The 56,120-nt window shown below is 69.4% G+C and carries 51 protein-coding genes and 5 pseudogenes; 32 read left to right on the plus strand and 24 right to left on the minus strand.

Annotation, left to right across the window (positions count from 1 at the left end; all coding sequences use genetic code 11):
* Positions 1–155 precede the first annotated feature (155 nt).
* Positions 156–368, minus strand: coding sequence for a hypothetical protein (locus AB0I18_RS27325; protein ID WP_363108228.1), 213 nt, complete (start codon positions 366–368; stop codon positions 156–158).
* A 65-nt stretch (positions 369–433) separates the two neighbouring features.
* Here AB0I18_RS27325 and AB0I18_RS27330 point away from each other — a divergent pair, with 65 nt between their 5' ends.
* The 4 genes from AB0I18_RS27330 (at position 434) to AB0I18_RS27345 (ending at position 4,788) form a co-directional block, all read left to right on the plus strand.
* On the plus strand, positions 434–961 hold the full coding sequence (locus tag AB0I18_RS27330; protein ID WP_363108229.1) for a MarR family transcriptional regulator: 528 nt from the start codon (positions 434–436) through the stop codon (positions 959–961).
* Positions 962–1,264: 303 nt separating this feature from the next.
* A complete protein-coding gene (locus tag AB0I18_RS27335) occupies positions 1,265–2,470 on the plus strand; it encodes an NAD(P)/FAD-dependent oxidoreductase (RefSeq protein WP_363108230.1) in 1,206 nt (401 codons plus the stop codon).
* A 35-nt stretch (positions 2,471–2,505) separates the two neighbouring features.
* Complete coding sequence (locus tag AB0I18_RS27340) at positions 2,506–3,420, plus strand: LysR family transcriptional regulator (protein ID WP_363108231.1); 915 nt, start codon at positions 2,506–2,508, stop codon at positions 3,418–3,420.
* Positions 3,421–3,660: 240 nt separating this feature from the next.
* Positions 3,661–4,788 (plus strand): amidohydrolase family protein, encoded by a 1,128-nt coding sequence (locus AB0I18_RS27345; RefSeq protein WP_363108232.1) that lies wholly within the window; start codon positions 3,661–3,663, stop codon positions 4,786–4,788.
* 357 nt (positions 4,789–5,145) lie between these two features.
* Here the strand turns inward: AB0I18_RS27345 and AB0I18_RS27350 are convergent, their stop codons facing one another.
* The 5 genes and pseudogenes from AB0I18_RS27350 to AB0I18_RS27370 all read right to left on the minus strand — a co-directional run.
* The gene (locus tag AB0I18_RS27350) at positions 5,146–6,015 is read right to left on the minus strand and encodes a sugar phosphate isomerase/epimerase (RefSeq protein ID WP_363108233.1); all 870 of its coding nucleotides are present in this window, start codon (positions 6,013–6,015) and stop codon (positions 5,146–5,148) included.
* Positions 6,012–7,049, minus strand: a complete 1,038-nt coding sequence (locus AB0I18_RS27355; protein WP_363108234.1) for a Gfo/Idh/MocA family oxidoreductase — start codon at positions 7,047–7,049, stop codon at positions 6,012–6,014. The genes AB0I18_RS27350 and AB0I18_RS27355 overlap by 4 nt, the downstream gene beginning before the upstream one ends.
* 76 nt (positions 7,050–7,125) lie before the next feature.
* Positions 7,126–8,559: a sugar porter family MFS transporter gene (locus AB0I18_RS27360; protein ID WP_363108235.1), complete on the minus strand. Its 1,434-nt coding sequence runs from the start codon at positions 8,557–8,559 to the stop codon at positions 7,126–7,128.
* Positions 8,560–8,568: 9 nt separating this feature from the next.
* The gene (locus tag AB0I18_RS27365) at positions 8,569–9,519 is read right to left on the minus strand and encodes a TIM barrel protein (RefSeq protein ID WP_363108236.1); all 951 of its coding nucleotides are present in this window, start codon (positions 9,517–9,519) and stop codon (positions 8,569–8,571) included.
* Between the two features lie 93 nt (positions 9,520–9,612).
* Positions 9,613–9,795 (minus strand): annotated as a pseudogene (locus tag AB0I18_RS27370) (methylmalonate-semialdehyde dehydrogenase (CoA acylating)); the annotation flags it as partial.
* 479 nt (positions 9,796–10,274) lie between these two features.
* Between AB0I18_RS27370 and AB0I18_RS27375 the strand changes: the two are divergent.
* The 3 genes from AB0I18_RS27375 to AB0I18_RS27385 all read left to right on the plus strand — a co-directional run bounded on the left by AB0I18_RS27375 (position 10,275) and on the right by AB0I18_RS27385 (position 12,860).
* Complete coding sequence (locus AB0I18_RS27375) at positions 10,275–11,270, plus strand: LacI family DNA-binding transcriptional regulator (protein ID WP_363108293.1); 996 nt, start codon at positions 10,275–10,277, stop codon at positions 11,268–11,270.
* A 160-nt stretch (positions 11,271–11,430) separates the two neighbouring features.
* Entirely contained in the window at positions 11,431–11,796 is a 366-nt protein-coding gene (locus AB0I18_RS27380) for a MerR family transcriptional regulator (protein WP_363108237.1), read from the plus strand.
* Positions 11,797–11,843: 47 nt separating this feature from the next.
* Positions 11,844–12,860, plus strand: coding sequence for a zinc-binding dehydrogenase (locus tag AB0I18_RS27385; protein ID WP_363108238.1), 1,017 nt, complete (start codon positions 11,844–11,846; stop codon positions 12,858–12,860).
* Between the two features lie 174 nt (positions 12,861–13,034).
* On the opposite strand, the gene AB0I18_RS27390 is transcribed toward AB0I18_RS27385, so the two are convergent.
* From AB0I18_RS27390 to AB0I18_RS27400, 3 genes are all read right to left on the minus strand, one after another.
* A complete protein-coding gene (locus AB0I18_RS27390) occupies positions 13,035–13,928 on the minus strand; it encodes a TIGR03564 family F420-dependent LLM class oxidoreductase (RefSeq protein ID WP_363108239.1) in 894 nt (297 codons plus the stop codon).
* 190 nt (positions 13,929–14,118) lie between these two features.
* On the minus strand, positions 14,119–14,790 hold the full coding sequence (locus tag AB0I18_RS27395; RefSeq protein ID WP_363108240.1) for a PIG-L family deacetylase: 672 nt from the start codon (positions 14,788–14,790) through the stop codon (positions 14,119–14,121).
* A gap of 201 nt (positions 14,791–14,991) precedes the next feature.
* A complete protein-coding gene (locus AB0I18_RS27400) occupies positions 14,992–15,282 on the minus strand; it encodes a hypothetical protein (protein WP_363108241.1) in 291 nt (96 codons plus the stop codon).
* A gap of 1,168 nt (positions 15,283–16,450) precedes the next feature.
* Here AB0I18_RS27400 and AB0I18_RS27405 point away from each other — a divergent pair.
* On the plus strand, positions 16,451–16,921 hold the full coding sequence (locus AB0I18_RS27405; RefSeq protein WP_363108242.1) for a hypothetical protein: 471 nt from the start codon (positions 16,451–16,453) through the stop codon (positions 16,919–16,921).
* A gap of 599 nt (positions 16,922–17,520) precedes the next feature.
* Here AB0I18_RS27405 and AB0I18_RS27410 read toward each other — a convergent pair.
* On the minus strand, positions 17,521–18,261 hold the full coding sequence (locus AB0I18_RS27410; RefSeq protein ID WP_363108243.1) for a DUF4142 domain-containing protein: 741 nt from the start codon (positions 18,259–18,261) through the stop codon (positions 17,521–17,523).
* 366 nt (positions 18,262–18,627) lie between these two features.
* On the opposite strand from AB0I18_RS27410, the pseudogene AB0I18_RS27415 reads away from it, so the two are divergent.
* From AB0I18_RS27415 to AB0I18_RS27425, 3 pseudogenes are all read left to right on the plus strand, one after another.
* Positions 18,628–18,852 (plus strand): annotated as a pseudogene (locus AB0I18_RS27415) (hypothetical protein); the annotation flags it as partial.
* Between the two features lie 117 nt (positions 18,853–18,969).
* Positions 18,970–20,182, plus strand: a pseudogene (locus AB0I18_RS27420) (transposase).
* Between the two features lie 33 nt (positions 20,183–20,215).
* Positions 20,216–20,477, plus strand: a pseudogene (locus tag AB0I18_RS27425) (DinB family protein); the annotation flags it as partial.
* A gap of 178 nt (positions 20,478–20,655) precedes the next feature.
* Here AB0I18_RS27425 and AB0I18_RS27430 read toward each other — a convergent pair.
* The gene (locus tag AB0I18_RS27430; RefSeq protein WP_363108244.1) at positions 20,656–21,351 is read right to left on the minus strand and encodes a class I SAM-dependent methyltransferase; all 696 of its coding nucleotides are present in this window, start codon (positions 21,349–21,351) and stop codon (positions 20,656–20,658) included.
* A 199-nt stretch (positions 21,352–21,550) separates the two neighbouring features.
* A complete protein-coding gene (locus AB0I18_RS27435; protein ID WP_363108245.1) occupies positions 21,551–22,510 on the minus strand; it encodes a helix-turn-helix domain-containing protein in 960 nt (319 codons plus the stop codon).
* A gap of 70 nt (positions 22,511–22,580) precedes the next feature.
* Between AB0I18_RS27435 and AB0I18_RS27440 the strand changes: the two genes are divergently transcribed.
* The 5 genes from AB0I18_RS27440 to AB0I18_RS27460 all read left to right on the plus strand — a co-directional run bounded on the left by AB0I18_RS27440 (position 22,581) and on the right by AB0I18_RS27460 (position 27,339).
* Positions 22,581–23,849, plus strand: a complete 1,269-nt coding sequence (locus tag AB0I18_RS27440; RefSeq protein ID WP_363108246.1) for an MFS transporter — start codon at positions 22,581–22,583, stop codon at positions 23,847–23,849.
* A gap of 216 nt (positions 23,850–24,065) precedes the next feature.
* Positions 24,066–24,341, plus strand: a complete 276-nt coding sequence (locus AB0I18_RS27445) for a hypothetical protein (RefSeq protein ID WP_363108247.1) — start codon at positions 24,066–24,068, stop codon at positions 24,339–24,341.
* 310 nt (positions 24,342–24,651) lie between these two features.
* Entirely contained in the window at positions 24,652–24,855 is a 204-nt protein-coding gene (locus AB0I18_RS27450) for a cold-shock protein (protein ID WP_363108248.1), read from the plus strand.
* A 476-nt stretch (positions 24,856–25,331) separates the two neighbouring features.
* Positions 25,332–26,270: a TauD/TfdA family dioxygenase gene (locus tag AB0I18_RS27455; protein WP_363108249.1), complete on the plus strand. Its 939-nt coding sequence runs from the start codon at positions 25,332–25,334 to the stop codon at positions 26,268–26,270.
* A 109-nt stretch (positions 26,271–26,379) separates the two neighbouring features.
* Positions 26,380–27,339 (plus strand): ABC transporter substrate-binding protein, encoded by a 960-nt coding sequence (locus tag AB0I18_RS27460; RefSeq protein WP_363108250.1) that lies wholly within the window; start codon positions 26,380–26,382, stop codon positions 27,337–27,339.
* Positions 27,340–27,425: 86 nt separating this feature from the next.
* Here AB0I18_RS27460 and AB0I18_RS27465 read toward each other — a convergent pair whose 3' ends face one another.
* A complete protein-coding gene (locus tag AB0I18_RS27465; RefSeq protein WP_363108251.1) occupies positions 27,426–27,866 on the minus strand; it encodes a hypothetical protein in 441 nt (146 codons plus the stop codon).
* A gap of 235 nt (positions 27,867–28,101) precedes the next feature.
* Here AB0I18_RS27465 and AB0I18_RS27470 point away from each other — a divergent pair, with 235 nt between their 5' ends.
* Together AB0I18_RS27470 and AB0I18_RS27475 are read left to right on the plus strand one after the other, a co-directional pair.
* The gene (locus AB0I18_RS27470) at positions 28,102–28,509 is read left to right on the plus strand and encodes a RidA family protein (RefSeq protein WP_363108252.1); all 408 of its coding nucleotides are present in this window, start codon (positions 28,102–28,104) and stop codon (positions 28,507–28,509) included.
* Positions 28,510–28,693: 184 nt separating this feature from the next.
* Entirely contained in the window at positions 28,694–29,464 is a 771-nt protein-coding gene (locus AB0I18_RS27475; RefSeq protein WP_363108253.1) for a methyltransferase domain-containing protein, read from the plus strand.
* 100 nt (positions 29,465–29,564) lie between these two features.
* Here AB0I18_RS27475 and AB0I18_RS27480 read toward each other — a convergent pair whose 3' ends face one another.
* On the minus strand, positions 29,565–30,161 hold the full coding sequence (locus AB0I18_RS27480; RefSeq protein ID WP_363108254.1) for a TetR/AcrR family transcriptional regulator: 597 nt from the start codon (positions 30,159–30,161) through the stop codon (positions 29,565–29,567).
* A 165-nt stretch (positions 30,162–30,326) separates the two neighbouring features.
* Between AB0I18_RS27480 and AB0I18_RS27485 the strand changes: the two genes are divergently transcribed.
* The 3 genes from AB0I18_RS27485 (at position 30,327) to AB0I18_RS27495 (ending at position 33,072) form a co-directional block, all read left to right on the plus strand.
* Positions 30,327–31,286, plus strand: a complete 960-nt coding sequence (locus tag AB0I18_RS27485) for a chlorophyllase (RefSeq protein ID WP_363108255.1) — start codon at positions 30,327–30,329, stop codon at positions 31,284–31,286.
* Between the two features lie 349 nt (positions 31,287–31,635).
* Entirely contained in the window at positions 31,636–32,151 is a 516-nt protein-coding gene (locus AB0I18_RS27490) for a GNAT family N-acetyltransferase (RefSeq protein ID WP_363108256.1), read from the plus strand.
* A 162-nt stretch (positions 32,152–32,313) separates the two neighbouring features.
* Entirely contained in the window at positions 32,314–33,072 is a 759-nt protein-coding gene (locus AB0I18_RS27495; RefSeq protein ID WP_363108257.1) for a PIG-L family deacetylase, read from the plus strand.
* A gap of 159 nt (positions 33,073–33,231) precedes the next feature.
* Here the strand turns inward: AB0I18_RS27495 and AB0I18_RS27500 are convergent, their stop codons facing one another.
* Complete coding sequence (locus tag AB0I18_RS27500; RefSeq protein WP_363108258.1) at positions 33,232–33,639, minus strand: MerR family transcriptional regulator; 408 nt, start codon at positions 33,637–33,639, stop codon at positions 33,232–33,234.
* 49 nt (positions 33,640–33,688) lie between these two features.
* Between AB0I18_RS27500 and AB0I18_RS27505 the strand changes: the two genes are divergently transcribed.
* Complete coding sequence (locus AB0I18_RS27505; protein WP_363108259.1) at positions 33,689–34,573, plus strand: NAD(P)-binding domain-containing protein; 885 nt, start codon at positions 33,689–33,691, stop codon at positions 34,571–34,573.
* Between the two features lie 169 nt (positions 34,574–34,742).
* Here the strand turns inward: AB0I18_RS27505 and AB0I18_RS27510 are convergent.
* Positions 34,743–34,937, minus strand: a pseudogene (locus AB0I18_RS27510) (cupin domain-containing protein); the annotation flags it as partial.
* 5 nt (positions 34,938–34,942) lie between these two features.
* Here AB0I18_RS27510 and AB0I18_RS27515 point away from each other — a divergent pair.
* Positions 34,943–35,260 (plus strand): hypothetical protein, encoded by a 318-nt coding sequence (locus tag AB0I18_RS27515; protein WP_363108260.1) that lies wholly within the window; start codon positions 34,943–34,945, stop codon positions 35,258–35,260.
* Here the strand turns inward: AB0I18_RS27515 and ligA are convergent.
* On the minus strand, positions 35,238–37,343 hold the full coding sequence (gene ligA, locus AB0I18_RS27520) for an NAD-dependent DNA ligase LigA (RefSeq protein WP_363108261.1): 2,106 nt from the start codon (positions 37,341–37,343) through the stop codon (positions 35,238–35,240). The genes AB0I18_RS27515 and ligA overlap by 23 nt on opposite strands.
* 119 nt (positions 37,344–37,462) lie before the next feature.
* On the opposite strand from ligA, the gene argG reads away from it, so the two are divergent.
* The 3 genes from argG to AB0I18_RS27535 all read left to right on the plus strand — a co-directional run bounded on the left by argG (position 37,463) and on the right by AB0I18_RS27535 (position 40,919).
* Positions 37,463–38,905 carry an argininosuccinate synthase gene (argG, locus tag AB0I18_RS27525; protein WP_363108262.1) on the plus strand — a complete coding sequence of 481 codons (1,443 nt, stop codon included), beginning with the start codon at positions 37,463–37,465 and terminating at the stop codon, positions 38,903–38,905.
* Positions 38,906–39,008: 103 nt separating this feature from the next.
* Positions 39,009–39,944: a glycoside hydrolase family 5 protein gene (locus AB0I18_RS27530; RefSeq protein WP_363108263.1), complete on the plus strand. Its 936-nt coding sequence runs from the start codon at positions 39,009–39,011 to the stop codon at positions 39,942–39,944.
* A gap of 348 nt (positions 39,945–40,292) precedes the next feature.
* Positions 40,293–40,919, plus strand: a complete 627-nt coding sequence (locus AB0I18_RS27535) for a hypothetical protein (protein ID WP_363108264.1) — start codon at positions 40,293–40,295, stop codon at positions 40,917–40,919.
* A gap of 93 nt (positions 40,920–41,012) precedes the next feature.
* On the opposite strand, the gene AB0I18_RS27540 is transcribed toward AB0I18_RS27535, so the two are convergent.
* Positions 41,013–41,666, minus strand: coding sequence for a maleylpyruvate isomerase N-terminal domain-containing protein (locus AB0I18_RS27540; RefSeq protein WP_363108265.1), 654 nt, complete (start codon positions 41,664–41,666; stop codon positions 41,013–41,015).
* A gap of 220 nt (positions 41,667–41,886) precedes the next feature.
* A complete protein-coding gene (locus tag AB0I18_RS27545) occupies positions 41,887–42,672 on the minus strand; it encodes an SDR family oxidoreductase (protein WP_363108266.1) in 786 nt (261 codons plus the stop codon).
* 717 nt (positions 42,673–43,389) lie between these two features.
* On the opposite strand from AB0I18_RS27545, the gene AB0I18_RS27550 reads away from it, so the two are divergent.
* Entirely contained in the window at positions 43,390–43,956 is a 567-nt protein-coding gene (locus AB0I18_RS27550; RefSeq protein ID WP_363108267.1) for a GNAT family protein, read from the plus strand.
* Positions 43,957–44,100: 144 nt separating this feature from the next.
* Here AB0I18_RS27550 and AB0I18_RS27555 read toward each other — a convergent pair whose 3' ends face one another.
* Both AB0I18_RS27555 and AB0I18_RS27560 read right to left on the minus strand, forming a co-directional pair.
* Positions 44,101–44,562 carry a VOC family protein gene (locus tag AB0I18_RS27555; RefSeq protein WP_363108268.1) on the minus strand — a complete coding sequence of 154 codons (462 nt, stop codon included), beginning with the start codon at positions 44,560–44,562 and terminating at the stop codon, positions 44,101–44,103.
* Between the two features lie 172 nt (positions 44,563–44,734).
* Positions 44,735–44,902: a hypothetical protein gene (locus AB0I18_RS27560; protein ID WP_363108269.1), complete on the minus strand. Its 168-nt coding sequence runs from the start codon at positions 44,900–44,902 to the stop codon at positions 44,735–44,737.
* A gap of 188 nt (positions 44,903–45,090) precedes the next feature.
* On the opposite strand from AB0I18_RS27560, the gene AB0I18_RS27565 reads away from it, so the two are divergent.
* Positions 45,091–46,128 carry a YafY family protein gene (locus tag AB0I18_RS27565; protein WP_363108270.1) on the plus strand — a complete coding sequence of 346 codons (1,038 nt, stop codon included), beginning with the start codon at positions 45,091–45,093 and terminating at the stop codon, positions 46,126–46,128.
* A 102-nt stretch (positions 46,129–46,230) separates the two neighbouring features.
* Here AB0I18_RS27565 and AB0I18_RS27570 read toward each other — a convergent pair whose 3' ends face one another.
* Both AB0I18_RS27570 and AB0I18_RS27575 read right to left on the minus strand, forming a co-directional pair.
* The gene (locus AB0I18_RS27570; RefSeq protein ID WP_363108271.1) at positions 46,231–47,799 is read right to left on the minus strand and encodes a serine/threonine-protein kinase; all 1,569 of its coding nucleotides are present in this window, start codon (positions 47,797–47,799) and stop codon (positions 46,231–46,233) included.
* A 242-nt stretch (positions 47,800–48,041) separates the two neighbouring features.
* Positions 48,042–48,677, minus strand: coding sequence for a helix-turn-helix domain-containing protein (locus AB0I18_RS27575; protein WP_363108272.1), 636 nt, complete (start codon positions 48,675–48,677; stop codon positions 48,042–48,044).
* A gap of 68 nt (positions 48,678–48,745) precedes the next feature.
* Between AB0I18_RS27575 and AB0I18_RS27580 the strand changes: the two genes are divergently transcribed.
* The 3 genes from AB0I18_RS27580 to AB0I18_RS27590 all read left to right on the plus strand — a co-directional run bounded on the left by AB0I18_RS27580 (position 48,746) and on the right by AB0I18_RS27590 (position 50,788).
* Positions 48,746–49,510 carry an SDR family oxidoreductase gene (locus AB0I18_RS27580; protein WP_363108273.1) on the plus strand — a complete coding sequence of 255 codons (765 nt, stop codon included), beginning with the start codon at positions 48,746–48,748 and terminating at the stop codon, positions 49,508–49,510.
* Positions 49,511–49,675: 165 nt separating this feature from the next.
* A complete protein-coding gene (locus tag AB0I18_RS27585; protein WP_363108274.1) occupies positions 49,676–50,110 on the plus strand; it encodes a VOC family protein in 435 nt (144 codons plus the stop codon).
* A 108-nt stretch (positions 50,111–50,218) separates the two neighbouring features.
* Complete coding sequence (locus tag AB0I18_RS27590) at positions 50,219–50,788, plus strand: YrhB domain-containing protein (RefSeq protein WP_363108275.1); 570 nt, start codon at positions 50,219–50,221, stop codon at positions 50,786–50,788.
* Positions 50,789–51,027: 239 nt separating this feature from the next.
* Here AB0I18_RS27590 and AB0I18_RS27595 read toward each other — a convergent pair whose 3' ends face one another.
* On the minus strand, positions 51,028–52,338 hold the full coding sequence (locus AB0I18_RS27595) for a vanadium-dependent haloperoxidase (RefSeq protein WP_363108276.1): 1,311 nt from the start codon (positions 52,336–52,338) through the stop codon (positions 51,028–51,030).
* 334 nt (positions 52,339–52,672) lie between these two features.
* Between AB0I18_RS27595 and AB0I18_RS27600 the strand changes: the two genes are divergently transcribed.
* Positions 52,673–56,047, plus strand: coding sequence for a pyruvate carboxylase (locus tag AB0I18_RS27600; RefSeq protein ID WP_363108277.1), 3,375 nt, complete (start codon positions 52,673–52,675; stop codon positions 56,045–56,047).
* Positions 56,048–56,120 lie beyond the last annotated feature (73 nt).

Genomic DNA, 56,120 nt, shown 5'->3' on the forward strand with positions numbered 1-56,120 from the left:
CGGACGATCGTCCCCATGGGCTATAGGTGAGGCCCGGGGACACTGTCCCCTCCGCAGCCACATACAGATGAACGGTCAACTGTCCCTTCTTGTTCCCGCAGTTGGGGACGCGGTTCCTGTGAACTGGGGCACGTCCGCGATCGTCAGGTTCCGGCTCACGGGGCCGGGTGGCGTCGGCCGTCCACCTCCGGACCGTCCGCGGACACGGGAGGGCCGCGTCCGACGGGAGCCGTGGGCGGTGGTGAGCGGTTGATGAAGGACCCGGCGTTCACGGCACTCCGGCCGGGCACGCTGAGTGAGGAGCCGGTGCGGTACGCCGCCTGGCGGCCCACGACGCCGCGATGCTCCCGCGGCTCCACCATGGTCATCGGGAAAGGAAAATTTGTTCCCATCAGGTTCGTGGGCAGCGACTTCGGCACGGTAGAAAGGACCCATGCCGGAGCACGAGACCCCCGCCGGGTCCATGGACGATGTCGATGCGGTCACCCAGGCGGTCCTGACCGCGTCCCGGCTGCTGGTGGCGGTCTCCGCCCGGTCCCTCGCCGAGGTCGAAGAGCGTGTGACGCTCCCGCAGGTCCGGATGCTGGTGGTCCTGTCCACTCGCGGCGCGACCAAGTTGGTCACGCTCGCCGACCTGCTCCAGGTCGCTCCCTCGACCGCCATGCGCATGGTCGACCGGCTCATCGCCGCCGGCCTCGCCGACCGCCAGACCAACCCCGACAACCGCCGCGAGACGCTGCTCCGGCTTACGGACGAAGGACGGCTCACCGTCGCGGACGTCACCGCCCGGCGCCGGGCCGAGATCGCCACGATCGTCGAACGGCTCGCCCCGAAGCAGCGTGCGGCACTCATCGAGGCACTCACGGCCTTCAACGAGGCGGGCGGGGAACCCCTTGCTCCGGCGACGGACGACCCGGAGCCGCATCCGTTCGGCTGGGTGGACGCCGTGGTGGGGGGGTGACAACTGAAAAGGGGGCGTAGGGCAGAGCTGGACAGGACTGACAGCCCGGACCAGCTCTCCCCATAGGTCAACCCAGTGGCGCAACGATCTTGGCATGTGATCGTATGCTGAGGCGCGTATCTTCTTCTTCGGACAAGTCCCGATGCGACGCTCGTAGCGAAGGCCCCGCTGTAAGGCCGCAGTTGGGCAGCATGTCCCGGGCCGGGCGCACCACACGCACGGGAACCCCACCGGCTCGTCGGCACATTCCCCGGAACACCTGCGCAACTCACCCAAGCCGTCCACGGAGGAGCCGGATTCATCGTGACCCGAGTACTTGTCATCGGCGGCGGGGTCGCTGGTACGACGACGGCCCTCGCCCTGCACAAGGCGGGCTTCGACGTCTGCGTGTACGAGGCGCACCCCGACTCGGCCGAGGACATCGGCGCCTTCCTCACGCTGGCGAGCAACGGTATGCGAGCCCTCGCCCAGATCGACGCCTCCGCCGCGGTCACCGCGGCCGGTTTCCCGCTGACCTCGATACGCGTCCTCGACGGCACGGGCACCGAGGTCGCGCAGCGGCCGCTCGGCGAGGCCGACAGCCCCGTCCTGCGGTACCGGTGCCTGCGTCGGGGCGAACTCAACGCCGCCCTGCAGACCGAGGCCGCCCACCGAGGGATCGACATCCGGCACGGTGCCTCGCTGGCGTCCGTCCAGGACGGCCCCGACCGCGTCACCGCACACTTCACCGACGGCAGCACCGCAACCGGCGACCTGCTCATCGGCGCCGACGGCCTGAACTCCACCGTCCGCCGGACGATCAGCCCGGCCACCCAACCGTGCTATGCGGGCGAGTACGTGTTCTACGGCTACACCACCGACATGTCCCTGGTCGAGGAGGCTGACGACGAGCGCCTCACCATGGTGCGCGGCAGCGCTGCCGCCTTCGGCTACGCGGTGTCGTCCGGCGGGCAGACGTACTGGTTCGCGCGGGTGGCCGGAGAACGCCTGGCCGCCGACGCGATCACGCGCGGCACACCTGGCCGATGGCGCGATCTGCTGCTGCCGTTGCTGCGCGACGATGCCACCGCGGCCGCCGGCATCGTCGCGGCCACCACCGACGACATCCTGGTCACCAACGCCACCGAGATAGCGACCGGGGCACCCTGGCGCTCGGGACGGATGCTGCTCGTCGGCGACGCCGCCCACGCGGCGTCTCCGGCGACCGGGCAGGGCGCCTCGATGGCGATGGAGGACGCCGTCATCCTCGCCAAGGCACTGCGCGACATGCCCGGCACCGATGCCGCGCTGTCCGTCTACGAGACGCTGCGCCGCCCGCGCGTGGGACACAACACCACCGTGAGCGGAAACATCTCCCGCGGCGCCCACACGCCGTCCCGCACCGGTCAAGCGCCGGCGGCGCGGCCCGGTGACGAGGAGCTGGCCCGGCTGTTGGAGTGGAATTCCCCCATCGGAACGTCCCACGGAACGTCCCAGCCGGGTGCGGCTGTTCTCGGGGGAGGTTCCTGATCGGACGGTCAGTCGGCCTGGATCTGAACCTGCTGGTGCCGTTGGACGCGCTGTTGCAGGAGCGCAGTGTGACGCGGGCGGCCCAGCGGCTGGGGCTGAGCCAGCCCACGGTGAGTGCCGCGCTGGCCCGGCTGCGTCGCCACTTCGGCGACGAACTGCTGACCCGCGTGGGGAACACCTACGAGCTCACCCCGCTGGCCGAGCGCCTGGCCGGGCACACGGCGCAGGCGCTCGGCTCGGCGGACCGGGTTCTCCAGACCCGCCCCGCCTTCGACCCCGCCCACGCGCAACGCGAGTTCACCCTGGTGGTGACCGACATGCATCTGGCGACCTTCGGCCGGACGCTGGCCGCCCTCGTGCGCGACGCGGCGCCGGAGGTACGGCTGCGGTTCCAGCACAACACCCCGCACATCGTCCACCGTGCTCCCGAGCATCTGCGCACCGTCGACGGCATGCTGCTGGCGCAGGGCCTGTTGGCGAACGTCCCGGCCATCGACCTGTACGAGGACCGCTGGGTGTGCGTGGTCTCCTCCGACACCGTCACGTCGACACCACAGACCCCACAAGAGCTCGTCGCACGCCCCTGGGTGCTGCCCTATCACTTCCCGGCCATGGGCTTCTCGCCCCTGCACGGACTGCACACCCAGGGCCTGGAACCGCGGGTCGAGATCGCCATCGAGAACTTCCTCACCATGCCGTACCTGATCGCCGGCACCAACCGGGTGGGCGTGGTACCCGAACGCGCCGCCCGCCTGTTTTCCGCCGACAGCGGCACGGCCGTCGTCGAGCTGCCGTTCGGTGGGGGACGGCTGGTGGAATCCCTGTGGTGGCACCCCCTGCACGAACGGGACCCCGCACACATCTGGCTGAGAAAGACCGCGGCCGAGGCCGGCCGGCTGATCGCCGCCGGTACGGCTGAGGCCGCACTCCACGACACGCCGCACAGCTGACCGGCCCGGCCCAGGCCAGATCCTCGAGGTTGGGCTCGTACAGCGGTATTGATTTCGTCTATGCCCGCCATCGATGATCTCTCCTTCCCCAAACGCCTGGTCAGCGGCGAGAGTTGGACTTGCGAGCACGTCGTCGGCGTACGACGACGGGGCTTGTTTCCCCCACTTTGCGGTTTCTTGGAGTTGACTGTTATGCGCGGCGAGCTGCTGGCGCTTCGGGCAGGGCACGTTTTCGACGGTGTGAACGCCAGACGTTCGGGCATGGTGCTGGTCGAGGACGGAGTGATCCGCGACGTGGACTTCACGGGAGCGGCACCGCCGGAGCACGCGGCGGTGACGGACTTCGGACCGGACGGATGGCTGCTTCCCGGGCTGATCGACGCGCACGTGCACCTGTGCTGGGACGGCACCAAGGACGCCGTGGAACACGTGGCGTCCGACGACCACGAAGCCGTACTGGAGACCGCACGTGCCTCCGCGGCGACCACGCTGGCGACCGGTGTCACGACCGTCCGGGACCTCGGAGACCGCGACTACCTCACCCTCGCGCTGCGAGAACAGGTGCCGCCCACGGAACGCCCTGACATCGTCGCCGCGGGCCCGCCGGTCACCACCCACGGCGGCCACTGCCACTTCCTCGGCGGCGAGGCCGAGGGCGCCGAGGAACTGTGGGCCGCGGTACGCGAACGTGCCGAGCGCGGCTGTGACGTGGTGAAGGTGATGGTCAGCGGCGGCATGATGACGCCCGGCTCCAACTCCCTGCACCAGCAGTACGACCGGTCCGACCTGTGGCTGATCGCCGACGAGGCGCACCGGCTCGGGCTCACCGTGGCCGCTCACGCCCACGCCGTCCCGGCTATCGCGGACGTGGTCGACGCCGACTTCGACACCATCGAGCACTTCTCCTTCCTCACCGCCGAGGGCGTCGGCCTGCGCCAGGATGTGGTGGACGAGGTCGTACGGCGAGGAACGTTCATCAGCCTCACGGTGGGCATCATGCCCGGCAAGACGCCGTCGGCCCCGGCCGTGGTCGCTCGCTTCGCCGCCCTGGAGGACGTCGTGGCCAAGGTCATCGCCTCGGGCGCCCGGGTCGTTCCCGGTACCGACGCAGGCATCTCTCCCGGTAAACCACACGGCGTCTACCCCCACGCGTTGACCCAGCTCGCCGAGCTGGGCATGGCGAACCGTGACGTACTGCGCTGCGCGACCACCGAGGCCGCCGAAGCGGTGGGCCGGGCCGGACGCAAGGGCGTACTGCGCCCCGGAGCGGACGCCGACCTCCTCGCACTCGGCAGCTCTCCGATCGACGACATCTCGGCGGTCACCGACATCCGCGCGGTGTACCGGGCGGGCCACCGGGTGCGTTGAGTCCCGGATCGCCACTCGTGCCTGGCGGAACCCCGAGGCCGGTCAGGCCTACCCCGGCCCGGTCGCGTACGGCGACGGCACCAGGTTCGTGGCCGCCACGCCACCGGCGGTCACTCGGTGGGCCTTGCGGACACCGCCCTGACCCCGGAGACGCGTGGCGTGGCGTGCGTCCCCGGTCCCGCGCCGCCCGTGGGGACGGACCGGTGCGGTGAACGACCCGGCCGCGGTCTCCCGATCCCCCCTCGGAAGACCGCGGCCGGGTCTCGCCGATCCTGCCTCGGCAACCTGACCCGCGAGGCGCGGGCGGAAGCCCCGCTGGTGCCGTCGCCTCAGTGGCAGCAGAGCTGCTTCATCGCCTCACGCGGCAAGTCCCTTGCGGATGCGGTCGAGCATGAACGCCGAGGATTCCCGGGCGCGTTCCTCCCAGGCGAAGACGCAGGCGGTGGCGACCCCGTCGAAGTTCAGCTCGCGCAGGGTGCCGAAGAAGGCGTCCCAGTCGACCTCGCCCTGGCCGATGTCCAGGTGCTGGTGGATACGGGCGGCCGTGCCCGGCGGATTGAGGATGTAACGCAGGCCGCTGGAGCCCTTGTGGTTGAAGGAGTCCGCGATGTGCACGTGCTGGAGCTTGTCGCCCGCGTGGCGCATCATCGCCGCGATGTCCGCGCCGACGTCCGAGGCACCGGAGAGGTGAAAGGAGTGCGGGGCGCAGTAAAGGTAGTTCACCCAGGGCTTGTTGATGGCGCGGACCAGGTCCACGGCCGGGGCGTTCTCCTCGCAGAAGTCGTCCGGATGCGCCTCCAGGTTCAGCGCGATGCCCTCCCGTTCGAAGAGCGGCAGCAACTCGTCCAGGGAGCGCCAGAAGGCGGCCTCACTCTCGGCGGCTTGCTCGGGACGGCCGTTGAACTCCGAGTTCATCAACCGGCATTCGAGGTCCGCGGTGATCTCGATCATCCGCTTCCAGTAGCGGACGGCGGCCTGCCGCTCGGTCTCGTCGGGCGAGGACCACTTGTACAGCGGCAGCACGGACGACAGCCGCACGCCGTGCGTACGCAGGGAGTTCTTGAGCTCCGCCACCCGCTCGTCGTCCGCCCTGGGATGCAGGAAGAACGGCATGAAGTCCTCGCGGGGCGACAACTCGATGTATTCGTAGCCGAGTTCGGCGACCGTGCGCACCATCTCGTCGATGGGCAGGGCGCGGAACATGTACGGGTCGAGGGCGATCTTCACGCGACACCTCCGGCGGTGGCCGTGGCCGCGTAGAACGCGGGTCGGGGCTTCATGTCGACGGTCACGACCTGGCTGGCCGACTCCAGGGACCGGACGGCCGCGTCGGTGATGACGGTGGCCGCGTAGCCGTCCCAGGCGGACGGTCCGGTCGGCTCCTCGCCGGCCGCGATGCCCGCGATCCACTCGCGGAACTCGGTGTCGAAGGCGTCCGCGAACCGGTCCTTCCAGTCCCGCAGCACCGCCGAGCCGCTCACCCCCTCGGTGCGCACGGCGACCGCGGCCGGGTCGGGCAGCCGGACCAGGCCCGTCTCGCCGACGGTCTCGCACTGGATGTCGTATCCGTACTGGCAGTTGACGAAGACCTCAAGGTCGACGCGGACCCCGTTCGCGGTCTCGAAGAGCATGATCTGCGGGTCCGTCAGATGCGGGAAGCGGTTGGTCGTGGCACGCGGCTTCAGCACCTGGGCGGAGACGATTTCGTCGTCGAGGAGCCAGCGCAGCACGTCGATCTCGTGGACCGCCGTGTCCTGTGCGGCCATCCGGGAGGTGTATGACTCCGGGACGCTCGGGTTGCGGTGCGCGCAGTGCACGATCAGCGGGGTGCCGATACTGCCGGAGGCCAGCACCTCCTTCATCTGGCGGTAGCCCGCGTCATAGCGGCGCATGAAGCCGACCTGGACCAGGCGGCGGCCGTGCGCGCGCTCGGCCTCCACGATGCGGAGACAGTCCTCGGCCGTCGTCGCCAGGGGCTTCTCGCAGAACACCGGCTTTCCGGCGGCGATCGCGTTGAGTACGTGTTCGGCATGGCTGGGGCCCCAGGACGTGACGAGCACCGCGTCGACGTCGCCCGCCGCGATCAGTTCGGCGCCGTCCGCGAGTACCCGGGCGCTGACGTGGGCTGCCGCCTCCTCGGCGCGCGCGGCGTCGATGTCGGTGACGGCGGTGACCTTGGCTCCGGTGACGGTGTCGGTGAGCCGGCGGATGTGTTCCTGGCCGATCCAGCCGGCGCCGATGACGCCTACGCGCACAGTCATTGGGTTTGGTTTCCTTTCTACAGCTCCCGGTTTCCGTGCCATCGCCGGGGCCCGGGAGCGTGGGACATGGGGGTGTTCAGGAGTAGCGGGCCCGGAGTTCCGTCTCGAGGTTCTCCAGCGTGCGGCCGCGCGTTTCGGGGACGTACAGCTTCACGAAGGTGATGGAGAGGACACCCGCCACCACGAAGAGGAAGAACGTGGCGGAGATACCGATCCCGTCGACCAGCGAGGGGAAGACCAGCCCGATCGCGAAGTTCGTCAGCCACAGCACCACCGCCGCGACTCCCATCCCGAAGGCACGCATCCGCATCGGGAAGATCTCCGACAGCATGAGCCAGGTGACCGGCGAGATCGCGCCCTGCTGGAAGGCGAGGAAGGTGACGGTCATGGCGAGTACGGCGTAGGCGCGGCCGTCGCCCGAAGGCAGCGCCAGCGAGAAGATGCCGATCATCAACAGGGCGCTGGTGGTACCGATCTGACCGGTCATCAGCATCGGTCGGCGGTTGACCCGGCCGAGCAGCCAGATGCCGACGAAGGTGGCGAGGACCGAGATCACGCCGTTCGCGATGTTCGCCGTCAGCGCGCTGTCCGCGGCGAATCCGGCGTCGGTGAGGATCTGCGTGCCGTAGTACATGATCGTGTTGACGCCGGTGATCTGCTGGACGATCGCGATGCCGAAGCCGATGAACATCAGCCTGCGCACCCATGGCGTGGACCTCATGTCGTGCCAGCCGCCGAGCTTCGCCTGATCGTCCTTGACGGCGAGCGCGGTGACCTCGCTCAGCTCGGCCTCGGCCCGCTGCTGGGACCTGACCTGCTTCAGCACCTCGAAGGCCTCGTTGAACCGGCCCTTGGAGGCGAGCCAGCGGGGGCTTTCCGGCATCACCAGCATGCCGAACCACAGGACGACGGCCGGGATGGTCGCGATCACCAGCATGTAGCGCCAGACGCCGCCGGACTCGCCACCCACGTCGGCGATGATCGCGTTGGAGGTGAAGGCCAGCAACTGCCCGCTGACGATCATGAGTTCGTTGCGGGTGACCAGCGCGCCGCGCCGTTCGGCGGGCGAGATCTCCGCGAGGTAGACGGGTACGGTCACCGACGCTCCGCCGACCGCGAGGCCGAGCACGAACCGGGCCACCACCATCACCACGGTGGTCGGGGCGAGCGTGCAACCGAGCGCGCCGACGAAGAACAGCACCGCCAGCAGCAGGATGTTGCGCCGCCTGCCGCGCGCGTCCGAGAGACGGCCGCCGACGACCGCGCCGAGCGCGGCACCGAGCAGCAGGGAGCTGGTGACCATGCCCTCCGTGAAGGGGGTCAGGCCCAGGTCGTCGGTCATGTACGGCAGCGCGCCGTTGATGACCCCGGTGTCGTAGCCGAAGAGCAGCCCGCCGAAGGTGGCGATGATCGTGATGAGCCGCAGCCGCCGCGAGACCGCCACAGGCGTGTCGTCGATCGGCGTGGACACAGCGGTGCGTGGCTGCGCTGCGTCGTCCCTGACATCCATGGCCGCCTCCTACCGGTGGTTGTGGGGGCGTCGGGTCCCGGAGAGGCCGCAGCCGGCCAGGTGCTCCCGCGTGCGTACGGCGATGGGAAGCGGCACGTCGGGAGCGCACGGGTACAGGTCCTGCTCGACGATCACGAACAACTCGGCGTCGAGCCGGGCGAGTTCGGCCACAACGGAGGCGGGGTCGGGCACACCGGCCGGAGGTGACACGCACACCCCGCGCTTGACGGCCTCGCCGAACGACAGGTCCTCGGCGGTGACCTGGGCCAGCACCGTCGGGTCCATCTGCTTGATGTGGACGTACCCGACGCGCTCGCCGAACCGGCGGATCAGGTCGAGGTTGTCACCGCCGCCGTACGCGACATGACCGGTGTCCAGGCACAGGTTCGTGTAGCGGCCGTCCGACTCGTTCAGCAGCCGCTCGATCTCGGCTTGCGTCTGGATGTGGCTGTCGGCGTGGGGGTGGAGGACGAGCCGTACGTCGTACTCGTCGAGCAGCAGTTTCCCGAGCCGGTCCGCGCTCTTGCCGAAGCCCGCCCACTGCCCGGCGGTGAGCTCGGGGGACTCGGTGAAGCCGCCGGTCTTCTCGTCCCGGTACATGGGCGGGATGAGAACGAGGTGGTGGGCGCCCGCGGCGGCGGTCAGCTCGGCGACCTGCCGGACATGCGCGAGCATCTCCTCCCAGGCCTCAGGGCGGTGCAGCGCGCCGAAGGCGGTGCCGCCGGAGACCTTCAGGCCGCGTACGGCCAACTCCTCGGCCAGTACGGACGGTTCGGTGGGGAGATAGCCGTACGGTCCGAGTTCCAGCCACTCGTAGCCGGCCTGTGCCAGTTCGTCGAGGAAGCGGGTGTACGGGACCTGGTGCTCGTCCTCGGGGAACCAGATGCCCCAGGAATCCGGTGCCGAGCCCAGACACAGGTTGCCGGCGACGGTACGCAGTGGGGATGGCGCCATTGCCATGGTCGAAATCCTTCGAATACGGGGACGGAGACGCCCTTTGTGGGCGGAGTTCTTCTGTGTGGTGTTGAGGGCTGTTGCTGCCGTTGCGGGGATTCAGCCGGAGGTCGGGAAGGTAAAGCCCGCCGCGAGCTGCTGCTTCGGCCGAGGCCGGTGCGTCGTCACGACCTTCGGGTGGGTGCGGAAGCGGATGCCCTCGGGGCCGTGGATCGGGGAGTGGCCGATGGGCGAGTCCTTCCAGCCGCCGAAGGAGTAGCACGACATCGGCACGGACACCGGCCCGGTGCCATTGCCGCCCACACCAGGCTCGCCATGAGTTGACGGTCATTCGGCTCAGTGACGGCAAGGGCGGTGTTCTCCGGCGCGGTCGGGGTCGCCGGGGCGTCGAGCGCGATCCGGGTCAGCATCTTGCCGCCGTTGAAGCGCGTCGGCAGCGCCCTGGCGGCGGTCCAGGGCTCACGTTCGCCTGTCGCCACCTGGCAGCCGTCACGGCTCGGCTTGTGCGGGTACGCGGGTTCGAACGGCATCACGCTTGTTGTCCCTTCACCCCTGAGATCCTGGGAAACGACAGATGAACTGTGACGAACCGAAGATCGCTGTTGCGCTCTACTAGCGCGCTCTAGTGCGAGTACGATGACCCCTGTCCAAATGTCATGTCAATAGGTTGTCGCCGAAAGACTTCCTGGCCGTCCGTTGGGCGGGGCAGTCGCGGGAGAATGGGTTCACAGGTGGATGTGTCGGGCAAGCAGCGGCCCACCATGGCGGACGTGGCCGCCCGGGCGGGGGTGTCCCGGGCCCTGGTGTCGATCGTGTTCCGCAACCAGCCGGGCGCGAGTCAGGACACCCGGGACCGGGTGCTGCGCGTCGCCGCCGAGATCGGCTACAGCCCCGACAGTGCGGCCCGGCTCCTCGCCCGTGGTCGCAGCCGCACGCTCGGTGTGCTGCTCACCGTCCACCAGACCTTCCAGGCGGACCTCGTCGAGGGCATCTACCCGGAGGCCGAGCGCCTCGGCTACGAGGTCCTGCTCTCCGCCAACGTCCCCGGCCGCGACGAGGCCAAGTCGATCGAGGCGCTGCTCAGCCACCGCTGCGGGGCGCTGATCCTGCTCGGCCCGGGATCCGACGCCGCCGAGCTGGACGTCCTCGGGCACCGCACGGTCGCCGTCTCGGTCGGCCGCCGGGTGACCGGCGCCTACGTCGACAACGTCCACTCGGCCGAGAACAAGGGCGTACGACAGGCCATGGACCACCTCGTCGAACTGGGCCACCGACGCATCGTGCACATCGACGGCGGTCGGCAGCCCGGCTCGGTGGAGCGCCGCCGCGCCTACCGTGATTCGATGCGCCGGCACGGCCTCGCCGGCGAGATCCGGGTGATCCCGGGTGCCCACGACGAGGACGCGGGCATCGCGGCGGGCCGCCTGCTGCTCGCCGAGCGCGACCGGGGGCTGCCCCTGCCCACGGCGATCCTCGCGGGCAACGACCGTTGCGCGATGGGCCTGTTGATGACCTTCACCCACGCGCACGTCGACGTCCCCGGCGAGGTGTCGGTCGTCGGCTACGACGACAGCCATCTCTCGCATGTGATGCCGATCGGTCTGACGACGGTCCGTCAGGACGCGCTGCTCATCGCCGAGTACGCGGTGCGGTTCGCCGTGGAGCGCCTGGAGAACACGGAGTTGGAGCCGCGGGAGGCGGTACTGGATCCGAAACTGGTCGTAAGAGAGACGAGCGGACCACCGCGGCCGCGGTGAGCTCCTCGACGCTGGTCACGGCTGGTCGGCGATGGAGACGGAGACAGCGACCGGTGTCACGGCCGTCGCCGGAGACCTCCGCCTGCTCCGCCGCCGCGGTCAGGCCTGCCGCGATGCGGGGACTGGAAGATGTCGGAGCGTGCGGGCGTTGCTCTGAGATATGCAGATCAGCGAAGCTTCCCGGGTCAGCGGGGTGAGTGCGAGGGCATTGCGGTACTACGAGGACGAGGGTTTGATCGTCCCTGGTCGATGCGGCAATGGGTACCGTGACTACTGCCGGTCCACCATCGATCGAGTCCGCGTCGTCCGCTCACTCCTGGAGTCCGGGCTTCCCGTGCGGTTGATCAGGGAAGTCCTGCCTCACCTCACTGCCGAAGGCGACGCCGGCACGGATGAGGTGTGCGCGGAGTTCCTGCACGAGGTGCAGAGGTATCGCGACCGGCTCGCTGCCCGCATCGCCGGCCTCCGCGATCAGCAGTCGGCTCTCGACGCCTACCTGCGCGAGACCCGCCGGACCGATCGATGACCGCCACTTGACCTTGACGTCAGTGTGAAGCTTCTACGTTCCGATGCATGGAGATCAACGAGCAGCGACACGCCACCGAGCAGACGGTACGGGCACTGGTCCAGCAGTCGCACCGAGGGCCGAAGGATCTGATCCTCACCACCGGTCATCGCCGCCCCACGCCGGGACCTGGTGAGTATCTGATCCGGGTCGGCGTCGCCGGGGTCAACTTCGCGGACGTCCTGCAGACCCGCGGTAGCTATGGGGGAGGCCCGCAGGCTCCCTATGTGGCGGGCTTCGAAGCCGCCGGCGAGGTCGTGGATGCAGGCCCGGACATCGAGAGCCCGCTTCAACTCGGCACCCGTATCGTCGGCGTTGGTCCGGGCGCCTTCGCGCAGTACATGACGATGCCGGCCGCGGGTGTACTCCCTGTCCCTTCCGGCTGGAGTGAGGCTGAAGCTCTCGGCCTGGTGCTGAACTGGGCGACGGCTCTGGCGGCGCTGAAGCCGTTGGGCGAGATCATGACGGGTGACGTGGTGCTCGTTCATGCTGCGGCCGGAGGCGTGGGCCAGGCCGCCGTCCGTCTCGCCCGCCACTACGGTGCGCGCGTGATCGCCACGGCGTCACCGGCCAAGCACGACACCGTCAAGGCGCTCGGTGCCGACGAGGTCCTGGACAGCCGACGCCCCGATCTCGCCACGGAGATCACCCGCTTGACCGGCGGTGTCGACCTGGTCCTGGAGTCGGTGGGTCAGGCCACCTTCGAGGTCAGTCTGTCGGTCACCAAACCCTTCACCGGCCGAGTCGTCGTTTTCGGTGCCGCTTCCGGCGATGCCCGCCTCAGCACCCACGACCTGGTCTTCACCCATCAGGTCCAGGTCAAGGGCCTCCACATCGGTGCGCTGGCGGCCGCGGCCCCTGCCGTCTACCGATCGTTGCTCGGCGAACTCGCGGCACTCATCTCCCAAGGCGTGTACCCGCCGGGCACCCCTCAGGTTCGTCCCCTCGCCGAAGGGCCGGCAGTGCTGCGGGAACTCGAAGCGGGCCGGACCCGCGGCAAGCTCGCCCTGGATCCCTGGCGCTAGGAACGGCCTGCCTGCGACTGCCTGTGACTCGCCGCAATGCCCCGCTGTCCCGAAGGCCGGCCGCACCGCGTGGAGTGTTGCCGGCACCGCCCGAGCGTCCACGTGGCGGCGGAGACGGGGATCGGATCGAAAACGGTCGGGCCGGCGAACACCGCCGAGGCGGTTCGCCCAGCCCTATCCGGCCAGATCGGTCAGGAGTTCAGTCGTCCGGGCCTGTTCGTCTTCCGGTCCGAGAAGCATCGCGATGAGGTCGGTCGCGCCGGCATCGAACAGTTGGCGGATCTGGCGTTCGACACCGGTCTCGTCTCCGACGATGACCGTGTCCTGGGGACCGGCCGCGTGACTTCGGTCGAGCATGGTGCGGTAGCTGGGGATCTGTCCGGCCATCCCGAAGTGCTCGGCCACCCACGCCCTGCGGTCGTCCTCGTCGGAGGTGACACAGACGAATGTGGAGGCGACCACGCGAGGTTCACCCCGCCCGGCCGCTCGGGTGATCGTCGGCACGACGTGGTCGGTGAGGCCGGCCGGAGTGGCCCATAGCGTGATGGTTCCATCAGCCAACTCGCCGGCCACTCGCAGCATCGCCGGGCCGAGCGCGGCGACGAGCACAGACGGCGGCGCGGTCGCTGGTATGTCGACCGCTCCCACGGCCTTGAGGGTCTCGCCCTGGTAGCTGACGCTCTCGCCACGCAGCAGCGGGACCAGCGCGGACAGGTATTCGCGGAGGTGGCGGGCAGGCCGGTCGAAGGAATACCCGTACTGGCCTTCGACGATGTGCCGGTGGCTGACTCCAAGACCCAGGGTGAGCCGATTGCCGACGGCTTCCTGGACGGTCAGCGCCTGGGCGGCGAGGGTGAGCGGGTGCCGCGGGTAGGTCGGCACGGCGGTGGTGCCGAGCTCAATCCCGGGGGCCTGACGGCCGGTGACCGCCAGGGCGGTCAGTGCGTCCCGGCCGGTGCGCTGGCCCAGCCAGACCCCGCTGAAGCCGGCTGTGGCGGCCGCGCGAGCCTGGTCGACGACCGTGTCCAGGGACGGCCCCATCTCATCCACCAAGAGCCCGATGCGCACCGAACCACCCCAAGACGAATGGCCCGCGAACGCCCACACCGTAGCGATCACGCACCAGATCAACTGCGACGGACATCAACGATACCTTCGCAAGCCCACCCGGACGGGGTGGGCCAGACCCGCTTCTCACCCCTGAAGCCACGCCGGACACACGGGCGGTGCCTGCCGTGGTCCTGGCCGGGCGGTGGGGTCATTCCCGCGTGCCGTCGGTGCGGATCGCCGGCGGTGCGTGCAGGTCGTGGGCTCGGAACAGGACGACGTGTTCGACGCCCATGGCCCTGCCGTTCATCGTGGTGAGCTTCGGGACGAAGTCCGCGGGTGCGGGATGGCCGGGGAGTGCCGCCAGGTACGCGGCATGTGCTTCGAGGGAGGCGATGCCGCGTCGCAGTGGTTCGCCGGTGACGTCGACGCCGTGGGTCGCGTGGAGTTCGCCGGCGAGCCCGGGGATGACGATCCGGCGGACGCTGTGCGGTTCGAGGCCTTCGTCGTCGATCTGTTCCGGGAAGACCCACCGGTTGGCCGCGTCGCGCACCGCATCGACGGTTGCGAGTCCGGCCACGCGATGGTCGGACTGGTCGAAGCCGCTCGGCGTCTCGACCTCGTACCCGTTGCTGACCACGACTTCGGGCTTGAAGCGGCGAACCTCGCGGCAGGTGTCCCGGCGCAGGTCGAGGCCGTGGGCGAGTACGCCATCGGGATGTTTGAGTACGGTCAGGTGCTTGACGCCGACAACGGCGCAGGCGGTCTGCTGCTCGGCGAGGCGCAGGCGAGCGGTCTCCTCCGGGGGACTGGGCATGCCGGCCCCGCCGCGGGTGAGCAGTAGGTAGCCGACGTCGATGCCGCGCGCCGACGCACAGCACACGATGGAACGACTCCTCGGGCAGGGCGGGCAACGTTGACGGCATGTCAGGCATCCTCCTCGGGACGGCTGGTGCACCGAGCAGCGCCGCGCCTCCGAGAACGGCTCGACGACGGGTGAACCCAGCCGGTCGACATGCCGTCACAGGTTGTTCCAGCGCCAAGGCGAGCCGGGCCACGACGGAGTTCCTGGCGGTGGCCGTTGTCAGCCGCCTTCCGTGTCGAACATGTCGGCGTACATCCCGGTCATCAGGTCGGCGCCCTTGATCTGTGCCGTTTGTTCGGCGCCCAGTACGCCCAGTTGGGGTGCGTAGGACGCGCCGCCGGAGGGGCCCAGCGGCAGGGCGACGCCCGGTGGGCCCGGCTCGTAGGAAGCCAGCTCACCGCCGCCGTTGATCAGGGTCCTGATGTTGGTCGTGACGGAGTCGGCGTGTTCCGCGGCCGCCCCGGCCGTCTTGGCTTCCGGGAGGGCGGTGAGGTCGCCGATGGCGAACACGTGATCCTGGCCGGGCAGCAGCAGCTCAGTGGTGACGTCGAAGTGCCTGGTCGCCTGCAGCGCGCCAGCCCTGCCCGCTTGTCCGCCGGGGCGCCCAGTGGCCTGGCCAGCCGTGCCTCGATGGACGCGATCTGTCCGCGTAGCCAGCCCAGGTGGGCCGCCTGCCCGCGCCGGGCCAGTGCCCACTGGTCCTGGCTGGACTTGGTGATGCTGCCCACCCAGCGTGCCGACGACCGCCCCGTCAGCGCCCGCTTGCGTGGTGCCCAAGAGGCCGCATCATGCGCCAGCCCCTGCCGGGCGCGTTCCGCGAAGTCCCCGGCCGCCAGCGAACCGAGTAAAACCCCGACCTCCGTCAGTACCGCCGCGTCCGCGTCCGACACCCGCAGCCGGTCCCGGATCGCCACCCCGGCCGGACCGGGCACCACGAACGACGCCGCCAACTCCCGTAACCCGCCCACCCGTTCATCCCCGCCCGGCCGATCATCCCCGTCACGGCAGTGAACGACCACCACCCGTAAAAGGTCACCCATTCGACGCGGGAACTCTCGTTCCCGTCCCGCAGCGGGGCCCGGAGCACCTCACGTACAAAGAAGACCGGACCCGCGTGCCCAACAAAGCAGCCCGACCCAGCACTCACTCACGCTCACCAGAAGTCATTCACGCTCAGCGCTTCGGCAACAGTCCACCACCCCTTGCTCCGGCGAGGGGCGATCCGGAGCCGCATCCGTTCGGCTGGGTGGACGCAGTGGTGGGGAGCGACGACTGAACGCCTGCGACCCAGGCGTCCGGCTCCATCGGGGTCGGACTCGTCCCCTGGCCCTCTCCCCGGAGGGCGTCGAGGCACACGTCGTCCCAGGCGAGGGCGCCGATGTGGAGGTGTGGATCCTGGGTCCAGCTCCAGGCCGTCGAGGACAACCGAGTGGGCATTCGGCCGTTGCCGCCGCTTCTGCCCCGCCGGAGAAGTGGGGCGGCTCCCGGCAGGGCGAAGCGCTATGCGCCGAGCGGTAATAGACGCAGCGTCAAGCAATCTGTGGACTCATCGTCAACGACAGTCTCAGCGACCTCGTGACAATCTCGTGAAGGGCCCGAATACGCCGTAACCGATCCAGCAAACGGCACGTGACGGTTCGCCGGATTCCCTAACTGGTCAAGTGGTCACAGGAGAACTATGTTCAAAATGCACGGAATGACAAGGCGGTTGAGGAGCCGATTCGGCACGCTCCTGGCGGCGAGTGCACTCTTTGTCGGCGGTTCCGTCACTGTCGGAGCGACCAACGCGGCGGCAGTCGACTGGACGTTCTCGAAGAGCGCGGTGTCTGCCGACGGGAGCTTCAGCATCACCTCCTACTACGGCGGCGCCGTCGCGGGCGTCATGAAATGGAACGCCGATCCGGGGTGCTGCGGGATTCCCGGGGACGCGTTTCAGGTCGCGGACCGGCTTTCGGACGGACGTGGCATGGAGGCCAAGATGATTTCTCCGGCGACGGGGCGCGTTGCCACCACGCGTGGTCACGCGGCCACCTACGTCAGCCCGTGGAACACCGGCGATCTGGCTGAGGGCACCACAGTCCAATTCCAGCTCTGCGCAGTAGTGGGTATCTATTCGACATGCAGTTTGGGCTACGGCGGCCACGCATAACCACACGTTGACCGCCTGACCTCAGGACATCTCGCCGCCCGCCCCCGGAAGCCGGGGCGGGCGGCTCTTGTACTGCCCGGCGACCACAAGTTGGCCCCGGCCAACAGCGCCTGCATATCCGCTCCCTGGCCGACGAGCCCTTCGTACGCTTTCCCCGGAACGTGGGTGTGGGCACGGATGCAGGCGGTCGTCGGCCTGGTGGCGGCCAGCTGCGGGGTCCCACCCGGCGCCGCGAATTTCGTGGCCGCCGCACGAGACGTCACGTACGTCCGGAAGGCCGGCTGAACGAAACAGGGCGCGGATACCTCAGAAATCCGCTTCTCGCCGAAGTCCGTTGCTGGTACCTCCTACGGTTCAAGACCAGTGCGAGGTGGACGCAGCGGGGTTGTCGGACCTCAAACGGCACACGCGGGAGACAGCGGGGTTCCAGGGGTGCGAGAGCTGCCGACTCCGGCTGCTGGTGTCAACGGGCGGCCGAAATGGAACCTCAGCACTCCAGTCGGACGTCCCTCAACTCGCTCAGCCCAATGGCATGTTGACTATCGACGACACCGGCTTCGCGCCTGCCGGGGCGGACCCTCCCTCACCCCCTCACACCGTCACCCGGCCGTCGGGCTGGGCTTCGGGGCGGCGGTGTCCACGTCCACGCCCTCGGGCACGTTGAGGGAGAGGACCGGTGAGCCCGGCTGCGGCGCGGGCGGGGTGAGTTCGTCCTTGGGCAGCTTGGGCGGGGTGGTCTGCTGGAAGTTGACTTGGTCGTAGTTGACCAGGTCGGTCTTCTCCAGCACGGTGATGTGGTCCAGGACGGTGTCGTTCGCCAGGTCGGCGAGCTGGCGGATCATCGTGTTCTGGGTCGAGGCGCGGATCTTGGCGATGGTCGGGAAGATCTGGCCATGGGTCACCCGCATGATGTTGACCGCGGTCGTGTCGAACTGCTTACCAGTGCTCCCGTCCACAGTCGCCACGAACTGCTGCTGCTGCGGACTGGCTTGGTTCGGCAGGGTGATACCCAGCTCGGGGGCGATCTTGCGGCACATCTCGTCGAGTCCGGCGTGGCCGGCGACCAGGTGTTCGCCGGCCTCCTTCATGGCCGGGGTCGTGCCCCGTTCCATGGCCATCAGTCCGAGGGGGTGTTCCCACAGTCCGGCCGCGCGGACCTTGACGACGAAGTCGCGGTCGGCTTCGGTCAGGGGCCCGTACCGTGTGTTGGCGACGATGCGCTCCGTGTTGGTGGCCGTATTCTCTATTCCCAGGATGGCTGGGTAGGCGAGTGCCCCGAGGGTCAAGACCAGGCCGCCGATCACAAATGTGGTTCCTGCCGTGCGTTGCGATACGCGCATGATGCCTCCGGGCGTGAGCGGCTTGTACGCCAGGGGGTACGGATACATCAGGCGGATCCATCATTGCGTTGGGTAAAATTTGCACGCTGCTATGTGTCATGCGTCACTTGGCAATGATGGCGCTGATGATGATGGTGACACGGAGCGGGGCGGCTGTCAGGACTTGGCCTGGGTGATCCGCCAGAGGCGACGTGGTGGTTCGGCTTCTTCGAGCGCGTGGGCTTCGCGCGGCCGTGTCCTGGACCACGAACTGCGTGAAGGCCTCAGGCCCAGGGACTCCTGCCGCGGAGTACCCCGCCGAAAACGAGAGACCGGGTGTTGCCGGTTGTGCCAGGCTGGTGGGTCATCAGTTCTTCCTTCCTCCAAGTGCCTGCCGGCTCGCCTTGGGAGCGTCATGACAGCGCCTCGCCTGCCCCGTTGTTGGAGCAGTTCGACTTCGCCTGCGAGCGGCTGGCCGGCCGTCTGACAGGGCCGGTGATGGACAGCGGTGACGGTTCGGACACCGAGGTCGGACCCATGACCGACGAGGAGTACTTCTGGGAGCCGGTGCCGAGTTGCTGGTCGGTCCGGCGGCGTGCGGACGGACCGGGTCCACCTGTTTTTTGCGAGGAGGCCCCGGCGTCCACGCCGGGGAGGAATCGCATCCGGGTGGGTTCGGGACGGCACGGTGTCCCGGCCGGGACCGTGAGGGGCGAGATGGTGCAGGTGATGGCGGCTGCGGCGGCTGTGGGGGCCGGGCATGCCCGGTACACCTACCGGCTGCGCCTGTCGTCCTCCGCTGGCACCGGTCTGGCGGCGGAGTGGGACCGCTGCCGGTGGGTGTGGAACGAATGCGTCGCCAAGGCCAGGGCCGTACACCTGCACAACAAGGCCACCGGCCAGCAGGCCACGTGCGGCCCGGCTCAGCTCGACCGGATGCTGACCGAGGCCCGGGCTCGTACGCCGTGGCTGCGCGCGGGCTCATCGGTGGTCCAGCAGCAGATCATCCGCGACTTCGGCCGCTCCCGCGCCAAAGCGCACAAAGACCTCACCGCGCGCCTGCCCCTGGCGCGGCGGGCCCAGATGCCGAAGTGGAAGACCAAACGCGAGGCGCTGGCGACCCTCAACTACACCAAGCGCGGGTTCCGGCTGAAGGACGGGCGGCTGTACCTGGCGGGCGGCATCGTCGTTGCGGGTGTGGTCGCGGGAGCTGCCGGCCGAGCCGTCCTCGGTACGCGTGTACCAGGACAGCCTCGGACACTGGTACGGCTCGTTCGTCGTGCCCGCCCAGCTCCAGCCCCTGCCCAAGACCGGCCAGGTGCTCGGCGTGGACTGGGGCGTGAGGGAGACCGCGACCACCACCTCCGACGCACACGACCTCCCACGCCGGGCACGGCAGGAAGGCCCAGGCGAAGCTGACCCACTACGACCGGATGATGGCCCGCCGCAAGCCGAAGAAGGGCTCGCCCGGATCGAAGGGCTACCGCGCGGCGAAGAAGCTGCGGGCGAAGGCGTGCAAGAAGGTCGCCAGGCAGCGTGCGGACAGCGGCCGCAAGTGGGCCAAGAAGGTCGTCCGGGACCACGACGCCATCGCCGTCGAGGACTTCCGCCCGAAGTTCCTGGCCAAGACCACGATGGCCCGCAAGGCCGCCGACGCCGCCATCGGCGCCACCAAGGCCGCCCTGATCGAGATGGGCCGCAAGCACGGGCGGGACCTCCGCCTGGTCCATCCCGCGCACACCACGATGGACTGCGCCAGCTGCGATGCGAGAGCCAAGCATCGCCTGCCGCTGGGTGAACGCACCTACACCTGCACGCGTGCGGAGCCGTGTCCCCACGGGACAAGAACTCCGCCCGCGTGATGCTCGTCCGGGCTGGTCTCAACCCGGCTGGTACTGATGGCGCAAGACCTCCTGGAGCGCAGCTCCAGAAGGCAGCCTGAGCCAGAAATCCCCTCCCACCAGGGAGGGGAGGATTCAACACCATCGCGTGGCGCCTGAGCCACCTGAGCGAAATGCTGTGGCTCCGCCTTCGACGCGGGCGCCGCGGCTTGGCGGAAGGCGCTGGTGGGTGCCGACGAAGCCGCGCTCGAGACCGTCGGTTACTGCACCTATCCCCATGGCAGCGACGTGGACGAACCGTTCGTCGACATCGTGTGGTGGGTCAATCAGGAAGTCGTGCACCACGGAGCCGAAATCGCCTTGATACGCGATCTGTACCGTGCACGACAGGCGTGACCCCGCCGCCAGTGGCCACACGGGCAGCCGCACGATCTTCGTCCCGGTGAGCCCGGCGCTGATCCAAGTGAACTGGCGCCCGCCGGGATCCGGTTGAGCCGGGCATCGTCGCAGCAGGTGTCGCCCGTGTTTCATGGATCGAGTGTGTCGGGAGCACGTCCGTCGCCTTCTGTAGGACTCAGAAGCGGTAGTACGACGCGACGCCCGGCTGGCCGGTGTAGTTGGGACCGGCGTCCGGGTCGGCGCCGAGGTAGGTGAACGGGAGTGTGATGGAGCGTCCGCCCCGCAGGCTGAGGCGGTGATGGCGGGCCGAGTAGTGGAAGCCGGCCGTGCGCAGTGCTGCCAGGACCGGGCGGGAGGCGTCGCCGCCGTCGGGTCGTCGCAGCGTCGAGGGGTCGAGATGGGCGATCAGCAGGCCGTTGCCGGTGAGCCAGGACGCGGCCCGCTCCAGCAGGGCGAGCCGGTCGCCGATGTAGTGCAGCCCGTGGACGCAGGTGATGAGGTCGTAACGGCGTCCTGGCGACCATTGGCCGAGGTCTGCGGTGATGAGTTCGAGGCCGCTGGGCAGCGCTGTCCGCAGTAGCGGGCCGACCAGGTCCACGCCGGTGATCGCGGCCTGCGGGAGCTGCTGCGCCGCTGCGCGGAGCGCGAGCCCCTCTCCGCTGCACAGGTCCAGCCAGGACGGGGAGGGGCCGTGGCCGCTCAGGAACTCGGCGGGGGCGAAGCCGAGTTCGCGGGTGTAGCTGTTGACGCCCGTCAGGACCCGATCGCGGTTCATGGTGCTGTTGGCCACCACGGAATACCCGGTCAGCTCGTCGTCTTCGACCAACAGGTGCGGCGGTTGGGGCGCGGCTGGCGAAGTCCTGTCGGTCATCGGACCATTGTGCGGCACCCCAGGACGCCACCGCGAGAGACAGCGCGGTGGTCGGTGCGCCGTTGACCGCGGTCCCGGACACGGAACGGCGGCAGCCCATGATCCTGTCCGGCTGCGGCGTTTGGCGGGCACCGACGGTTTCTGTACGAGTTCTCGTACGAGCGGTCTTCGAGATGCCCGGGGTACAGCGCGTACGTGGTCAGCTGCCCGGCAGCCGCTGAGGGGTGCCCATCCGGAAAGTGCGCCGGTACGCCGCCGGAGTCGTCGCCAGTGTCCGGTGAAAGTGCTGGCGCAAACTGTCCGCGCTGCCCAGGCCGCTTCGCTCCGCCACCGCGTCCACCCCCAGATCCGTCGTCTCCAGCAACTCCCGGGCCCGCGCGAGCCGCTGCTGGTTGAGCCACTTCAGCGGGGTGACACCGACCTCAGCCGTGAAGCGGCGGCCGAATGTCCGGGTGCTCATCCCCGCCCGGGACGCCAACTCGGCGATCGGCAGCGGACGGTGGAGCCGGGCCAGCGACCAGTCCAGCACCGGCCCGAGGCCCGCCGCCTGCGATGGGACAGGGGCCGACGGCAGTGCGTACTGGGTCTGGTCGCCCTCCCGGTGCGGGGCCACGACCATCCGGCGGCCGACCTCCGCCGCCGCGGCCGTGCCGTAGTCGCCGCGCACGATGTGCAGGCACAGGTCGATGGCGGCGGCCGTGCCCGCGCTGGTGAGGATCGAACCGTCGTCGACGTACAGCGAACGGTCGTCGACGTGTACGTACGGATGGCGGCGGCGCAGTTCCTCCGCGTACATCCAGTGGGTCGCCGCCGGACGCCCGTCGAGCAGCCCGGCCGCGGCCAGCACGAAGGCGCCCGAGCAGAGCGAAGCGATCCGCGCGCCGCGGGTGTGCGCCTCGCGCAGCGCGTCGAGCAGGGCGGCCGGCGGCTCGTAGCCGTCCATCATGCAGGCCGGGACCACGATCAGATCCGCCTCGCGCAGCGCCTCAAGGCCGTGCTCGGCCTCCAGGCGCAGACCGCCGGGAGCATGCTGTGCGCCACCCGGTGCGGTGGCGCACAGTGTCAGCTCGTACCCCTCGCCCGCGAACACCGCGCAGGGCACGGCCAGCTCGAACAGTGAGGTCTCTTCCAACAGGGTCACCATCACACGAAGCGCCATGGCGTAAATCTAGTGGAAGCTGACGTTTTCGCCAATGGTCTGGGATAGGCGCAGGTCGGATGGTGGGTGCATGGCATGGAACTCATCGACCGCGCCCGGTCACCGGCTGGCTCTCGCCGGGATCTCGGCGATCGGCGTCACATTCGGTTTCGCCCGGTACGGATACGGGCTCTTCCTCCCCGAACTGCGCGAGGAGTTCGGGCTCTCCGTCTCTCTGGTGGGGGTGATCGGCAGCGCCACCTACGTCGGCTATCTGGCCGCGCTGCTGATGGTCGGCGCCCTCGTCGCGCGCTTCGGCCCGCGCCCGCTCGTCCTCGTCGGCGGGCTCTCCGCCGCCGTCGGGATGGGGCTGGTGGCGCTCGCCCAGGGACCGGCTCTGCTGATCACCGGGCTGATCCTCGCCGGTACGAGCTCCGGCTGGGCCTGGGCCCCCTACTCCGACGCGGTCGACCGGATGGTGCCGACCGGGCGGCGTGAGCAGGTCATGGGCGCCATCGCCAGCGGCACCGCCTTCGCCGTCGTGGTCGCGGGTCCGCTGGCGCTGCTCGCCCGCGGCACGGGATGGCGGTACGCCTGGCTGGTCTTCGCACTGGCGGCGCTGGCGTCGACCGCGTACAACGCCCGTGTGCTGCCCGGAGGTTCGGGCCGGCCGACATCGAGCAAGGGTCGGCCGACGTACCGCCGCAGCGCGCTGCCGCTCCTGCTCACCGCCGTCCTCTACGGTGTCGTCGGCTCCGTCTACTGGTCCTTCGCCGTCGAGGCGATCACCGACGCCGCGGGCACCGGCTCCGCCACCGCACCCCTGTTCTGGTCCCTGATGGGTGCGGCCGGCATGGTGGGGGCGCTGGCCGGTCACGCCATCGCGCGGTACGGGATCCGTCGCGTTCACCTCGGACTCTTCTGCGGCATCGCCGTCGCACTCGCCCTGCTCGGCCTCGCCCCCGACGCGCTCCCCGCCGTCGTACTCTCCGCCCTGCTGTATGGCCCGTGCTTCATGACGGGATCCGGGCTCCTCGCGGTGTGGAGCTACCGCGTCTTCCCCGAGAAGCCCTCTGCCGGCTTGAGCGTCACCGTCTTCTTCCTGGGACTGGGCACGATCGCGGGACCCGCGCTGCTCGGCGCGTATGCCGAACTCCACGGCCTGCGCGCCGCGTTCCTCCTCACGGCGGGCATCGCGGCCCTTGCCTTGATGTGCGCGCCAAGTCGTGGCGCGCGCTGGGGCGGACTCCACCAGGGACAGGAACCGCTACGGGGGCAGGAACAAGGCGCCGGGACCCGGACTGCGGAGCGGGATCGAGGCCGACCCGCTCGGCCTCCGAGGCCGGTGGACCGGCGGTGAGTCCCGGAGCACCGACGGGAATTCACCGGGCTCCGGGCTGTGGGCCGGGACGCGGTCGACGACGGGAGTCGATGGGCGCGACGCGCCAGAAGTACCCGGTGTTCGGGACATATCCGGGGCGCGCACCGCCCGAGCGCACGCGTGGGCAACCTCTGTGCCCTTCGACAAGTCATCGTTGAGTGACGGGATTGGGTGCGCCTACCGGCGGGAGTGGTCATGAGGAGCGCGAAGGGCGCGGGCCGGGTGGTGCTGCGGCGGCTGGGGTGGGCAGCCGATGAGGATGTCTCGAAGACGCGGTGGCTGGTGGAGGCCGCGGTGCTGTTCATGCTGTGGCAGGGGTACGCCGTGGGGGCGATCAAGCCCGCGTGGTTCGCATTGCCCGTGGCCTGCCTGGCATCGGCGATCTACGGCGTCTCGTGGACGTCGAGAATCAGAAACGGGTTTCGACGCTCGCGGGGCGGCCGACACCGAGCGGATGACGACTCACCGTGACGCTCTGATGAGTGTCGTACTCCGGGAAGGAAACCCACAACGCGGGTGTCGGGCACCCCGCGCAGGTGGGTTGCTTCCGCAGAGCGCTGCCGGGCGTGACCGCGAATCCGCGGATTGTTCCGCGAGATTCTCCTGGTGGACGCTGCTGGGTTTGTGTAGCGTCTCCGGTAGCTGTCGTGGTTCCGAAGTACCTTCCGCCCGTGAGCTCATGCACGGGCGGTTTTGCTGTTCAGCGCCGCTGAGGACCCGTCGATCACCTCCGGCTTCCGCGCGGTGCGGACGCCGACTGCGAGTCCCTTGGAGGGCGAACATGGCCAGTGGAACGGTGAAGTGGTTCAACGCGGAGAAGGGCTTTGGTTTCATCGAGCAGGACGGCGGAGGCCCGGATGTCTTCGCCCACTACTCCAACATCTCCGGCCACGGATTCCGTGAGCTGCAGGAGGGCCAGAAGGTGACGTTCGACGTCACTCAGGGGCAGAAGGGCCCCCAGGCGGAGAACATCACCCCGGCCTGAGCCGCGGTCCCCGGTGCCCGTTCTCGGTCGGCCGAGGACGGGCACCGGCACGTCCTGGTGCGTCCCGAGGCGTGCGCCTGAACATCGGCGCGGATCTCATCCCTGTCGGCCCCGCCTCCGCCGGTCCCCATTGACAGGACAAAAGAGCGACACCCACAATCATCGCCATGACCAGGCACTGGTTCGTCACTACGGGACCGTCGCGCGTCCCGGATCGCACGGGGTGCGAGCGCTCCGGCCGATAGCTGGGCTGCCGCCGAGCCATGTGCTCGCTGCGCGCCGCAGCCCGGACGGTGCCGGTCTTCTTTCTGATGGTCCGGATGACTCCTGACGACCCGGACGACTCCCGGCACACGTCTGCACCGCACGACTGAACTCCCCTTTCTCGGCGCCCGAGGGCACACGTCTCAAAAGCCGCCTGTCGTCTGCCATCGATGGACGCGTACCAAGACCAAGAGGACCAGGAGAGGGATTCCATGACTGTCGTGAACGCCGGGCGACCGGCCACGCTGCGCGAGGCCTGGGTACCGGAGGGCGGGATGTACGAGGGCGCTCGTGTCCTGCGCCGTCTGCCCGAGGGATGGGGGGAGCGCCCGTACGAACGCTTCGAGGTCGTGCCGCAGGGGCGCACGATCGGGGCCGAGGTGCGCGGAGTCGATCTGTCGCGCCCGCTGGAGCCGGCGCTGCGCGAGGAGCTCAACCGGGCCCTGCTGGAGTGGAAGGTGCTCTTCTTCCGCGGTCAGCACCTCACCTCCGCCCAACAACGTGACTTCGCCCGCAACTGGGGGGAGTTGGAGACCAATCCGCTGCTCGCCCGGGGCTCCAGCGAGGACGTGGTCCGCTTCGACAAGGGCAGTGGCGCCACGCCGACCTTCGAGAACATCTGGCACGCCGACGTCACCTTCCGGGAGCGGCCCGCGCTCGGCGCCGTGCTCCAATTGCGCGAGGTCCCGCCGTTCGGCGGGGACACCATGTGGGCGGACATGGCCGCCGCCTACGACAACCTCCCGCAGGAGGTGAAGGACCGCATCGACGGTGCCACCGCCGTGCACGACTTCATCCCCGGTTTCGCCCGCTTCTATCCGCCCGAGCGGCTCGCCCCGTTCCAGGATGACTTCCCGCCCGTGGAGCACCCGGTCGTGCGCACCCACCCGGAGACCGGACGGCGGCTGCTCTTCGTCAACGCCTCCTTCACCACCCGGATCACCGGGATGGAACGTGACGACAGCGACCGGCTGCTGAGCTTCCTGTGCCGACAGGCGCATGTCCCGGAATACCAGGTGCGCTTCCGCTGGCAGCCCGGCGATGTCGCGTTCTGGGACAACCGCGCCACCCAGCACTACGCGGTCAACGACTACGGCACGCACCGCCGCATCGCGGAACGTGTCGCGGTCGCCGGCGACCGGCCGTACTGACCCACACGCACCCGCAGCAGACCCCGCAACCACGGCAGTCCTTCCGCACATTGGCGCCCGCACGCCGGCCTGTCCACGCACGCGACGCGATAATGAAAGAGGACTCCTGATGAGATTCGACAGGCGCATACCCACCAGATATCTGGCCGGCGTCTCCGTCATGGGGATGATCGCACTGAGCTCCTGTGCGGCGGCCGACACCTCCAAGGCGAAGAGCGCTGACACGGTCACTCTGGCTGTTCCGTCGTGGGTCGGCGCCGAAGCCAATGTGGCGGTCGCCGCCTACCTGTTGGAGGAAGAGCTCGGCGTCAAGGTCAAGACCCGGCAGATGGACCAGCCGGTCGCCTGGGACGCCATGGACGGCGGCGAGATAGACGCGGTGCTCGAAGACTGGCGCGGTTTCCCGGACAAGGAGAAGAAGTACGTCACGGATCGGAAGTCCGTCGTCGCCGGCGGCGACCTCGGAGTCACCGGCCACATCGGCTGGTTCGTTCCGAAGTACTACGCGGACGAGCACCCCGAGGTCACCGACTGGAAGAACCTCAACAAGTTCACGGACGACCTCCGGACCGCCGAGAGCGGGGAAAAGGGCCAACTGCTGGAGGGGTCCCCCTCGTACACCACGAATGACCCCGCGATCATCAAGAACCTCGGTATCAATCTGAAACCGGTGTACGCCGGGAGCGAGGCTGCCCAGATCACCCAGATCAGGAGCAGCGTCGAGAAGAAGAAGCCGTTCATCAGCTATTGGTGGACCCCGCAGTGGCTGAACGCCGAGATCGACCTTGTCGAGGTCGCCCTTCCTCCGTACAAGGAAGGCTGTGCCGACGACCTCAAAAAGGTGACCTGTGCCTACCCCGATACTCCGCTCCAGAAATACCTCAACGCCGACTTCGCCGAGAACGGCGGCGACACCGCGCAATTCCTGAAGAACTTCAAGTGGAGTACGGAGGACCAGAACGAGGTCGCCAGGATGATCACGGCGGAGAAGCTCTCGCCCGAGGCCGCCGCCAAGCGGTGGATCGACGAGAACGGGGACGTCTGGGAGCGGTGGATCCCGGGGGACTGACCAGCCCGGGGGCCGCCCGGGCCCGTCGGAGCTGTGCACTCCGGCGGGCCCGCGCACGGCATAAGCGCTGCCTCGGCAGCGTCTGCTCAAAGACGGCCGCCGCTGAGACGGGAAAGCGGTCCACGCTGGCGCAGTCCGGCACGGCGCCCCAGCGTGTAGGAGCAGAGGATCACGGTGGCGGCCCCCGCGCCCGCGGCGGCCACCACGACCTTCCTGGCCTTCAGGAGGGTCCAGACCAAGCCGGCCTTCCCGACTGTCTGTTCGGCGGCCGAGGCGACAGTGCCCTGCACCGTCCTGGCCGTTTCCCTGGCCTTCTCCGACGCCGCTCCGCCGAGGCCCGCCAGTGCGGCCTTGCCGCCGCGGCCGGCGGCATCGACCGCGTCCCCGGCGCTCTTCGCGGCCTCGGTGGCGGCCTGTTGCGCTTCCTGCGCCGGTGCCGCGGCATCTTGAGCCACGGCCTTCTTCGCCGCTCGCGCGTTCGCGGTCGGCGACTGTCCGCTCGTTGTCCTGTTGCTTGTTCCAGCCATACCAGCGGGGTATCCGCCGCTGCGGACGCCAAACGGAGAACGGCACAGGGCGAACCGCGTCGCACGGGCTTCCGTCGTGGTCGGGGTAGTCATGAGTTGTTGCGTATGCATAAGATGCATGGGCAAGTAGTCGTCGCGCGCCCCGTATCTCGGAGCCTGCCCATGATCCACGGCGTCGCCCCGCTGCGGCTGCGGGGGAGCGCGAGCGTACGAGCTCTCACGACAAGGAATCAGCATGGCTATCACCCTGGTGAACCCCGAAGGACTGCCGGAGATCGACGTCTACCGGCAGGTATCGATCGCGACCGGGTCGAAGTTGGTCTTCATCGCCGGGCAAGTCGCCTGGGACGCCGAGGGGAAGACGGTCGGCGAAGGCGACCTCGCCGCTCAGGTCGAGCAGTGTTACCTCAACATCGGCACTGCCCTGGCCGGCATCGGCGGCACCTTCGACGACGTGGCGAAACTGACCGTCTACGTCGTCGACTGGACCCCCGACAAGATGCCCCTGTTCCTGGAAGGGGCCGCCAGGGCGGCCGCAAAGCTGGGAGTCACTCCGGTCCCGCCGGGCACGCTGCTGGGCGTTGCGGCACTGGACATACCCGACCACCTGGTCGAGATCGAAGCCACCGCGGTCCTCGACTGAAGGCAAGACGATGACCCGACGCGGACGAACGCGTCGGACGGCCGGGCCGAGGACGGGCTGAACATGGCCGGCGCCATGCGCATCCGTGCCGGCTCTGGCCGCACGGCTTCGAGATGCCGTGCGGCCACCGGGGCGCGCCGAGCCGAAATCCGGTTGCGTCCGTGCGGGGGATCGACTTGAGTGCGTGCTCGTGACTGCCTCGAGTGATCTCGTACGCCCGGACCGCTATCCGCGGTCCTCTCGTTACGACCCCGCCTGGTTGCTCGACCTGGACATGGGGCCGAACCCGTTGTGGCTGCTGGAGGACCTCGCCGGGGCCCTGGACCTGCGCCCGGGCATGCGGATTCTCGATCTCGGTTCCGGGAAGGGCGCCACATCGGTGTTCTTGGCCCGTGAGTACGGTGCCCGGGTCGTCGCGGCCGACTGGTGGATCGCCCCCGAGGATGCGGAAGCCGTCTTCGCCGAGGCGGGTGTCGGCGACCGGGTGGAGGCCGTGCGGGCGGAAGCGCGCGCCCTGCCGTTCGAGGAGGAGAGCTTCGACGCCGTCGTGAGCGTAGACGCGTTCGAGTACTTCGGCACGGCGGACACCTATCTGCCCTACCTGGTGCGGTTCCTGCGTCCGGGCGGACAGTTGGGCATGGCGACTCCCGCCATGACGCGGGAGGTCCGCGAGCTGGGAGCGATCCCGCCCCACATCAAGGAAGTGGTCGGCTGGGAAGCGATCGCCTGGCACACGGCGGAGTGGTGGCGGTTCCAGTGGGAGATCACCGAGCTGGTGAACGTCACGTCCGCGCGGCTGCAGCAGGATGCCTGGCAGGACTGGCTGCTGTGGGCCCGGGCCTGCGCCGAGCACCAGCCGGACGGCGGGAAGGCGAACCAGCCCGTGATCGACATGCTCACGGCAGACAGTGGCGAGTTCCTCTCCTTCGCTCTGGTGACCGCCCGTAAGAACTGAGCAGCACTCGCTCGGCCCACTGCCGCCCCCTCGGTCGGGCTGGAGGTTGAGCGGGCCGAACTCGTATGGAGAGAAGGCGACGTCGGGCTCGCCGTCGACATCAGGATGACTGCGGTCGCTGCAGTCCCTGAAGGAGCAGTGCGACCAGTCGGCGGGGGTCGTAGCGGGGGTCGCTGTCACGTCCGATGCAGAGGTTGCCGATGCCGCGCATCAGTTCGTAGGCGTGTGTGCCGGGCCTGATTTCGCCGGCGTTGACCGCGGCGTCGAGCAACTGCGCGCAGACGGGGACCAAGCGGTCGAGGAAGTAGGTGTGCAGCGTGGCGAAGCCGCTGCTGTCCGACTGCATCGCGTTGGCGAGTCCGTGCTTCGTGACCAGGAAGTCGACGAAGAGGTCGACCCACTGGCGGAGCGCCGCGAGCGGAGAGTCGGCGCCGGCCAGCAGGCTCGGACCGGCCTCGGCGCAGGCCTCGACCTGGTGGCGGTAGACGGCGACGACGAGGTCCGCCCGAGTCGGGAAGTGGCGGTAGATCGTCCCCATCCCGACGCCGGCTCTGGCCGCGATCTCACGGATCGGCGCATCGACGCCGGACGTGACGAACACCGCGGCGGCCGCGTCGAGCAGCGTCTGCTGGTTGCGCAGCGCGTCGGCCCGCCTGCTGCGGGCGGGCACCTCCCCGGGCTCGCCTGTAGTGGGCACCACGCTCTCCTTCCGACGACGTTGACAAAGCGGAACGGTGCTCCGTATCGTAATCGGAACAACGCTCCGCTTCCAGCGTATCCGAAGCCGGACGCTCCGGCCTGCCTCGCCCGCCGCCGGCCGTATGAGACCGGCGGCAGAGGCCACTGAATGGACATACACATCATGAGTGAACCGACTTACACAGCCGACATCCTGGGTTCGCCCACTCCCGTCCTCTCGGTCAGTCCGGTGGTGCTGTCGGCTCCCGGCCGAGCCGTGGACCTGGAGATGCGGGTCTCCGCGCCCGTGACCGGCAGCGACCTGCCGGTCATCCTTCTCTCGCACGGTCAGGGCTACTCGAACAACCTCTCCTCGCTGAACGGCTACGCGCCCCTCGTCAACTTCTGGGCGGCACACGGCTTCGTTGTGATCCAGCCCACCCACCTGAGCTCGACGACGCTGAGTCTGGATCCCGAGACCCCCGGGGCGCCCATGTACTGGCGATCGCGGGCCGAGGACATGACGCGCATCCTGGACCGGCTCGACGCGATCGAGGCCGCCGTCCCGCAGCTCCTCGGGCGCCTGGACCGAAGCAGGGTCGCCGTGGCCGGGCACTCGATGGGCGGGCACACCGCGAGCCTGCTGCTGGGCGCCCGGCTCACCGATCCGCTGGACGGAACGGAAGCGAACCTGGCCGAGCCCCGGATCAAGGCGGGTGTACTGCTTGCCGCGCCAGGCAGGGGCGGCGACGCCATCACCGAATTCGTGGCCGAGAACTACTCCTTCTTCCTGAGCATGGATTTCTCCAAGATGACGACGCCCGCGCTCGTGGTCGCCGGCGACAAGGACGCCTCTGCCCACCTGACGGTTCGGGGCCCGGAATGGCACGCCGATCCGTACTTCCTGTCCCCGGGCCCCAAGTCCCTGCTCACCCTGTTCGACGCGGAGCACGGGCTCGGCGGGGTCTCCGGATATGACGTCGCCGAGACCACGGACGAGAACCCCGAGCGAGTGTCCGCGGTTCAGCGGCTCACCTGGGCCTATCTGCGCACCGAGCTCTACCCCGGGGATGCCGCGTGGCAGGAGGCGCGTGACGCGCTGACGGCCGGACCCGACCCGCTCGGACGGGTCGAATCCAAGTAGGCCCGAGGTCCGCCACATCTGCGGCGGACCAACGGCAGAAGAGGGTCGCCCTCGACGATGAGCTGGCCGCCGCACCGACCTTGACGCGCGCCATGTGTACCCGCCCAGGTTGGGGCGTCGCCGAACTTCGGCTCCGCTTACCTTGCGTTCTTCCGCAAAGGCCCCGTGGCATGGCTGTGGTTGCTCCTGGGCTGTTTGATAACTTGCACTGACGTGCGATGTGCGTAACTACCGCCGCGACGAGGGAGGTTGATGAATATGGCTGCCAGGCGTTTCACCAGCATGCCCTCGTCCGGGTCGCGCGGGATTACTGAGCGGCTCGGTCGTCCGAAACGACCAGGAGTGTCGCATGTCCTCTTCCCTCTTCCCCTCCGGTACGGATCTGATCACTGACCGCCTTGTGCTGCGGGAGTGGCCCGCCGATGAGGTCGCCGCCGTCGTGGGCAACGGCCGACTGACGCACTGGGCGGCGGACTTCCCCGCCGACGGTGACCGCGTCATCGCCGGTGTCATTGCCGAACAGCCGGACGCCGCGGGGCAGTACGGCCACCGACAGATCATCGAGCGGGCGAGTGGCCAGGTGGTCGGCACCATCAGCCTGCTCCTGCCGCCGGGAGACGGAGCCCTCGAATTCGGATACGGCATCGTGGCATCGCGCCGGGGCCGCGGCTACGCCCCTGAAGCCACCCGGGCCTTGGTGGAGTTCGCCCTGACCCTGCCGAACGTCCATACGGTGTACGCCGATGCGGAACTGTCGAACCCGGCCTCGATCCGCGTACTGGAAAAGGCCGGCTTGCGGCGCGTGAGCAGCGACGCGACGACGACCCGGTTCAGCACCGCAGCACCGGAGCCGGATCAGCGGTAGTCCCGACCGAGGCCGGCGGCGCACAAGCCGCCGGCCTCGGTGCCCGGGCGGGTTCACGAGACTTGGGGCAGTCACCCGACTCTCGCAGAGGCAGCGGCACCCCAGTGAACATGGCGTCCCTGTAGCCTGGTTGGGCTTGTCGTGCCGGAAGGTGATCCGCCCGTGCCCGTGCCGAGTTTGCTCGCGGTTTTCGCTCATCCGGACGACGAGTCCCTGTGGTCGGGCGGGGTGCTGGCACGGCACGCGGCCGGGGGCGCTCGGACCGCGGTCGTCACGGCGACGTGGGCACCGGACACTCGGCGCGGCGCGGAACTGGCCGAGGCGCTCCGTATCCTGGGTGCCGGCAAGCCACGGATGCTCGGTTATGCCGACGCTCGCGCACCACAGTCGGCTCCGGGCCGTGTGCGGTTCTGCGACGCGCCGCTCGACGAGACGACAGGACGGCTGGTCGCGCACCTTCGGGAGTTCCGCCCGGAAGTCGTGATCACCCATGACGCCTACGGCGGGCTGACCGGCCATCCGGACCATGTTCACGTCCACCGCGTGACCACGCTTGCGGTTGGGGCGGCCGGGCTTGAGCGGCTCTGTCCGGATGCCGGTCCCCCTTGGCAGCCGAGCGCCCTGTATTTCGCCACACATCCACACTCGGCTGTCCGGGCCTTGAGCGACCTGGCCCGCGCGGGTAAGGCCATGAACAGTGTTCCGGACGAGTGGATCACCGCGACGGTCGACGTCAGCCCCTGGTTGGAGCGGAAGTGGGCGGCCGTGCTGGCCCATCGCACCGAGGTGGAGCGCGGGGCCGCGCCGGGGCTGCTCGCCCGCTTGCCACCTGCGGTCCGCGAGCGGGCCCTGTCCACCGAGTGGTATATCCGCCACGACACCGTCTCCGCCGTGTCGGCCCAGACGGAACTCACAGTCTGACAAGCGGCACTGACGGATTGGCATCGAAGGCAAGGGACCGGAAGGCTCACCAACAGGGGATGCGCGTCCGGCTCGCCGCCCCGCCGACGGAGTGGCGTACCGACTGACTTGGGCCCTGCGGGTCAGGGGTGGTTGGCCGTGGTCGGCCCGATCCTCAGCTCAGGCCGGGACGGGTTCCTGGTCGGCGTCGTCGAAGGGTGGGTAGCTCTCGCTGCCCATTCGATCGGCCGCATCAATGTAGTCGGCGAGAGCGGCGCGGGATTGAGCGAGCCTGGTCATCTGATTGTCCAGCCGCCGCAACCGTGACCGCATCGCGGCCAGCAACTCGGGACACCCCAGCAGCTCCGGGGCCTCTCCGACGGCGCAGGGCAACAGGTACGCGATGTCCTCGGAGGATAAGCCGGCACCGAGCAGATGCCGGATCTGCTTCACCCGGAGCATGGCGTTCTCGTCGTACTCGCGGTACCCGTTCGCGCCGCGGTCTGCTTCCAGCAGGCCCTGGGCCTCGTAGTAGCGCAGCTGATGGGCGTTGACGCCCGTCCGGCGACTCAGTTCCCCGATGCGCATCGAAACCTCACTTGACCTTCATACCGGTATCAACGTTGACGATGCTGCCATGAACAACAAAGCCGATACACCCGTGACAGTCATCGGACTCGGACTGATGGGCCAGGCACTCGCCGGCGCGTTCCTGAAGGCCGGGCATCCCACAACTGTGTGGAACCGTACGACGTCCAAGGCTGACCAACTCGTGGCCGGCGGCGCACGCCTGGCGCCAACGGTTGGTGCCGCGCTCAAGGCAGGTTCCCTGACGATCATCTGTGTCACCGATTACCCGGCCGTGCACGAGCTGCTCGGCGCGAGCGGGATCGAGCTGGACGGCGCGACGTTGATCAACCTGACCTCGGGCGACTCGGCCCAGGCCCGGGAAGCCGCCCAATGGGCCGAGCGGCGCGGCGCCCGTTACCTCGACGGCGCCATCATGGCCATCCCCCCGGCGATCGGGACCGCCGAGGCGATGATTCTGCACAGCGGGCCGCAGCCGGACTTCGAGGCACACAAGTCAACACTCGACGCGCTCGGAACCGTCACCCACCTCGGTGCGGACCACGGGCTGGCGTCCCTGTACGACGTGGCCGGCCTGGCCATGATGTGGAGCGTCCTGAACGCCTGGCTCCAGGGCACTGCCCTGCTCAGGACGGCCGGTGTCGACGCCGCGACGTATGCGCCGTTCGCGCAGCAGATCGCTGCCGGTGTGGCCGCATGGCTGCCCGGGTATGCCGAGCAGATCGACAGTGGATCCTTCCCGGCCGAGGTGTCGGCCCTGGAGACGGACGCGCGGGCGATGGCGCACCTGATCGAGGAGAGCGAGGCGCTGGGGGTCAACGCCGAACTGCCGAAATTGATCAAGGCGATGGCCGACCGCTCGATCGCCGCCGGACACGGTGGGGAGCAGTACCCCGTGCTGATCGAGGAGTTCGGCAAACCCCGCGGCGACTGACCCGTCCCAACACCGGGATCAAGCGGTCTCGGTGAAGTCAACTCCGTACAGGGGCACGAGCTTTGGTGGTGTGGTGGTGCTGCCAGAGATCCTGACGACGGAGTGACCTGGGAGCAGCAGGTCAAGGTCGAGGTGCGTTGACGACTGCTCGGGCGTCGGCCTGTCGATCTCACTCGGACTGACCTGGTTTCGGCGCTGTGCGGACGTACGCGCGTTCGCCTTGTTTGCCGATGAGGCCGAGGTACTCGACGGGACCGGCGCCGGTGGATCCGAACCGGTGCGGGGTGCGGGTGTCGAACTCCGCGGCTTCCCCGGGTTTGAGAATCAGGTTGTGCTCGCCGAGGACGAGGTGCAGCGTGCCGGCACCGGATGCAGGCCGCGGTCACCTTGTGGTCGATCACGGGCTCGCCGGAGCCGAGCACCTCGGTTCTGGAAGAGTTCATCCTGCCGATCGTCGACGGCTACGGCTATGGCTATGGGGTTTTCGGTGACGCGCTGCGGGCCCTGGCCCGGATCGGCGTGAGCACCCCCGCGGTGCGTCCCGCCCTTCTTACGGTGAAGGGACGGGACCGGCGTCTGTGCCTCCACCGGGACTACCGGGCGGTCCTCCAGGACGAGGAACTACGGGCCGCGATGGAAGAGGTGCTCGCCCTCACGGTCACTGTCAGTCGAGGCAGTCGGCGATGAGGGTGGCGAACTCGTCCGGGTCGGCCAGGCGGATGCCGAGGGTTTCGGCCTTGGCGCGCTTGGACCCGGCGTTCTCGCCGGCGACGACGAGGGTGGTCTTCTTGGAGACGCTGGACGAGGCGCGGCCGCCGGCGCGTTCGATGAGTTCGTTCATCTGGTTGCGGCTGAGCTTCTCCAGCGGCCCGGTCATCGCGCCGGTGACGACGACCGTCATCCCCGCGAGCGGCCCGGCGGCCGCCTCGCTCGCACCGCTGTCCTCAGCAGCCGCACCGTCCTCTTCACCGCTGTTGACGGCGGGTTGGTACGGGGTGGCCCCGGGTTCGGTCATGTTGACCCCGGCCGCGATGAGTTTGTCGATGAGCGGGGCGAGTTCGGCGAGTTCGGCGACGATGGACGGTGCCTTCTCGGTGCCGATTCCGTCGACCTGCTGCATCGCTTCGGCGTCGGCGGCGCGGATGTGGTCCATGGTGGCGAAGTGGCGGGCGATGCGGCGGGACATGGACCGGCCGGTGCCGCGTACGCCCAGCGCGCACAGCACCCGTGACAGCGGCCGGGTCCTGGCCGTGTCGAGTGCGGCCAGGAGGTTGTCGGTGCTGGTCTCACCCATCCGCTCCAGGCCCAGGAGCTGGTCGCGGGTGAGGGCGAACAGGCCGGCGAGATCGGTGACCAGGCCGGTTTCGACGAGCTGGACGACGCGGGTGTGGCCGAGTCCTTCGATGTCGAGCTGGTCGCGGCCGGCGGCGTAGGAAAGGGCGGCGACCAGGTGGCAGTTGCGGCCGTTCTCACAGCGCCAGCGCTGCTGGCTGGTGTCGATGGCGGAACCGCACCGCGGGCACATCTCGGGGAAGACGATGGGCTGTTCGTCTCCGGTGCGCAGGTGAGCGACGGGGGCTTCGATGCGGGGGATGACGTCGCCGGCGCGGTGGACCATGACGTGGTCGCCCAGGCGCAGGTCGCGCCGGGTGATGTCGGCCGGGTTGTGCAGGGTGGCGTAGGTGATGGTGGCCCCGTCGATGACGACCGGTTCCAGCACGCCGCGCGGGGCGATGACGCCGGTGCGGCCCACGTTCCACTCCACCTCCAGCAGTCTGGTGATCTTCTCGACGGCGGGCAGTTTGTAGGCGATCGCCCAGCGCGGGGCGCGGGTGCCGGATCCGGCGGCCCGCTGGTCGGCGGCCAGGTCGGCCTTGATGACGATTCCGTCGATCCCGAACGGCAACTCGGCCCGCAGCGCGGCGATTTCCTGTACCCGGGCCAGGACCTGCTCGACCGTGGCGGCGGTGGTGCCGGGCACGGCGGTGCCGGCGGTCGTGTTCACCCCGAGCTCGGCGGCGTGCGCCATGAGGTCGCTGTGTGCGAGTTCGCCCAGCCGCCCGGCGAGCTCGGCCTCGGTGTCGGGCAGGGGCAGCAGCCCGTAACCGAAGAACGTCATCGGCACCGTGTACGCACGTTCCCTGGCGCGCAGGCTGCCGGCCGCGGCGCCGCGCGGGTTCGCGAACGGCTGCCCGCCGTGTGCGGTGCGCACCTCGTTGGCGTGCTCGAACTGGGCGGTGGTCATCAGGACTTCGCCGCGTACCTCCACCGTGACCGGCTCGGCCAGTTCCCGCGGCAGGCCCACGATGGTGTCGAGCGCGTGCGAGACGTCCTCCCCGGCCGTCCCGTCGCCACGGGTGATCAGCCTGGTGAGGCGGCCGAGCGTGTAGCGGGCGGCGATCGCCAGACCGTCCAGCTTCGGCTCGACACTGAACTGCTCCACATCGTGGCCGATGCGCCGGGCCAGCGACGCGGTCCAGGCGGTGAACTCATCGGCCGAGAACACGTTGTCCAGACTCAGCATCGCCACCGTGTGCGGGACATCCCCCTCGACGGCGCCACCGGCGACCTTCCCGGTCGGCGAGTCGGGCAGCACCTGGTCGAGATGCTCGGCCTCCCATGCCGCGATGCCGCGCACCAGCCGGTCGTAGGCGTCGTCGTCCAGCACCGACGTGCCGCTCGCGTAATAGGCGGCCGCGGCCTTCACCGCGTCCTCGACCGCCTGCGCGTAGGCGGCGGCGTCCACGATCACTGCAACGGGTGTCGTCATGCCTGCCATCCTGCCTGCCACCACTGACAACGCAGCCGACGGCGGACACGGATCACCGGTGAAGCATGGACTCCGAAAAGGCATTGCATGTTAATGCTATGCAGCGCATACTTCTGCACATGTCCAAAGTGCTCACCTCCCTGCCTGTCGGTGCACGCGTCGGGATCGCCTTCTCCGGGGGCCTCGACACCTCGGTGGCGGTCGCGTGGATGCGGGAGAAGGGTGCCGTGCCGTGCACCTACACCGCTGACATCGGCCAGTACGACGAGCCGGACGTCGCGTCGGTGCCCGGCCGTGCCACGACGTACGGCGCGGAGGTCGCCCGGCTGGTCGACTGCCGGGCGGCGCTCGTGGAGGAGGGGCTGGCTGCCCTGGCGTGCGGGGCGTTCCACATCCGGTCCGGCGGCCGCGTGTACTTCAACACCACACCGCTGGCGCGGGCCGTCACCGGAACCCTGCTGGTGCGCGCGATGATCGAGGACGACGTGCAGATCTGGGGCGACGGCTCCACCTTCAAGGGCAACGACATCGAGCGGTTCTACCGGTACGGCCTGCTGGCCAACCCGTCCCTGCGGATCTACAAGCCGTGGCTGGACGCGGACTTCGTCAGCGAACTGGGCGGCCGCAAGGAGATGTCCGAGTGGCTGCACGAGCGCGGCCTGCCCTATCGGGACAGCACGGAGAAGGCCTACTCCACCGACGCGAACATCTGGGGCGCGACCCACGAGGCCAAGGCACTCGAGCACCTCGACGCGGGCATCGAGACCGTCGAGCCGATCATGGGCGTGCGGTTCTGGGACGACACCACGCAGATCCCCGCCGAGGACGTCACGATCGGCTTCGAGCAGGGACGCCCGGTATCGATCAACGGCAAGGTTTTCGCCTCCGACGTCGACCTGGTGCTGGAGGCCAATGCCATCGGTGGCCGGCACGGCATGGGCATGTCCGACCAGATCGAGAACCGGGTCATCGAGGCCAAGAGCAGAGGCATCTACGAGGCGCCTGGAATGGCGTTGCTGCACGCGGCGTACGAGCGGCTGGTCAACGCGATCCACAACGAGGAGACCCTCGCGATCTACTACAGCGAGGGACGACGGCTGGGCAGGCTCCTGTACGAAGGCCGCTGGCTGGACCCGCAGGCTCTGATGGTGCGCGAGTCGCTGCAGCGCTGGATCGGGACGGCGGTCACCGGCGAGGTGACCCTCCGGCTGCGCCGGGGCGAGGACTACTCGATCCTGAACACGGCAGGGCCGGCGTTCAGCTATCACCCCGACAAGCTCTCCATGGAGCGGACCGAGGATTCCGCCTTCGGGCCGGTCGACCGCATCGGTCAGCTGACCATGCGCAATCTCGACATCGCCGACTCCCGCGCCAAGCTCGAGCTGTACGCCGGACTCGGCCTGGTCGGCACCCCGCCCGCGGCGCCGATCGGCGCCGCGCGGGCGACAAGCCTGATCGGTGTGCTGCACGAAGGCGGGGCCGAGGCGATCGCATCGGGTGGGAAGAGCCCCGAACACGACGAACTGCTCGACCAAGCCGCGATGGAGTCCGGGACCGACTGACGGCACCGGGGCGGCCGCCGATCGATCCGGGCAGGAGCCCGGCATGCGACAACCGCTCGGATACGCTCTCCGTGCCCAGGACGCTGTCCGAATCGGAGGCCACATGCCGCGCTCGTCCTCGTCCGTGACGCTCGGCTCGGGGATCAACCTCGGCAACGCCCTGGACGCCCTCGACGGTCACGAGCACGCGCTTCAATTGCGGCGGCGGTATTTCGATGAGATCAAGGCCGCCGGGTTCGACACGGTCCGGTTGCCGGTGGCGTGGTCGGCGCACGCCGAGCAGACCGCTCCCTACGCCATCGGACAGGACTTTTTCCAGCGCGTGGACCGAGCGGTCGACGAGGCACTGGCACGGGATCTGAACGTCGTACTCAACATGCACCACTACCACGAGCTCAACCACACGCCGGACGAGCAGACAGAACGGTTCCTGGCGTTGTGGCGGCAGATAGCCACGCGCTACGCCGCTCACCCGGACCTCCTCCACTTCGAGTTGCTCAACGAGCCTCGCGCCGCCATGACCGCGCAACGGTGGAACACCCTCCTGCCCCATGCCCTGGCCGCCGTACGGGAATCGAACCCGGAACGCACCGTGCTCATCGGGGCGGCGGAAATGAACGATATCCACGCTCTGGCGAAGCTCGAACTGCCCGATGACGACCACCTGGTGGCGACCGTCCACTACTACGCCCCGTTCGAGTTCACCCATCAGGGCGCGTCCTGGGTCGAGGGGGCCGCCTCGTGGCTCGGCACGACCTGGGGCGGGGAAGCCGACCGGAAGGCCGTTGACGACGACCTTGGCGTGGCCGCGGCCTGGGCGGACGCTCATGGGGTCCCGCTGTTCATCGGCGAGTTCGGCGCGTACGAGCAGGCGGACATGGACTCCCGCGCCCGCTGGACCGCCTGCGTACGGGAGAAGGCCGAGCTCCTGGGGATCGGCTGGGCCTACTGGGAGTTCGGCACCGACTTCAGTGCCTACGCCCGCGAGACCGATACCTGGCGAGAGCCCTTGCGCCAGGCTCTGATCCCCACCATGTGACGCACTGGGCGAGGAACCGCGACCGGCATTACGGGCTGTCCACGTCTTCCGGCCACAGCGGAGTGTCGACGCCGCCTCGAAGAAGAACCGCAGGCAGTGGGCCCTGCAGCACGCTCTCACACACCCGTCGATGCTCCGATCGCAAGGCACCGCCGGGCGGAAACACCTCCTGGCAAACACGCTGGGACTGCCTCGCGCCGGTGGTCGGCACCGGGTCCGGGCGGCGGTATGGCCACATCCGGCGCAGGATGGGATGAGGACGACATTTTCGGGGGGACTCTCCAGCGGGAGGCCACCGTGACGACGTCACAGAGCGAAGAAACCAACCGTGCGGGGAGAAGCGGGCCCGTGTGGACCGGGGTCGCCGGAATCTTGGCCGGCGGACTACTGATCTTCGGCCAGATCCTGACCTGGCGGACACCGGACACCGAGGACGACGACGCGATCCGTGAGGTCGTGACCTTCTACTCCAAGGACGGCAATCAGGCCCTGGCCGAGACCGGCGCCCTGGTGCTGCTCGCGGCCGGACTGGCTTTCCTGTGCTTCTTGCCGGTACTGGTACGCGCCGCCGGCAGCCGTTCCACCGTCGCGCTCGCCGGCGGAACCGTCTTCGTAGTGCTTCTCATGGTTTCGGCGATCGCCGGGAACATCTACGGAATCACGGCGAACCACTCCGAGGTCTTCCGGGTCGTACCCGAAACGGCCCTGATCGCGATCCTGCTGCTGGACGTGGCGTACGGAGGGCTCATCGGAGCGATGGTGGGCGCGGCCGTGCTGCTTCTCGCCGTCTGGCGTGCCACCCGCACCACCGGTGACACCCAGGGCGCTCCGGTGCTGCCCTCGTGGCTGACCTGGGCCGCGCTGGTCGTGGGTGTGCTGTGCCTGGCGGGGCCGTTCAGCGCATGGCTGACTCCGATGCTCCTGGCGGTGTGGCTGGTGGCGGCCGGCCTGGTGGTGATGCTCAAGCGGCTGTGAGGACGTGCGAGTCAACGATGTCGCCTCCTGCTCGTCGGCGCCTGCCCGCGCGCCGAAGATCCCGTTCGGTCAGACGATCGTCCGACGGACCGATCAGCCGAGGACGAGCGGGAGTTTCGCCGTCAGCTCGCCCAGCTCGGCCCTCTCCGCGTCGGTCGGGGTGCGCCGTCCGGTGCCGATCAGCAGCGCGTCCTTGTCGGAGAGCGACGAAGGAAACGCCGTACTGGCGATCCTCTCCAGCAGCCCGCGTGACCGGGCGAGCCCTTCGGCAGGCGGCTCCGCCGCGTCCTGGAGGTGCGCGATCAGGTCGAGGTGGTGCAGTGTCCATTCCAGGACGTACGCGGATAGGTAGTCGCCCACGGTGAGCACCTCGTCGCGGGTGCCGACCCGGACCGTGGGATCCGCGAGTCCGGCGGCACGGCCGGCGGCCGAACCGACGTCGTCCAAGTGGAACTTGAGCAGGCGCGGCTCTTCGTACGCCGCGGCCAGGCGGACGGTGAGTGCGTCGAGCGGGTCGTCGCCGGTCGGGGCTTCGACGAGGTCCCAGTAGGTCACCGCGTCCCGAGTCGGTTCCGTCTCGACGGGGGTGACGAGGGTGATCAGGACGTCCTGGGCGTCGATGATCAGGTGGCACACCAGGTCCCGGACGAGCCAGCCGGTGCAGCCGGACGGCCGCGCGAAGTCCTCGTCCGGGAGTGCGGCCACCGCTGTGCGCAACGCTGTCCAAGACCGTGAGAAGAGATCCACGGACGCAAAGTAGCAGCGCCCGGCCTCTGCGGCGACCGATCCGGCCCGCCCGCGAACGCTGACAGCGCAGCATCGGTGCCGCCGCAATCAACCCTGGACGGCACACCACGGGGAATCGGACCAACTGCTCCAACTACCCTTGTTCGGCAAAGCCGTTCAGGGGCACGCCTCCCCGGCCCCAGGGACTGGGCTGGACGTCAAACACCTCGACGCGGCCGACCTAGTGAACAGAGAACCCGCCGTCGACGAAGATCGCCTGCCCTGTGACGTAGGCGGAAGCGCGGCTTGCCAGGAACACCGCTGCGCCTGCGAAGTCCTCGGCCAGACCGTTGCGTCCGACCATCGTGCGTGCAGCCAGCGCCGCGACCTTCTCCGGGTCGGACGACAGCCGCGCGTTGAGCGGCGTCATCACGAAACCCGGCACGAGCGTGTTGCAGGTGACGCCATGCGGCGACCATGCCTCGGCCTGTGAACGAGCCAGCGACTCCAACGCGCCTTTGGACACTCCGTAGGCCCCGCTCTGGACGAATGCCCGATGTGCCTGCTGAGAGGTGATGTGGATGATCCGGCCGAAGCCCCGCTCGGCCATGCCGGGTCCGAACCGCCGGCCCAGCAGATAGGGAGCCTCCAGGTTCACCGCCATCGTGGTGTCCCACACCTCCTCGCCCAGCTCGCCCATCGGCGGCCGCAGGTTGACCCCCGCACAGTTGACGAGAATGTCGGGCTCCCCGAACGCCTCGGCCGCCTTCTCGGCCGCTGCACGCACGCCGTCACGGGTCCCCAGGTCGCCGCTCACCCAAGCCGCCCGGCAGCCGTCCGCCGACAGTTCATCGACCGTGGCAACCAGCCCCTCCTCCTTGCGCGCCACCACCACAACACTCGCTCCCGCCTGCGCGAGGGCCCCGGCGATGGCCCGGCCGATGCCGGAAGTACCACCTGTCACCACGGCAACCCGGCCGTCAAGCGAGAACAGTTCAGAGAGGTAGGTCTGTGATGTCGAGGTCATACCCGCACCTTAGATGGGCCGCCCACAGCGACAGCGCCCAGGGCCGAACGCAACGTGGGAGGCCAACTGGGTACTCAACAGGGCTGGGGCCGCCCAAGGCGCGTGATGATGACCCGACCCGGACTTGCCGCAGCGGCAAGCGCGATCTGTCGCAGCGGAGGCTGAGCGTTTGGGGTGCAGTGGAGGGTTGCTCTGCGTGTGCTGGAAACCGGCGGGAACGTCGTGTTCTAGTCCGAGGGCGCGGACATGGCCGGCGGGTCTGATTGGCGAGCCGAAGCACGATAGGTGTCACGTCGGCATGCTTGTTGTCACCGAAGCATGAGCGGGGTTCGAGAGGGAGACGGGCGGAGTGCTGGCGGCGGCCTCGGTAGCTGTTGCCCTGTCCGTCGCCATGGGTGGGGACTATGATCGCCGGCAAGGCGGGGTCGTAGCACAGAGGTAGTGCGCCGCGACATCATCTCGGAGGACGTCGGTTCGAATCCGACCGCCCCGCCCCTTCCGGAACGCCACCGCTGGTGCTCGAATCTGTGGTCGGTGACAAGTAACACGCCGGTTCAGTGACAACTGCCATGCCTTGTCACCTGGAGCCGCAGGTCGGCGGCCGCCGGTAGTGACAACCATCGGGCGTCGGCTCAATTGTTGTGCTGGAGCGGGTAGTTGGAACCTCAGCCGGAATGTTGTCACCAAGATCGCCGGCTGGGACCTAGAGTGACCGGGATGCGTGCCAACCCCGTGATATTGCGTCCGGTCGTCGAGGACGATCTGCCGATGCTCGACCGGTTTCTGACAGATCCGGAGTCGACCGGGCCGTTCCAATGGCAGGGCTGGTCGGATCCGGGGCGCTGGCGGCGCCGTTGGGCGCTGGATGGTCTGCTCGGCGATGACGGTGGCCAGCTGATGGTGGCGGCCGGAGCCGACCGGCTCGGCTTCGTGGCCTGGCGGAAGGACGTGACCTCGCGGAACTCGTATTGCTGGAACATCGGTGCCCAACTGCTGCCGGAGGTCCGGGGCCGGGGCGTCGGCACGACGGCCCAGCGGCTGCTGGTGCGGTATCTGTTCGCGCACACACCAGTGGTCAGGATCGAGGCGGACACCGAGGTGGAGAACATCGCCGAGCAGCGCGCGTTGGAGAAGTCCGGCTTCACCCGGGAGGGTGTGCTGCGCAGCATCGTGTTCCGGGACGGGCAGTGGCGGGACGTCGTGCGCTACAGCGTGCTGCGCGACGACAAGGCCTGGGACGGGACCGTGTCGCAGTCCGGCGCCGGAGGCGGGCATCCGGCCTGACCCAGGACCAGCTCAGCCCTCTACGACCGGGGCTGCGAGCCGGCATCTGCCACACAAGCTCGCGAACGTCCGGCGAGACGTGCTCGATCGTCCATCGGACCTCCTCGTCACCGACCCTGGCGCCGAGGTGCGGCTGCGGCGGCGTCAGTCCAGGCAGAACTCGTTGCCCTCGGGGTCGGTCATCACGATCAAGCCGGCATTCAGCGGGGGAGCGGGCTCCTGGCGGTGTACCCGCGTCGCGCCCAGCGCGACGAGCCGGTCGCACTCGACCTCCAGCGCCGCCATCCGCTCCTCGCCCGCCAGGCCAGGAGCCGCACGGACGTCGAGGTGGACGCGGTTCTTCGCGGCCTTGTCCTCCGGCACCTGCTGGAAGAACAGCCGTGGGCCGTCCCCGTCCGGGTCCTCGATAGCCGATCGAGTGTTGCGCTGTTCTTCCGGTACGCCGATCCGCGCGAGGAAGTCGTCCCACGCGGCCAACGGGTCGGCACCTTCGGGGAGGTCCGCTCCGGGCGGGCCGGGGTGGACATAGCCCAGGACGTCACGCCAGAAGGACGACAGCGCCCGCGGGTCATGGGCGTCGAAGGTGACCTGGATTTGGCGGCTCATCGGGTTACTCCGTTCGTAGTTCGTAGTTCGTAGTTCGTAGCGGGTTTCGTGTGTCGGTGGACAGAGGTCGCGCGGCAGGCAGACCGGTTTGGACAAGGCCGGATGGTGGATCAGCTCGCCGTGGATGTGCGGCACCGGATCGGCCGTGGGCATCTCGGGGGAGGGCTTCTTCTCACCGGTCGGGACCCGGAGCCCGGCGGCGCCGACCGAGTCGCCAGGCGATCGTGGTGAGGGTCGCGGGAGCGGCCCGGAAGGCGCAGTCCGTCGTGACGTCCCCGGCACCGATCTGCACGGGCGCCGTCGAGTTGCCGCGCGGCGGCACGCTCCGGGCGTTCGGCACCGACGACCGGAATTACTCGTCGTCGGTGGGGCCTCGGAGCCGGGTGAGGAGCCGAAGTTTCCAGCCGGTCATCCACTGCTCGCGCAGCGTCCGAGGCCGGTTCCGGTCGATTGCGTCTGCGTCCATGGAGCCACCGTGACATGCCAGGCGGACAGGATCGGTCCGCTATCTCTGGCAGGGTGGGCGGCATGGACGTGGCAGGCGGTAACGAGCGGGGTACGACGGAGCGGGTGCTCACCCTGCTCGGGCTGCTGCAGCAGCGCCAGGTCTGGACCGGCCCCGAACTCGCCGATCAGCTCGGGGTCACGCCGCGCACGGTACGGCGTGATGTCGAGAGGCTGCGCGCCCTCGGCTATCCGGTGTATGCCAGCCAGGGTGTCGGGGGCGGTTACCGGCTCGGCCCGGGGCGGGACCTGCCGCCGCTGCTGCTCGACGACCAGGAGGCGATCGCCACCGCGGTCTCGTTGCTCGCCGGCGCGGGTGGCGCGGTGGCCGGCGCCGGCGCCGGCGCCGGTGACGCCGCGCTCCGGGCGCTGACCAAGCTCGACCAGGTGCTGCCCACCCGGCTTCGGCACGAGGTGCGCGCGCTCTCCGGCTCGGTGGAGTTCTTCGACCAAGGCCGCACGCCGGTCGACCCCGAGGTGCTCATGACGCTGGCCAGAGCCTGCCGCGACGAGGTCGAGGCCGGCTTCGACTACCCTCCCTCGGACTTCGTACGGGAGGTGCCCCCGGGGAGTGACGTGCGACGGCGGCGGGTTGAGCCATACCGCCTGGTCGCCTCCGACCGGCGCTGGTACCTCCTCGCCTACGACCTCGACCGTGACGACTGGCGCAGCTTCCGCGTCGACCGGATGACCGACGCGTCCGTCCGGACCTGGCGCTTCCGCCCGCGCGCGGCGCCCGACGCGGCAACGTACGTACAGGAGGGTGTGGCGAGCCGGGTCTATCCGCACCGGGCACGCTTCCTCGTGCACGCGTCGGCCGACACGGTGCGCGCGCAGATTCCGGCGGCGGCGGCCGTCGTACGACGGCGCGGGAGCGAGCACTGCGAGGTGCTCAGTGGCGGCGCCAGTCTCGACGCCGTGCTCATGCACGTACTCCTGCTGGGACACGACTTCGAGATACTCGACCCTCCGGAGCTCGGGAGGCGCTGCCACGAGCTGGCGCGGAAGCTGCGGTCGGCCGGTGCGGCGATCACACCGGGGCCCGACACGGAGGAGTCATGAGCCGAAACCACGCAGGCGTCGAGGAGGGCCTCCGCCGCCGATGGTCTCAACGACGAGATCAGCGCGACCGGTGCTCAGCGGCCGCCCGTCAGCCGCCGCCCGTCAAGGTTGGCGTGTGACGCGCACCTGCACGGTCAGCGTGCCTCTGTTGTCCTGGGAGCACGCCCCGGCGGCATCGTTGATTCCCAGTTGCAGGGGGCCGTTCCCGGTCGCCCGGAAAGTCAGCTTCTGCCCGACGGTGCGGACGGGGGTGTCCTGGTCACCCGCGAGGCGCGCCAGCAGGGTCCCGAACGGCTCCGCGGGGTTGATCTTGCAACTCTTCGCCCCGTCCAGCGACTTGTCGATGTTCGCGTCGTAACCGGTCGGCCCGGTCATCGGCTTGTTTCGGTGGTCGACCGTCCACTCTCCCGAAACGAACCGCACGGTGACCTGGTCTCCCTGCTTCACGGGCACTGCGGTGACCGAGTGCCAGCCGTTCGCCGACCGGACGACGGCCTGATGGGTGGTCGGCGTCTCCGGGTCGCCCTTGAGCGGCAGCGTCCCGGTGAGGAAGAGGCCACCCACGACACCCGCCGCCAGCACTGCCGTACCGGCCAGCGCCCACACCAGCCGCTTCGGACCTCCTGGGCGGGACGACGGCCGGGGCGCGGGCTTGAGTGACGTGGTGTGCAGGGCCGTCGGCACGGTCTCTCCGGCCGGGACGAGCCGCTCCTGGCCACGGGTCACCGTGTCGGCGTCGGCCAACGGAGAGGAAGGCCGGGACACGCGTACCGTCGCCGCCGGCAGCGGTTCGGCGTCCGTCTCCCCCGTCACGACGCGCTGCAGCGCAGAACGGGCGACGGCCCCCGAAGGGCGCTCGTCCGGGGACTTGCGCAGCAGCGCCTCGACGACCGGGCGCAGCGGGCCGAGCCGCTCCGCCAGGACGGGTTCCTCGTACGCCACCGCGTGCAGCGTTGCCGGCCGCGCCGGCCGGCGGAACGGGGACTGCCCGCCGCAGACCGTGGCGAGGGTCGCGCCCAGTGACCACAGGTCGGAGGCCGGGCCGACCTCCGACCCCATCACCCGCTCGGGGGCCATGTACTCGAGGGAGCCGACCAGTTCGCCGGTGGTCGTCAGGAACTCGCCGTCGTCCAGGGCTGCGATGCCGAAGTCGGTGAGGACGGCGTTGCCGTCGCGGCGCAGCAGGACGTTGGCGGGTTTGACGTCGCGGTGCAGGGTGCCGGCCGCGTGCACGGCCTGCAGCGCGTCGAGCAGTTGCAGACCCAGGGCGGCGGTGTGCTGTGGTGTGAGGGGACCGGTCTCGGTGATCCGGTGGGCCAGGGAAGGGCCCTCGACGAGTTCCATGACGATCCACAGCCGGTCCTCGGACTCGGCCAGGTCGTGGACGCCGACCACGTGGGGGTGCGGCACGCGGGCGACCGCGCGAGCCTCACGGATCGCGCGGCGCATCCGTATGCGGTGTTCCTCGTCCCCGTGGGTGAGGATGTGCAGTTCCTTGGCGGCGACCGGGCGGTCCAGCAGTTGGTCGTGGGCGCGCCAGACCGTGCCCATGCCGCCTCTGCCGAGGACGTTGTGGAGTAGATACCGATTGGCGATCAGCCGCCCTGAGCCGCGTTCCGAAGGCGTCGCCCCCTGGTGATCGCCATCTCTCGATATCACGCGCTCGCTCACGTTTCCTTCCCGGTGGACCGGGCGCCCGACGGTTGTCGTTCGGCCGGTCGTCGTTCGTTCGAACGGGGCCGAGCATAGCGGAGCACATCGTGGCCGCATGCCGTCAACTACCGTATGGAGTCGAGCCTTTGATGGTTCGTGCCCTCCGGGGGTGCTGAGGCGTTCGAGACGCTGTGGGTCGCGGTTGCGGGGTCGAGTCGGTCGGCGTCCGTCGCTTCAGGCGCGTGCTCGGAGGACCTTCCTCAGGTGTCCGGGCCGGTGTCAACGATGTCATCGCCGAAGGCGGCGGCAAGCGCCTTCGCGATCAGGTCGGGCAGCTCGGTCCGTCCGTCGTCCTCGGCCCAGCGCACCAATGCCGTGTGCATGGCGGCCAGACAGGCCCCGGCCGCGGCCTGGGCGCGGAACGTTGTGTCGGGATCGGCGGGATCGCCCCCGAGGGCGTCGACGATCGCCTGTTGAAGGGCGTAGTGGTTGTCCAGGTGCTTGGCCCGCAAAGCCGGCGTGGAGATCATGAGCCGGAGGCGGGCAAGCAGGAACCGCTCGTTCGCCGTCAGGTCGTCTCCGCGGCCGCCACTGGTCAACGTCGTGGCCGAGTCGATGAGTGCGCTGCCGATACGGCCGACCAGGGACTGCCCGGCGGGCGACGCGACGATGCGCTCGGCGACGAGCCGACCGTGCTGGTCGACGAGCACGAGGTCTTCCTTCGTGGGGAAGTGCCGGTACACGGTCATGGGCGACACGCCCGAGGCTTCGGCGACGTCGGTCACGGTCGTCGCGTCGTATCCGCGCTCGGTGAACAGCCGTACCGCGTGCGCCTGAATGGTGCGCCGCGTCTCGGCTCGTCGTTGCGCTCGCAAGGTTGAGTGCTGGTCGGGCATGTGGTAGACCCTACCGGAGTGGTAGTAACTACCAGATTGGTAGTGCCTAACACCATGGGGTGGTGGACATGAGTGATCTGACCGGCAGGACGGCTCTCGTGACCGGAGCGTCGCGCGGCATCGGGCAGGCGATAGCGGTCCGCGCGGCGGCGAAAGGGGCCGTGGTCATCGTGCATTTCGGCACGGACGAGGACGGTGCGAGGGCCACGGTCGACAAGATCGAGCGTGCCGGTGGCACCGCGCTCGCCGTCGGGGCGGAGCTGGGTGTGGATGACGACGTCGAAACGCTCTTCGCGGGAGTCGAGGCCGGTCTGGCCGGGCGGCCACTCGACATCCTCGTCAACAACGCGGCGGCCGCGCCCGCCGGCCCGCTCGGAGCCACGACGCGGACGGAGTTCGACCACCTCTTCGCCGTGAACGTGCGAGCGCCGTACTTCATCATCCAGCGAGCACTGCCCTTGCTCCGCGACGGGGGCCGCATCATCACGATCTCATCCGTGGCGACCCGGATGGCCAACCCCACCCAGACGTCCTTCGCCATGACGAAGGGCGCGGTCGAGACGATGAGCATGACCTTGGCCAACGAACTCGGCGTCCGGGGAATCACGGTGAACGCGGTTGCTCCCGGCGCCACTCGGACGGCGACCAACGGATCGTTCTTCGACGCGCCCGGCCTGACCGACCTCATCGCCGGATCGACGGCGCTCAACCGGCTAGGCGGACCCGACGACGTCGCCGACGTGGTCGCGTTCCTAGCCTCCGACGCGGCGCGCTGGATCACCGGGCAGGTCATCGACGCGAGTGGTGGCCTGTTCCTGGGACCGCGGGCCTGACCACAGGGAAGCTTCGCCGGTGAGCCGGCGGACCATGAGCCATCCGATCACTGCGCTTTACCACGCTCGATCCTCCGTCCAGGGGAACGCTTGGTTCAAGGCGTGCTCGAGATGTGGCTGCGAGCGGGTGGCTGGCCATCACCGGGGCGGCGTACCGTAAATCGCATGGAACAGCGCATCACACTGATCACGCTGGGAGTTTCCGATCTCGCTCGTGCCAAGGCTTTTTACGAGGCCCTGGGCTGGCGGGGACAAGAAGTCCAGGAGACCGTCTTCTTCCAGGCGGGCGGCCTGGGACTGGTCCTGTGGGGCCGTGACAAACTCGCCGAGGACTGCGGCCTGAAGCCCGGTGCGGCGGCCGGGTTCGGCGGGATCGCCCTGGCGCACAATGTCAGGTCCGAGGCGGAGGTCGATGCTCTGCTCGCGGCAGTGGAGCGGGCCGGTGGGACCGTCACCAAGCCGGCGGCCGTCAACGCCGTCGGCTTCTACTCCAGTGCCTTCGTCGACCCGGACGGCCACGCCTGGGAGGTCGCGCACAACCCCGGATTCCCCCTTGCCGAGGACGGCTCAGTCACCCTTCCCGACTTCGGCAGTCTCTAGCCGCTCTCCAGCGTCCTCGTTTCAGTTGGGACTGGTTGAGCCGGGCCGTTGCGGTGGGCCGTGAGAATTCACTGGTCGAGGCCGCGGCCCGTACGGGATGCTGCACGCGTGATTGAGCGTGAAGCCGCAGTTGAGGCTGTCGAAGGACAGCTGGAGCGCGACTATCAGAAGTGGCGGGCTGCGGGTGTGGACGCGCTGCGCATGGTTGTGGTCCATGTCGAGGAGCACGAGTTGGTGTGGATCGTCCCCTGGCAGTCCGAGGAGTTCGTCCGTACTGGGAACTCGAAGTTCATGCTGGCCGGCAATGGGCCGTACCTGGTCGACCGTGTTGATGGAGGACTGCACCAGATCGGCGTCGTCTCCGCGGTGACCGGCGAGTGGGAGGCCGACTACCGAGCCCGGATACGTGGGCTGCCGGTACGCACCGCGGTAGACGATCTGCATGATGCGATACGCGGAGTCGCCGCCACACGCGGACGCATGCATGGTGTGCGGACCCTGCGCCAGAGGCTGCCGGTACTGTCGCCCGCGAAGGCCATCGAGTACGTGTGCGCATTGCTGGACGGTGATGCCCCGGAGCGCTTCGTGGCCGTCGCCACCAAGGAACTCGTGGAGCCTCTCAACCCGGTATTCGCTGTGAAGACCATTCGACAGGGTGCGTCCCGCCGAACCCACTGACTGTGGGCCGTGGACCCGAGCCGGGCGCCTTGACTGTCGCTTCGCCGGCTGGCGATGCGATCGGTCCGGTTGCGCTCGACGAAGTTCGCCCAGGGCGTCGCGTTGTCGATGCCGGTCCTGCGCGTTGGACGCCATGACCCATGCCAATGCCCCACTGAGGCCGGCCGGGCGATGGAGGCTGAAACGGTGCCGGACACGCTTCACCGCCCTCGTTGCCGCGGACACCGTTGGCACGACGGTCAGGGGAGTGGCCGAAAGTGTCTCTTCAGTGCCCAGGCGCTGATCTGTCGGCCGATGGTGCTACCGACCCGGTCGGCGGTTCTGGTGTGGATGCCGCCCCAGACGCGGGCGTTGACGACGTCACGGTCGTACTCGTGGGCGTACCGGTAGTGCCGGGGCGCCGAGCTGCCCCTGGAGGTGACGTGGAGGTCGACGCGGGAGGTGCCGAAGAGCTCGGTCAGAGTGCGCATCAGCGCACCGCCCATGGTGGCGTGGCCGCTGAGGTAGTCGGGGTGCGCGGGAGTGGTGAGCAGCGGTTCCCAGTGCCGGTCGGCCCGGGTCATGGGGTTGCGGTCGGTGTGCGCCAGCCGGATGGCGGTGACGGGTCGCCAGGTCGCGTAGTGGAGTTTGGCGTCCCAGGCGGCGATGACGGCGTCCGCCTGGGTGGTGTTCGCCGCGGCGTACAGACGCGCGGTATCGGCGGTGTCCAGGCCGTGCCGGGCGGCACGGTCGCCCAGGGCCTCCTGCAGATCGACGGTGGCGAAGAACCGCGCGATGTCGGTCTGTTCGGGTGTCCTGAGCGAGCTGGTCCGCCCGCCGTAGGCCTTGAGCTCGTTGAGGTCCTTCGCGTAGCGCGTGGAGGTGAGTGCGGGCGGTTGGCCGGGCCGGAACTGGTCAGGGGAGTCCAGCAGCATCGGCCGGACCTTGGCGACCCAGGCGGTGGCGAACGGTTCGTGTCCGGGAGGGGTCGGCCTCCAGACGCCGGGGCGTGGCCGCACGGGAAAGCCCACCGACGCGCCCAGGCCGTCGCCGTGGCGCAGACGGATGATGTGCGCGGCGGCGCGCTTGCCGAACGCCACCCCGTCGTCCTCGGGCCTGCCGTCGGGGATCCTGGCCAGGGAATGCGCGAGGGCGGCGTCCAGCCGAAGGCCCGCCCGCGGGAAGTAGTGGCTCAGCAGATGGTGCGCCGCCGATGCGGCCGCAGCCTCGGAAGAGGCCGTCCGGGGAGCCCGCGCCCGCCATTTGTACGGGGTGTAGCGGCCCTCGATTCCGACCACCGCGTTGTAGACGGCAGTCGAGACGTGGGCGTCCCAGATCAGCGCCTCGGGCGGGGTGGGCCGGGCCTCCGCGGAGATCGTGGACGCCGCCGTACGCATCCACTCGATCACGACCGACGGTCCGGCGGGCGAATTCGGCTTCGCCCCCGTTGCCCGGCCCGTCCGTTCCGCCTCGGCGGCGGCGTGCGGACTTGCCGGCGCAAGCATGAGCAAGCCGCAGGTCAGGCCCGCGATCACCGTTCGTGTCCCGAACCCGGTTCGCCGATTCCGCACGTGGACTCCTCCCAGCCGATGCCGCGTCGGAGAGGAGCATGACGGCCAGGGACGTCCGGCGGCGCGGGTTCGGCGGCAGGTTGACCCGTCCGAGCGACGGCTGCCACACGTACGGCCTGCCCGGGCTGGACTGGACTGGACCGCCCAGTGAGGCCCACGTCATGGTCGTGTGCTCTTCAGTCGGGTGCCCGCACGCCCCTAGTGTTGCCGCCGGACGTTGTGGCCGGACCGCCCGCCGCATGCCTCACGAGTGCGAGGGCCGGACTCCGCGTGGCAGGGCAGGGGCGTCGCCGACACGATGGTGTAGGTCACCGGCAGGCTGAAGGGATCGGACATGTTCCGCAAGGTGCTGGTCGCCAACCGGGGTGAGATCGCCATTCGCGCGTTCCGTGCCGGCTATGAGCTGGGTGCGCGAACGGTCGCGGTCTTTCCCCACGAGGACCGCAACTCGCTGCACCGCATGAAAGCCGACGAGGCCTACGAGATCGGCGAGCCGGGTCACCCGGTGCGGGCCTACCTGTCCGTGGAGGAAATCGTCCGGGCGGCCCGCCTGGCCGGCGCGGACGCGGTCTATCCCGGCTACGGCTTCCTGTCGGAGAACCCCGACCTCGCACGCGCGTGCGAGGAGGCGGGCATCACGTTCGTCGGCCCCGGCGCCCAGGTACTGGAACTGACCGGGAACAAGGCGCGTGCCGTGGCCGCCGCCCGCGCGGCCGGTGTGCCGGTGCTCGGCTCCTCCGAGCCCTCCAGCGACGTGGACGAACTGGTCCGCGCCGCCGAGGACATCGGGTTCCCCCTGTTCGTCAAGGCCGTGGCCGGCGGCGGTGGGCGCGGTATGCGCCGGGTGGACAACCCGGCGATGCTGCGCGAGTCCATCGACGCGGCGGCGCGCGAGGCCGCGTCCGCGTTCGGGGACCCCACCGTCTTCCTCGAGAAGGCCGTGATCGAACCCCGGCACATCGAGGTGCAGATCCTCGCCGACGGGCAGGGCAACGTCATCCACCTCTTCGAACGCGACTGCTCGCTGCAGCGCCGCCACCAGAAGGTGATCGAGCTGGCGCCCGCGCCGAACCTCGACCCGGACCTGAGGGAGCGGATGTGCGCCGACGCGGTGCGGTTCGCCGAGCAGATCGGCTACCGCAACGCGGGGACCGTGGAGTTCCTGCTCGACCGGGACGGCAACCACGTCTTCATCGAGATGAACCCGCGCATCCAGGTCGAGCACACGGTGACCGAGGAGGTCACCGACGTCGACCTCGTACAGGCGCAGCTGCGGATCGCCGCGGGGGAGACGCTGGCCGACCTCGGGCTCTCGCAGGAGTCCGTGGTGCTGCGCGGCGCCGCCCTGCAGTGCCGGATCACCACCGAGGACCCCGCGAACGGCTTCCGCCCGGACACCGGCAGGATCAGCGCCTACCGCTCACCGGGCGGCTCGGGCATCCGCCTCGACGGCGGTACCACCCACGCCGGTACGGAGATCAGCGCGCACTTCGACTCGATGCTGGTCAAACTGACCTGCCGGGGCCGGGACTTCACGACCGCGGTCGGCCGCGCCCGGCGCGCCGTGGCCGAGTTCCGTATCCGTGGCGTTGCCACGAACATCCCGTTCCTGCAGGCCGTGCTGGACGACCCGGCGTTCCAGGCCGGGCAGGTCACCACGTCGTTCATCGAACAACGGCCCCATCTGCTCACCGCACGCCACTCCGCCGACCGTGGCACCAAACTGCTCACCTACCTGGCCGACGTCACGGTGAACCGGCCGCACGGTGAGCGGCCCGAGCTGATCGACCCCACCACCAAACTGCCGCGGATCAGCTCCACCGAGCCGCCCGCGGGCTCGAAGCAGCAGCTCACCGCACTCGGCCCGGAGGGCTTCGCACGCCGGCTGCGCGAGTCGCCGACGATCGGTGTCACCGACACCACGTTCCGGGACGCCCATCAGTCGCTGCTCGCCACCCGGGTGCGTACCAAGGACCTGCTCGCCGTCGCCCCCGTGGTGGCGCGGACGTTGCCGCAACTGCTGTCCCTGGAGTGCTGGGGCGGCGCCACGTACGACGTCGCGCTGCGTTTTCTCGCCGAGGACCCATGGGAGCGGCTGGCCGCGCTGCGCGAGGCCGTGCCGAACATCTGCCTGCAGATGCTGCTGCGGGGCCGCAACACCGTGGGCTACACGCCCTATCCGACCGAGGTGACCGACGCGTTCGTACAGGAGGCCGCGGCCACCGGCATCGACATCTTCCGGATCTTCGACGCGCTGAACGACGTGGGGCAGATGCGGCCCGCCATCGACGCCGTACGCGAGACCGGAACGGCAGTCGCCGAGGTCGCCCTGTGCTACACGGCCGACCTCTCCGACCCCGCCGAGCGCCTGTACACCCTGGACTACTACCTCCGGCTGGCCGAGCAGATCGTGGACGCGGGCGCCCACGTCCTGGCCGTCAAGGACATGGCCGGGCTGCTGCGCGCCCCGGCCGCCGCGACGCTCGTATCCGCGCTGCGCCGTGAGTTCGACCTGCCGGTGCATCTGCACACCCACGACACCGCCGGCGGACAGCTCGCCACCTACCTCGCGGCGATCCAGGCGGGCGCGGACGCGGTGGACGGCGCGGTGGCGTCCATGGCGGGTACCACTTCGCAGCCGTCGCTGTCGGCGATCGTGGCCGCCACCGACCACTCCGAGCGTCCCACGGAGCTGGACCTGCTGGCCGTCGGGGACCTGGAACCGTACTGGGAGAGCGTCCGCAAGATCTACGCGCCCTTCGAGGCGGGTCTCGCCTCGCCGACCGGGCGCGTCTACCACCACGAGATCCCCGGCGGACAGCTCTCCAACCTGCGGTCCCAGGCGATCGCGCTGGGTCTCGGCGACCGCTTCGAGGACATCGAGGCGATGTACGCGGCCGCCGACAGGATGCTCGGCCGCCTGGTCAAGGTCACCCCGTCGTCGAAGGTGGTCGGCGACCTCGCCCTGCATCTGGTCGGCGCGGGCGTGCCGCCCGACGACTTCGAGGCGGCGCCGAACTCGTACGACATCCCGGACTCCGTCGTCGGCTTCCTGCGCGGGGAACTGGGCACCCCGCCGGGCGGCTGGCCCGAGCCCTTCCGCAGCAAGGCACTTCAGGGCCGCGCCGACCCCAAGCCCGCGCAGGAACTCACCGCGGAGGACCGCACCGGCCTGGACAAGGACCGGCGCGGGACGCTCAACCGGCTGCTGTTTCCCGGCCCGACGCGCGACTACGAGACACACCGTCAGAACTTCGGCGACACCAGCGTGCTGGACAGCAAGGACTTCTTCTACGGGCTGCGCCCCGGGAAGGAGTACGCCGTCGACCTCGAACCCGGCGTCCGGCTCCTCATCGAACTGGAGGCCATCGGCGAGGCCGACGAACGCGGTATGCGTACCGTGATGTCCGCCCTGAACGGCCAGCTGCGGCCGATCCAGGTACGCGACACCGCGGCGGCCTCCGACGTACCGGTCACCGAGAAGGCCGACCGGTCCAACGCCGGGCATGTCGCCGCGCCCTTCGCCGGAGTCGTGACCCTCTCGGTCGCCGAGGGCGACGACGTCGAGGCCGGTGTCACGGTGGCCACCATCGAGGCGATGAAGATGGAGGCCGCGATCACCGCCCCGAAGTCGGGGAAGGTGTCCCGACTGGCCATCAACCGGATTCAGCAGGTGGAGGGCGGCGATCTCCTCGTCGAGATCGGCTGAGCCGGTCCCTGCCGGGCCTGTGGGGTGACGAGGGATCGCTCCTGCCTCCTGCGAGCCGGACCTCGCAGGAGGC

Source organism: Streptomyces sp. NPDC050704, assembly GCF_040654355.1.
GTDB lineage: Bacteria > Actinomycetota > Actinomycetes > Streptomycetales > Streptomycetaceae > Streptomyces.

Excerpts from the sequence above, each read along its gene's own strand:
- AB0I18_RS27555 (WP_363108268.1), bottom strand. The coding sequence starts at position 44,562 with ATGAGCCGCCAAATCCAGGTCACCTTCGACGCCCATGACCCGCGGGCG.
- AB0I18_RS27500 (WP_363108258.1), bottom strand. The coding sequence starts at position 33,639 with ATGCGCATCGGGGAACTGAGTCGCCGGACGGGCGTCAACGCCCATCAG.
- AB0I18_RS27545 (WP_363108266.1), bottom strand. The coding sequence starts at position 42,672 with ATGACCTCGACATCACAGACCTACCTCTCTGAACTGTTCTCGCTTGAC.
- AB0I18_RS27435 (WP_363108245.1), bottom strand. The coding sequence starts at position 22,510 with ATGGCGCTTCGTGTGATGGTGACCCTGTTGGAAGAGACCTCACTGTTC.
- AB0I18_RS27405 (WP_363108242.1), top strand. The coding sequence starts at position 16,451 with ATGTTCAAAATGCACGGAATGACAAGGCGGTTGAGGAGCCGATTCGGC.
- AB0I18_RS27455 (WP_363108249.1), top strand. The coding sequence starts at position 25,332 with ATGACTGTCGTGAACGCCGGGCGACCGGCCACGCTGCGCGAGGCCTGG.
- argG (WP_363108262.1), top strand. The coding sequence starts at position 37,463 with ATGTCCAAAGTGCTCACCTCCCTGCCTGTCGGTGCACGCGTCGGGATC.
- AB0I18_RS27575 (WP_363108272.1), bottom strand. The coding sequence starts at position 48,677 with ATGCCCGACCAGCACTCAACCTTGCGAGCGCAACGACGAGCCGAGACG.
- AB0I18_RS27470 (WP_363108252.1), top strand. The coding sequence starts at position 28,102 with ATGGCTATCACCCTGGTGAACCCCGAAGGACTGCCGGAGATCGACGTC.
- AB0I18_RS27485 (WP_363108255.1), top strand. The coding sequence starts at position 30,327 with ATGAGTGAACCGACTTACACAGCCGACATCCTGGGTTCGCCCACTCCC.
- AB0I18_RS27460 (WP_363108250.1), top strand. The coding sequence starts at position 26,380 with ATGAGATTCGACAGGCGCATACCCACCAGATATCTGGCCGGCGTCTCC.
- AB0I18_RS27600 (WP_363108277.1), top strand. The coding sequence starts at position 52,673 with ATGTTCCGCAAGGTGCTGGTCGCCAACCGGGGTGAGATCGCCATTCGC.
- AB0I18_RS27585 (WP_363108274.1), top strand. The coding sequence starts at position 49,676 with ATGGAACAGCGCATCACACTGATCACGCTGGGAGTTTCCGATCTCGCT.
- AB0I18_RS27505 (WP_363108259.1), top strand. The coding sequence starts at position 33,689 with ATGAACAACAAAGCCGATACACCCGTGACAGTCATCGGACTCGGACTG.
- AB0I18_RS27385 (WP_363108238.1), top strand. The coding sequence starts at position 11,844 with ATGGAGATCAACGAGCAGCGACACGCCACCGAGCAGACGGTACGGGCA.
- AB0I18_RS27445 (WP_363108247.1), top strand. The coding sequence starts at position 24,066 with ATGAGGAGCGCGAAGGGCGCGGGCCGGGTGGTGCTGCGGCGGCTGGGG.
- AB0I18_RS27410 (WP_363108243.1), bottom strand. The coding sequence starts at position 18,261 with ATGCGCGTATCGCAACGCACGGCAGGAACCACATTTGTGATCGGCGGC.
- AB0I18_RS27330 (WP_363108229.1), top strand. The coding sequence starts at position 434 with ATGCCGGAGCACGAGACCCCCGCCGGGTCCATGGACGATGTCGATGCG.
- AB0I18_RS27360 (WP_363108235.1), bottom strand. The coding sequence starts at position 8,559 with ATGGATGTCAGGGACGACGCAGCGCAGCCACGCACCGCTGTGTCCACG.
- AB0I18_RS27515 (WP_363108260.1), top strand. The coding sequence starts at position 34,943 with ATGCAGGCCGCGGTCACCTTGTGGTCGATCACGGGCTCGCCGGAGCCG.
- AB0I18_RS27380 (WP_363108237.1), top strand. The coding sequence starts at position 11,431 with ATGCAGATCAGCGAAGCTTCCCGGGTCAGCGGGGTGAGTGCGAGGGCA.
- AB0I18_RS27375 (WP_363108293.1), top strand. The coding sequence starts at position 10,275 with ATGGCGGACGTGGCCGCCCGGGCGGGGGTGTCCCGGGCCCTGGTGTCG.
- AB0I18_RS27325 (WP_363108228.1), bottom strand. The coding sequence starts at position 368 with ATGACCATGGTGGAGCCGCGGGAGCATCGCGGCGTCGTGGGCCGCCAG.
- AB0I18_RS27565 (WP_363108270.1), top strand. The coding sequence starts at position 45,091 with ATGGACGTGGCAGGCGGTAACGAGCGGGGTACGACGGAGCGGGTGCTC.
- AB0I18_RS27430 (WP_363108244.1), bottom strand. The coding sequence starts at position 21,351 with ATGACCGACAGGACTTCGCCAGCCGCGCCCCAACCGCCGCACCTGTTG.
- AB0I18_RS27440 (WP_363108246.1), top strand. The coding sequence starts at position 22,581 with ATGGCATGGAACTCATCGACCGCGCCCGGTCACCGGCTGGCTCTCGCC.
- AB0I18_RS27580 (WP_363108273.1), top strand. The coding sequence starts at position 48,746 with ATGAGTGATCTGACCGGCAGGACGGCTCTCGTGACCGGAGCGTCGCGC.
- AB0I18_RS27550 (WP_363108267.1), top strand. The coding sequence starts at position 43,390 with ATGCGTGCCAACCCCGTGATATTGCGTCCGGTCGTCGAGGACGATCTG.
- AB0I18_RS27465 (WP_363108251.1), bottom strand. The coding sequence starts at position 27,866 with ATGGCTGGAACAAGCAACAGGACAACGAGCGGACAGTCGCCGACCGCG.
- AB0I18_RS27530 (WP_363108263.1), top strand. The coding sequence starts at position 39,009 with ATGCCGCGCTCGTCCTCGTCCGTGACGCTCGGCTCGGGGATCAACCTC.
- AB0I18_RS27365 (WP_363108236.1), bottom strand. The coding sequence starts at position 9,519 with ATGGCAATGGCGCCATCCCCACTGCGTACCGTCGCCGGCAACCTGTGT.
- AB0I18_RS27355 (WP_363108234.1), bottom strand. The coding sequence starts at position 7,049 with ATGACTGTGCGCGTAGGCGTCATCGGCGCCGGCTGGATCGGCCAGGAA.
- ligA (WP_363108261.1), bottom strand. The coding sequence starts at position 37,343 with ATGACGACACCCGTTGCAGTGATCGTGGACGCCGCCGCCTACGCGCAG.
- AB0I18_RS27450 (WP_363108248.1), top strand. The coding sequence starts at position 24,652 with ATGGCCAGTGGAACGGTGAAGTGGTTCAACGCGGAGAAGGGCTTTGGT.
- AB0I18_RS27490 (WP_363108256.1), top strand. The coding sequence starts at position 31,636 with ATGTCCTCTTCCCTCTTCCCCTCCGGTACGGATCTGATCACTGACCGC.